This is a genomic window from Paenibacillus mellifer (assembly GCF_023195895.1).
Lineage (GTDB): Bacteria > Bacillota > Bacilli > Paenibacillales > Paenibacillaceae > Fontibacillus > Fontibacillus mellifer.
In genome coordinates this window covers 1-57,671 of record NZ_JALPRK010000006.1, presented here as the reverse complement: position 1 = coordinate 57,671, position 57,671 = coordinate 1, and the positions used below count along the sequence as shown (strand labels likewise).

Below are 57,671 nucleotides of genomic sequence, written 5' to 3'. Positions count from 1 at the left end.
CATACGCCAATACGGCATGATCATCGCCCTGATCTTCATCACGGTACTGTTTCAAATTTTGACTGGCGGCATCTTGCTGAAGCCACTTAATATTACGAATCTGATTTTGCAAAACAGTTACATCTTGGTGTTAGCCATCGGGATGGTGTTGGTCATCATCACAGGACATATCGATTTGTCCGTCGGCTCCATCGCCGCCTTTATCGGGGCCTTGGCTGCCATTATGATGGTAGATCTCCAAATGCCGACGTTCCTAGCAATTATCCTCTCTTTGGTGATAGGGGGATTGATCGGCGCCTGGCAGGGATTTTGGGTTGCTTATGTGAAAATACCGGCCTTTATCGTCACGTTAGCCGGGATGCTGCTGTTCCGGGGCTTGACGATGATCGTGCTTGGCGGTCAGTCGATCGCGCCGTTCCCGAAATCGTTCCAACGCATCAGCTCCGGATTTATCCCCGACTGGTTTGGCGGCGGCAGCCTTCATACTTTGACGGTTCTGCTGGGTTTGGTCCTCTCCCTCCTCTTGATTTGGCAGGAATGGAAGGAGCGCCGGACCCAACTCAAATACCAGTTCGAGGTTGCACCGATTTGGATGTTCGTATCCAAGCTCGTGCTGCTCGTTGCCATCATCAACGTGTTTACCTTGGTACTGGCAACTTATAACGGGCTGCCAAACATCTTAATCATCTTGTTCTTCCTGATTGTCATCTACTCGTTCGTCATGAATCGAATGGTCGCTGGACGCCATATCTACGCGCTGGGAGGCAATGAGAAAGCGGCCAAACTCTCCGGCGTTAAAACCCAAAAGGTGACGTTCTGGGTGTTCGTCAACATGGGCGCCCTGGCCGCGTTGTCCGGCCTGATCTTCGCCGCTCGTCTTAATTCGGCGACACCAAAAGCCGGTACCAACTTCGAGCTCGACGCGATCGCGGCCTGCTTCATTGGCGGGGCCTCCGCCTCCGGCGGGATCGGCACCGTCATCGGCGCCATCATCGGCGGCCTGGTCATGGGCGTCATGAACAACGGCATGTCGCTGATCGGCCTTGGTGTCGATTGGCAGCAAGGGATCAAAGGGCTTGTCCTGCTCCTTGCCGTCGCCTTCGATATCTATAATAAATCGAAGACGAATTAATCCAAGGGCCCTCCGGAAACCGAGGGCCCTTTTTTTGTATACGCGCCTAGGCCGGAGTATAATGGGAGACAGGATTTACACCTATTTTTTCCATAAGCAGGTGATTCTCATGCCCAGTTCCCACCTCACCAAAAGGGCGCTTGCCGCCTCGCTGAAAAGCAAGATGAACCATACCCCTCTCAATAAAATCACCGTTAAGCTTCTCGTGGACGATTGCGGGATAAACCGGCAAACGTTCTATTATCATTTCCAGGACATTTACGAACTCTTGAGTTGGATTTATCAAACCGAAGCGGTGGATGCCATCGCCGGGGAGCACGGCTACCACACCTGGACCAGCGGCTTTCTGAAAATATTCAAATATATCGAAGTGAACCGATTATTTTGTTTGAACACGCTAAATTCCCTGGCGCGCAGCCATCTGGACTCGTACTTGTATACCGTCACAAACCAACTGGTCATGGAGGTTGTTGAAGAAGTGTCCGCGGGAATGCAGGTGGATGAGGCGGATCAACGGTTTCTGGCCAATTTCTATACGTTGGCGTTTGTCGGGCTAATCGTTCGATGGATGCAAGATGGGATGAAGGAACGTCCGGAGAACATCGTCAAAAAGCTTGGCGAATTGGCTGACGGCCATTTCGAGCGAGCGCTGCAGCGATATGAACAGAAAGCCGGCGAGTCCAAAGTTTCGGGCAATCGGAGTTCTTAGTTTTACTCGAAATAGGGCCGATTTCGTCGGAATCCTAGACACTCCCTGAGGAGTGTCTTTTTTTTATACAGCGCCGCACCATTGATGATTTTGTTTCCCTCAAAGAGGGATTACATTGAGATTGTTCCATTCATCACATTCCTTGGAGGCGAAGGTAATGTCAGCAGAACTTAACACGAGACAGGTTTATTTGGTCGGCGGAGGAATCGCTTCGCTGGCGGGAGCCGCTTTCCTGGTGCGAGACTGTGATTTTCCCGGTCAGAATATTCACGTATTGGAGGAAATGAAGGTGCTGGGCGGCAGTAACGATGGCGCCGGGAACGGTGAACAAGGATATGTGATCCGCGGCGGCCGAATGCTGAATGATGAGACCTATGAAAATACATGGGATTTGCTGCGTTCCATTCCTTCACTGGACCACCCTGGTCTTTCGGTGCGGGACGAGATTATCGCTTTTGATACGGCCCATCCGACGCACTCCAACGCACGGTTAGTGAACCGTGAGGGGCAGGTGGAAGACGTTACCTCCATGGGTTTTGATATGGCGGACCGTCTGGCCATGGTCAAGCTGATTATGACCCCCGAGGAGAAAATGGGCAAAGCGCGGATTAACGATTGGTTTGGGCCGCATTTTTTCGAGACGAATTTCTGGTACATGTGGGCGACGACGTTCGCCTTCCAACCCTGGCATAGTGCCGTAGAGTTCAAAAGATACATGCTCCGGTTCATGCATGAGTTCCCGAGGATCCATACCTTGGAAGGAGTCACCCGGACACCGTATAACCAGTACGACTCTATTATTCTGCCGCTGCAAAAATATCTGGAGGAGCACGGCGTGGATTTTTCGCTGAAATGCACGGTCACGGATCTGGATTTCCGTGAAGGTGATGAGATCACCGTTACCCGAATGCACTATCTGAAAGATGGGGAACCGCGAGTCCTGGACTTGGCAAAGGACGATTTGGTGATCGTCACCAACGGTTCAATGACGGAAGGGTATAGCCTGGGCTCCATGACAACAGCGCCAAAGCTAAACGGCAAAGGGAGCTCTTGGCAGTTGTGGGACCGCATAGCCGCAAAAAAACCGGGGCTTGGCCACCCCTCCTCCTTCGACGATCATATCGACGGGTCGAAATGGGAGTCCTTTACGGTCACCTGTCAGGACTCACGGTTTTTTGACCGGATGGAGGCTTTCTCCCGCAACAAGGCCGGTACGGGCGCGCTTGTGACCTTTAAAGATTCAAGCTGGTTGATGTCCATCGTGCTGGCCCATCAGCCGCATTTCCGCAATCAGCCGGAGCGGGTTAAGGTATTCTGGGGATACGGATTATTTCCGGATCGCGTCGGGGATTACGTGCCTAAGAAAATGTCCGAATGCACCGGTGAGGAAATTCTAACCGAACTGCTGCATCATCTCCATTTCGAACAGGACATGGAAGCGATCATTTCTACCGCCAACTGCATTCCATGTATGATGCCGTTCATCACCGCGCAGTTCATGCCTAGAACGATCGACGATCGGCCAAAGGTTATCCCGGACGGTTCAACCAACCTGGCGTTGATCAGTCAATTTTGCGAAATCCCGGACGATGTCGTATTCACCGAAGAGTATTCCGTCCGCGCAGCCCGCATGGCGGTCTATGGGCTGTTAGGGTTGAACAAACCGATCGCACCGATCAATCAATACCAGTACGATGTGCGTACGCTGCTGCAGGGCTTGGTTACTTCCTTCCGGTAAGTCCGGGGCAGAGCGAAACGCAAAGGAAGTCGCCGACACAACCCAATTCCCGATCGAAGAAGTCATCAAAATAATCACTAACAAATTGACCGAAGGATAAAGAAGCCTCATCTACGCGATGGGCTTTTTTCTTCGATAATCCGAGAAAGTGACCTTACTATATTTATTTAACAACCGGTCAAGTACAACCGACTGATGGAGTACCCTTGCATGCCGCAAGCCATATCTCTGCGCTAACCGATTTAATTCCTGTCTTTCCATTTCAATACGGAATCTGATTTTTTCAGAATTGTTCATAGCTATCACCCTAGGAACATATTAGAAGAGGTTGCCAAATATTGCATAATGAAACCTAATGCAAGAAACAAAAAAATTCCAATTTTTGAAATGTTACGGCCTGGAAAGTTACTCACGCTGTCTCTGAATACGCTACAAAATAAAAATAGGGTCAACCCGAAAGGCTGATCCCTACTTTTTTTGAATGGTTCAAAACAAAATATTATATTAACCCCAATAACCATGTGACAATGTTGTAATTAAACCAGTACCACTAGCCCAACCTACCAAACTAACCATTGTCAAAGCCGAAACCGTAAAAAACATTTTCTTTTTCATTTTCCCACACCTTTCTACACAGTTCTTCAAAATTTTTATATTGCTCCTCAGTTACGAACTTGCGATTCAGTTCAAATAAAGTCATGCAATTCACGATCAAAGATTTATTATTCAAAGAAATTGCCATCTTTAAGCTATATAGTAAACTCCTTATACCTTCTTCGTAATTCCTTTTCCTCAGATGATAAATTGCGTAATTCTGAAAAAAAACGGAACAACGGTTCACACTTACTACGGATTCTGGAAACCACTTATCTTTACCAATCGACCTGTATTTTTCAATTTCTTCGGAATATCGATCAAGAATCTCATCAATGTAAAACTCATGCCGATTGGCCGATTCAACTAATGTTATCAATCCTTCCACCAGTTCATCGGGTTCTTCTTCCAAGAATTGAACATACTTAGGAATTTTTGAACGATCCCCCGTTTTAATATCCATGCAAAGATAATTGGCCTGTGCATACATTTTAAATTGTTCTATAACGGCGGTTTGGGTTTCATCATCGGCATCAAACCAACTTAAATCTGCATATTCTGCAATCCATTTCTTTGCTTCCTCAAACATTCCTCTATATTCATAAGAACCAGACTTGAAAAGATAGCCCCTACCATAATAATAAACAAGAGGACGGAGTGGTTTGAAATCACTGTATCTCCATACTTTTCTTTCGTACAACGCTTTTGCTAATGCGCAAAGTTCGTCTGCGTATGCTTCGGCTTCAGACCAGTTAAATTTAAGCGAATAAACTTCGGCTAGCATTAGTATTCCATCAAGCGCATAGACTTCCGGCAAACGATGTCTGTAGGGTAAAAATTGCATTGCAGTTTTAAATCCCTTGTCACTATCCATGCTGTGAATTTTAAACAACCGGTAGTAACTTATTGCCAACCGCTCTGAGTGACTGGATCTCTCGCTTTCGATTACGGCTTCATACAGAATGACGGCGGCTTCCTTCAACCCTTGCTCAAACATTTGTTCCGACGTATCGAAAATTCCCGCAATCTGCTTCAAATCGTCTAGCAATCGGCTTAGGACCTGGTTAATGCAATCATTCCGCTTCAGCTCAGCGCATCTTAGAAGAAACGGCCGCAGCCTTCTCCAATGCGGAGCGGTTGAAGTAAAACATTCATCAGCGTATAAATCGTAGAAGTGTCCCTCAGACAACCCCATTGCCGCTGTGATCCGGTCCAACTGTCCGATCGCAATAGGTCGGTTACCGTTAATAATTCCGCTTAACGTTCCGACGTTAACCCCGGCAGTTTCCGAAAAACGATGTAAGGTTGTCCCTTCGCTCTTGATGTAATCTTCCAGTTCTGCGCGAATCGTGGTTGTGGATATCAAAAAATTATCGCCCCCCAATCCCGCTTCCTTCTACGAGTCGAATGATTCTCGACTAGTAGAGCAACCAAACGACATCCAATGACATCAAGCAACACCATATACTTCTAAAATTCCAATTTATGTTTACATAATAATCCTAAATTTGACAGTCGTCAATAAGAAAAAAGACCGATAAGCAACTATTTTGTCTGCTTATCGGCCTTCTTGTATTTTCTTAGATTTCCAGCTCCGCCGCAGCCGCATTTGCCTCCACCTGCGCCGGATTCTTACAGCCCGGGATAACCGTGCTGACGATCGGGTTCTTCAAGCACCAGGCCAACGCCCACTGGGCCATGTCCACACCCTCCGGCAATTCGTTCCGGCGGATCTCCTCCACTTCCTCGAGCTTGCGCCGGGTATTCTCGGGGTCATGTCTGTGGCGTACGTCGGTTTCGCCGAACACCGCGCCAGGCTTATATTTGCCGCTTAGGTATCCGCTTGCCAACGGTACGCGGGCAAGCACCCCCAGGCCCTGTCGCTCACAGGAAGGGAACACCCGGTTCTCCGGCACACGGTCCAGTCGGTTGTATACCACCTGGATCGCCTCCGAACCCACCTTGGACGAAGCTTCGGTCTGATGAAGGTTATCGTTACTGCCGATTGATGTGCCTAGATGAAGGATTTTCCCCGCTTGCTTCTGCTTATCCAGCAGCGTCCATAGCTCATCATGATCAAACGCCGCATCCGACCCGGAATGAAATTGGTACAAATCAATATAGTCGGTCTTCAGCGCCTTCAGCGAGGCGTCCAGCTGCTGCAGTACCGCCTCGGCCTCAAACCGATCCGTCCGCGTAAACCGTTCATGGAACTGATGGCCGAATTTCGTGGCAACCAGCCAATCCTCCCGATTTCGCCGACTCAGATAATCCCCGATAAACGATTCGGACAAATGATCGCCATAACACTCCGCCGTATCAATCAGGTTGATGCCGAGCTCCCGGCCCCGGTCCAAAATCGCATCGACTTCCGCTTGGGTATAGTTCAAGCCCCACTCCCCGCCGAACTGCCAAGTACCGATGCCGACCACGGAAACGTTCAGGCCGGTTTTACCTAATTTCCGATATTTCATTCTCCGAGCCCTCCTGATGTTATTCTGATTTATTTCAAGTAAAAAACCTCTCGCATCGGCACAATGGGCTGCGGCTCGTTAAAATCAAACGAACCCTCCACCATCCCCGACGTAATCGCGTTCCACCGTTGGCAAACCTCACTATCCGCAATATATTTGAAAGCCGCGTCCGGATCATCGCATTCGAAGCAATAGAAGAACTGGTTCCCCTGCTGAAAAATCGAATAGTTTCGAATGCCCGCTTGGGTATGCTCCGCGAGCACCTCCGGCCAAGGGTTCAAATGCAGGTCAACGTAAGCCTCCAACTGGTCTTCCTTCACGCGCCAGGTCCAGGCGAACTTCCGGCTTGTACTGATTCCCATGAATATCCCTCCCATGATAAATTCATTGACTTTGACACCTTCAGCTCCCCATTCACTTCATAAAGCGTCGGATCAGCTTCAATTTACCGGCGGTATAAGGCGGATAAATGAAGCTCAGGTTAACTCGCGTGGACTTCTTTAGCACGCTTTTTCGGTGGGAGAAGGTCTCGAAGCTATAGCGTCCGTGATACGCCCCCATACCCGATGATCCCACACCCCCAAAGGGCAGATATGGACTAACCAGATGCATGATCGTGTCGTTGATGCACCCGCCGCCAAATGAGACCGACTCCATCACCTTCCGCTCTGTCCTGGAATTGCTCGTAAATAAGTACAACGCCAGCGGCTTGGGCCGCTCGCCGATGTTCCGAAGCGCCGTATCCAGAACCTGATAGTCCAGCACCGGCAAAATCGGCCCAAAGATTTCTTCCTGCATCACCTGGTCTTCCCAGCTTACGTTCTCCATAATCGTCGGCGCCAGGTACAAATCCTCCCGTTCCCCAGTCCCTCCAACCGCTACCTTCGAGGAGTCTACCAATCCCATCAGCCGGTTCCAGTGCCGCTCATTCACGATCCGCCCGTAGTCCGGACTTTGCTGCGGATCTTCCCCGTAGAAGGCTGTGATCTGCGCCTTCATTTTGGCAATCAACTCCGCTTTCACCGACTCGTGCACGAGCACATAGTCCGGAGCCACGCAAGTCTGACCTGTATTCAGAAATTTCCCCCAAACGATCCGCTGAGCAGCTAAATCCAGATCCGCCTCATGGTCGACGATGCAAGGACTCTTCCCGCCAAGCTCCAACACGACTGGCACCAGATGTTCAGCAGCGGCAGCCATCACGATCTTTCCAACCTGAATGCTTCCGGTGAAAAAAATAAAATCGAGCGGGGCATGAATCAGCGCGGAGGTGACCTCCTGCCCACCCTCCATGACCTGGATGTACCCGGGATCAAAATATTCGCCGAGCATCTCGGCGATGACCCCGGAGACATGAGGCGTATACTCCGACGGCTTGACGATCGCGGCATTCCCCGCGGCAATGGCCCCGATCAGAGGGTCGATCACCAGCATAAACGGGTAGTTGAATGGGCCGATGATCAAGGCCGACCCGTAAGGCTCCCGGTAGATGTAACTGCTGGACCCGACATGGGTTAGCGGCGTACGGACCCGCTCTGGTTTAACCCATTGCTTCAGCCGCTTCATCACGTATCCGATACTGTCGTAAGCATAACCAACTTCCGTGCTGTAACCTTCGAGCTCAGGTTTACGTAAATCCTGCTGCAGCGCTTCCAAAATACGCGTTTCGTAACGGGCGATGGCTGCCTTCAATCGCTCCAGTTGGCGCAGCCTGAACTCCACCGGCCGTGTGGCCCCGGACCGGACGAACTGCTGCTGAGCGCGGATGACTTTAACGACCGTTTGCACCGCAGATTGAACCTCGTTTGGAGCCTGGATTGGAGCTTTCGTTTCACTCAAAGCGGATCCCTCTTTTTCTCGAATTCAGCGTCATTTCTGTCTGTTTCTTCTATTGTAACCTGAAATCAGGTCGCGGGCATCTTTCACCCTTAAGCTTCATTTCAGGTTAGGGCCGTATGATGATTTTGCCTCAAAGTAACAGGATCGGAGTGATCACCATTGAACAAAAACAATAAACTCGTCCAGCGTAAATCAAAGAAGACGTTGGTCGTATATATCCTCGTGCCGGTTCTAGGTATCGGCGGCATTCTTTACGGTTTGGCGGACCGTTATTTAATCGAACACGTGGAAGTGGTTGTGGCACGGAACGAAGCCCCTAGCGAAGGCACGGCTGCCCTGCAGACTCAAACGTCGCCGAATGCCGAGTCGGCCGAGACCGGCGCTACCTCCGACGACTGGAACTACGATAGCGATGCGGTTAAGATTCACATCGACCAAATCCAAACGGGGTCCGGCTCGGATCAAATCACTTATTTCGTGGCGGACGTGCAGATAAAGGATTCCACGGCGCTGCAGTCCGCTTTTGCTGAAAACAGCTTTGGCCGCAACATTACGCAAGCCACGTCTGAAATCGCCGAAAGCCATGGCGCGGTATTTGCGGTTAACGGGGATTATTACGGATTTCGCGAGGACGGCGTCATTATCCGCAACGGCACCCTTTACCGCGACGAACCGGCGCGGACGGGACTAGCCTTGTTCCGAGACGGAACGATGGAGGCTTACGACGAGCAAGAGGTTACCGCTGAGTCCCTGCTGGAGCGAGGGGTGACGCAAACGCTGTCGTTCGGGCCGGCACTGATCCAAGGGGGGCAGGTGAACGCGGACCTGAACAACGTTACGATCGACACCAACTTCGGTAATCGTTCGATCCAAGGCGCGAACCCCCGAACCGGCATCGGCCTGGTGGCTCCAAATCATTACGTGTTCGTCGTGGTCGACGGCCGGAAGGAAGGGTACAGCCGGGGGATGACCTTGTCGGAATTTGCGCAGGTATTCGAAGACTTCGGCTGCACCGAAGCGTATAACCTTGACGGAGGCGGCTCGTCGACGATGTATTTTAGGGGGAGGGTCGTCAACAATCCGCAGGGCAAAGAACGCGAACGCGGCGTCAGCGACATTCTGTATGTCCCAGAGGGGAACTGACATGGGAACGATATTGATCCCCGCCTACGAACCCGACGAAAGGCTACTTGAACTCATTCGCCAATTAAAAAAAACTTCCCCGGACCGTCTGGTCATTGTCGATGATGGCAGCGGGGAAGCGTACCGGCCGATTTTCGAAGCAGCGAAGGTTGCCGGCTGCACGGTGCTCCGTCACGAGATCAATCGCGGCAAGGGCTGCGCTTTAAAAACTGGATTCCGCTATTTGCTGGAATCGGGCGAACCCGGCGGCGTAGTCTGCGCGGACAGCGACGGCCAGCATTTGCCCGCCGATATTATGCGGGTAGCTGAAGCCGTACGCGGCCCAGGCCGGCGCATCGTGTTAGGGAGCCGCCGGTTTGCCGGAAAGGTGCCTCTGCGCAGCCGATTTGGGAATACTGTGACCCGGACCGTGTTCTCCTTATCCAGCGGAACCCGAATTTACGACACCCAAACCGGGCTGCGCGGCTTCTCCTCGAACTTGCTGGAATGGTTGTGCGAGGTTCCGGGCGAGCGCTTCGAATACGAGATGAACATGCTTCTGAACTCAGCGAGAGAAGAGATGTCGGTCGAAGAACTATGGATCAACACGGTGTATCTCAATCGGAATCGGTCCTCCCATTTCCGGCCATTCGCCGATTCGTACCGGATATACCTACCGATCTTGCGATTCAGCGGTTCGTCGATCCTCTCCGCCGGATTGGACTTCGCGCTGCTCTTCCTGCTGCAAGGGCTCGGGGCCGGCTTGGTCTTTTCGGTGGCCGGCGCCAGAATCTGCAGCGCCATCGCGAACTACACGATGAACCGGAAGTTCGTTTTTACGCCTCGAGCTGGACTGGGGTTCCGTGCAGGCGGATTAACGAGGGGCATCGATTCGGGAAGAGACGCTGCAAAGGCCTACCGTTCCATGGCCAGGTACTTCTTGCTGGTTCTGCTCGTCATGCTGTTGAACATGGGTTGGATGCATCTGTTTCATGAAACAATCGGCATCCCGCTGTTCGCAGCTAAACTGTTGACGGAAGTGTCGTTGTTTGTCTTCAGCTTTTGGGCGCAGCGAAAATTTGTGTACTAAACTCTATCTGGTGTTATGTTTTCTTACATTAAATGCCCATTAAATAGAGTAAATCCTGAATTTTCGAGTGAAAACTTTGTTTTCGCAATCGTCAAGACGATTTTCAGTTAAATTTATGAACGTTTTTTGTGATTTATATTGACATCTTCTTTTTCCAGCTCATATAATTTAACTACGTTCACAACGTCGTGGCGCATATATTCCGGTTTCGCACAACGCTGTGCCGCCGGTCGGCAAAGGAGCCATTCGAGCAATCGCAAGATTGCGCGGGGCTCCTTTTTGTTTTGTTCACCTCGTTGTAGCATGCCTAAGGAAGCAGAAACATCCCGGTGAAGAGGATGGAACTTGGAGAGGAGATGGAAGGATGGAACGTACCGGATTTTTGAAAAACGGGCATAAACCCTCGCTGCTAAGCGCCTTTCTGTACTTCGATGTTAGCTTTATGATATGGGTCCTGATTGGGCCGCTAGCCGTCATCATGATGCAGGATTACCCGATGAACGCAGCGGAGAAAGCCAACCTTGTCGCCTTGCCGATCCTTGGCGGCTCCGTGCTTCGCCTCGTGCTTGGCGTGTTGGCCGACCGGATCGGTCCCAAGCGAACCGGCCAAATCGGCATGGTCGTCACCATGGTGCCGCTCGTCTGGGGCTGGCAATTCGTCAATTCGCTGGGCGAATTGTACGTGGTGGCGTTGCTTCTGGGCGTTGCCGGCGCTTCCTTCTCTGCGGCCCTGCCTTTGGCTAGCCGCTGGTATCCGCCGCAATACCAAGGTTTGGCGATGGGGATCGCCGGGGCCGGGAATAGCGGCACCGTCTTCTCCACGCTATTCGCCAACCGGATCGCCCAGCATTATGGGGGCTGGGAAGTCGTGTTCGGACTCGCCCTCATTCCGGTCGCGCTGGTCTTCCTCGTCTTTACGCTGCTGGCGAAAGACAGTCCCAACCAGCCGGAGCCCAAAAGACTTCGCGACTACGCCACCGTGCTCCGCCACAGAGATACGTGGCTGTTCTGCCTGTTCTATATGGTGACATTCGGCGGTTTCGTGGGATTGTCGAATTACTTGACGATATTTTTTAATACGGAATATGGACTTAGCGCGGTGCGAGCCGCCGATTTCACGACCTTATGCGTGATCGCCGGCAGCTTCTTCCGCCCTGTGGGCGGTTGGTTGGCCGACAAGGTCGGCGGTGTCCGTATGCTGCTTGCTTTATACGCCGGCGTGGCCCTCATGATGGCATGGGTATCGTCGTTACCGCCGCTATCTCTCGTGACCCTGCTGTTATTCATCGGCATGATGTGTCTGGGTATGGGCAACGGCTCCGTATTTCAACTAGTCCCTCAGCGGTTCCAGCAGGAAATCGGGGTCATCACGGGCATTGTGGGCGCGGCCGGCGGACTCGGCGGTTATTTTCTGCCGAACATTCTTGGGCTCCTAAAGCAGTGGACCGGTTCTTATACGCCAGGGTTCCTCATTCTCAGCTGTATTGCGTTAGCTTGTATTCTCACGGTCTTCCTAATTCACGGCGAGTGGAAAAGAACGTTCCTGAAGCGGAAGGAGGCTGCTTATGACTCTTACTCCTACAGCCGCCCATCCTGACGGACGTATGCGATCTCACTGCCCCTTCTGCAGCATGCAATGCAGTCTTGATCTACACTTCACCCCAGGTTCCACCCCAGGGTATGAAGTTAAGCCCAGTCCAGACTTCCCCGTAGCTACAGGTCGACTATGTCAAAAGGGCTTCCATGCCTTTGATCATACCGTACATCCGGAGCGGGTCATGCAGCCGTTGCGCAGGCGGGCGCAACCGAAACGAGGGAAGGCGGCGGCGGTATCTTCGGCCTCCGAAGGAACCTCGTCAACTTGGTCTCCTGCGGCCTGGCCGGAAACGCTGGACGACATCGCCTCCCGAATTCAGTATCTTCAGGAGCAATATGGCCCGGACAGCGTGGCGGTTTTTGGTGGCGGATCACTGTCGAACGAGGTGTGTTATCTGCTTGGCAAGTTTGCCCGGGTCGCTTTGCGGTCCCGCTACGTCGATTATAACGGACGATACTGCATGTCCTCGGCGGCAGCAGCGCAGCAATTGGCGTTTGGGATCGACCGCGGTCTCCCCTTCCCGCTCGAGGACATTCCCAAAACGGATTATCTCATCCTCGCCGGTACCAATATCGCCGAATGCCAACCGACCTTAATGCCTTACCTGCTCGCTGCAAAAAAACAAGGCGCGGTTATCGTCACCATCGATCCGCGCCGAACGTTAACCTCCAAGATCGCGAACCATCATCTGCCGATCGAACCCGGACAGGATTCGCTGCTGATCGGCGGTTTGCTGCATGTCATTCTGTCAGAACAGTTGTACGATGCCCAATTCGTGGCCGCGCACACGGAAGGGATTGAAGCAGTGCGGGAAGCGGTTCGAGACGACTCGCCGGAGCGGGTCGCCGGGCTAACCGGGATCCCCGAGGAGACGATCCGTCAGGTGGCTCGGGGATTCGCCGGGGCGAAGCGCGGGATCATCCTGACCGCGCGGGGGCTGGAGCAGCAGGTGAACGGCGTGGAGCATACGCTGCAGTACATCAACCTGTGCCTGTTATGCGGGCACATCGGCAAGCCGGGCAGCGGTTACGGCTCCGTCACCGGGCAAGCCAACGGGCAGGGCGGCCGCGAGCATGGGCTCAAGGCCGACCAGTTGCCGGGCTACCGGTCGATCGAGGACCCGGACGCCCGGGCGCATGTCGCCGGCGTCTGGGGGCTTGATCCCCGCGAGCTGCCCGGCAAAGGGGTCTCCGCGTATGAGCTGTTCGAGAAGGTGCTGGACGGCGACATCAAAGCGATGATCGTCCTCGGCTCCAATCCGGTCGTGTCCAGCCCGAACAACGCCCGGGTCGCCGAGGCGCTGGCGAAGCTGGACCTGCTCGTCGTCGTCGACCTGTTCGAGACGGAGACGGCCGCCTACGCGGATTGGCTGCTGCCTGGCACGTCCTTCCTCGAAGTGGAAGGGACGATGACGAACCTCGAGGGCCGGGTGTTCTACCGGCCCCGGGTCTTTGAACCGGCCGGCGCGTCCATGCCGGACGCCTGGCTGCTGTGCGCCCTCGCCGAACGGCTGGGCCGAGGGCGCTATTTCTCTTACTCGTCGATGAGCGAAGTGTTCGACGAGTTATGCCGCGCTTCCGCCGGGGGCAAAGCCGATTACAGCGGCTTCAGCTACTCGCGCCTTCAGGAAGCGCAAGGGCTGTTCTGGCCGTGCCCCGGGCCCGGCCAGGCGCACCCCGGGACGCCGCGCCTGTTCGCGGGCGGCGTCTTCCCTCGTGCGGGCGGCCGGGCCCGCCTGCACGCGATCACGCCGCAGCCGCCGGCGGAGGTGGCAGATACGGATTACCCGTATCTGCTGACGACCGGCCGGCTGGGCGGGCACTACCTGAGCGGCGCCCAGACCCGCCGCACGGACGCCCTGGCGAAGAAGGCGCCGGAGCCGGTGGCGGAGCTCCACCCGGCCCTGGCCGAGCAGCTTCGCCTGCGCGAAGGCGACCGCGTCCGCTTGACCACGCGGCGCGGGTCGCTGGACTTCGCCGCCAAGATGACGGCGGACATTCATCCTCGCACGATATTTGTCCCGTTTCACTGGGGCGGCGACCTGGCGGTCAACCGGCTGACGAACGATGCCCTGCACCCCGTCAGCCGGATGCCCGAATTCAAAGTCTGCGCCGTCCGGGCGGAACGGGCTAGGACCGAGGAGGCCTCCCCCGCTCTCGTCCATACGGCGAAGGCCGATGCCCTCAGCGATTAGTCGTGTTATTTGGCCTTCACTCTTGATCAATGTCCGTTCAAACAGAAAAGACGACCTGGGAAGGTCGTCTTTTCTGATCCCGTTTTATTGTTGTTCTGTAGTGCTAGTTGTTGTTGTGTCTGGAGCAGGGGTTGTTGGGGTCGTTCCATTGTTCGTTGTCGTATCGGTGTTTTCATTATAGATGACAACCGATTGGGAGCTTGGTTCCCATTTCACGATCGCTTCAAAAGCTTCGCTAATGAATCGAACTGGAACAACCGTGCTGCCGTCAATAACGGTGGCCGGTGCGTCCAACGTCTGCTGTTCGCCATTCACGTACGCCGTTTTGCTATTAATGATCAGCTTCAGCGTTACGCCATCCTTCGTCACCGTGATCGACTTGTCCGCCGGGTTATAGGCGACTTCAGCTTGCAGAGCTTCGGAAATGGCCCGGAATGGGACCAGCGTGCTGCCGTCTTGAACGACCGGTGTTATGTCCGTTGTAGGCTGTTCGCCATTGACGAACAATTTAACTCCTTTTTTCCCGAGCTTATCATAGAGTTTGCCAAGCTTCTTGTACGATTCGATGTTCGTGAAGTCCGCCAGCACCGCTTCCTCCTGTAAATAAACCGCATCGGTCACGCTGCCCTCTTGCTCCAACAGGTCCGCAGCCTTGGATAAAGCCGCAGCCTCTTCCTTGATTTGCGTAAGCTCCGCTTTCATCTCATCCGTGAGCTTGGTATCGTATTTCGTCAGGAGCAAATCGGCCAATACCGCACCCGACGGCTTGTCCTTGACGTTTTGGATAGCTTTCAGCAAACCTTTGTAGCCGTTGTGTCCTGGGCCGTACGTATCCGATGTTACCGTTTCTTTTTTAGCCTTGTCTTCTTTGGCGCCTTTAGCTTCTTTTTTCTCCTGAACCTTCCCTTCTGTTACAGCTTTATCCGTTTTTGTCTTGTCCACTTTGCCTTTGTCTGCCTGAGCAGCCTCTTCGGTGTCTACCGTCTTCTTACTGGCGACCTCCACTTTCTTGGCGGCGCCATTACCTCCGTTTGCATGATCCGGTTTGGCCATGGCGGTACCCGCAAGCAGCCCCATGGATACGACGCAAAACAATGCAATAAACCAGCTTTTCTTCATCTGTCCAATTCCTCCCTCAATCGATGTGTTTAGTGATTATTGCGTAAACCTGTCGAATTTTGAGGGGGGCGAGATAAAAAAAGTTGAAATTCGCCGTCCTTATCCTATTTCCCGCCGACCTTCGCCAACTCCGCTTCGATCGCCGCCGCCAATTCCTCGTAAGAGGAGCTCGGCAGCAATTCCCCGTTGACCATGAACTGCGGTGTTCCGTTGACGCCGTAATAGCCGGCGGTTTTGAAATCTTCTTTGACCGGCAGCATGTAAGTATGTTCCTTTAAATCCTTCTCGAACCGATCATAATCGATCCCCTCGAGGTTCTTCTTCACGAAGTTGAGCAAAAAGTCAGGTGTTGCCCAAATTTTCGTCTCCTCGCCTTGGTTCGCGTATAACTTACTCTTGAATTCCCAGAACTTCTCGTTGCTCTGCGCTGCGATCGCTTCGCCTGCGCTCGCAGCCATGATCGAATCCCGGTCAATAAATGCGTAGTTGGTAAAGAACAACTCCATTTTGCCTGTATCGATGTAGTCTTTTTGAAGTTGGGACATGTAAATCTCTTCCCACTTCTTGCAGGCCGGACATTTGAAATCGGCGAATTCGATCACCTTCACCTTAGCGCTTGGATCGCCCAAGTGCGGTTGCTTCTCATACTTTAATCCCTCAGCCGCGTAGTTGCCTTTAATTTCCGTGTAGTTCGGGAGATCCTTCAAACTGGTAGAACCCGAATCTTTCAGAAAAACGATAGCCAAGGTGATGACCAAGGCCCCGATTAAAATCAACGAGATCACAAAAATCAGACCGGATTTCGCGGTCCCCCGGTCCTTTCCTTTTCCAGCCACAGATTTACCTGCATTCCCCTTACCGGCGTTCTTCTTGCCTTGGGTTGTCCGGTTGTACGCCGTCTTGTTGCTTGGAGCTGGTTTCCCATTTCCTCTATGATTATTCCCCTTGTTATGGGCCATTCGCCATCCTACCTCCACATGGATTCTGTTTCGTCCTCATTCTAGCGTATGGCCCCCGGCAAGGGACGTAATTTAGGTCACAGATCAGAATCGATCAAGGGCATCGGCTGGGCAGATTCTATTCCACCCAACTGATCATAACGTCCAAATGCCAGCGATACACGCCGCGAGCCGGAACGATAGCGGCTTCGCCTTGGCGGACGGCATGGGCCAGTTCGTCCATGCGGCCCGTGGCCGGCTCCAGGGCGAGCTGGTAGTTGCCGCCGAACCCGCCGTAGTTGGCCCAGACGGCCAAGTACGGCACCCGGTCCGCAGGGAAGCGGAACATCAGCGCCTCGCCGGTTGCGGGATCGCTGATCCCGGCAAAGCCGGCGCCGAGCCGGCCGGAGAAATAATATTTCTCCGCGAACCGGCCGGCATTCGGCTCCACCGTGCGCAGGTCAACCCGCTCTCCGGCCGCGCCGTGCGCCAGAGGCCAAGGTTGCTTGTCGCCGAACGGCCCCAGCCTTCCCTCCGCGGAATAGGAGACCTCGATCTCCGTTAAATCGGCCGGTACATGGAGCTTCATGCCCTCCCGTGCCTGTAGCAGCGGATGCGCCGCCCATAGGAAGGCGAAGGGGGAGCCCGATAGGTTCGTAACGGCGTATTCGACGCGTAACGTGTCTTCGGCGGGGAAAGTATATGCTTTCTCCAGGATGTACGGAAATTGTACGCCGCCGATACGGCAGGTCAGGGCTGAGTTCGCGGCCTGGTGCTCCCAAGCCCGGGACCAGACCTCTCCGTGATCGGGGATCGATCGGCCTTGCCAAGGCTCCTGCGGGTAAGCGCCGACGTTGATGGCCGGGAACATTTCGTCCCAGCCGCTTTCGTCGCCGGCCGCGAAGGACGTGCCGTAACCTCCGTTCCCCAGCGGTTTATCGCTCCGCCACAGCCATTCGCGCCGGGTCTTGCGATTCTGCAGCGAAACGGCCTTGCCGCCAAGCTCCGGAACCACGGTCACCGCCAGGAGGCCGGTTTCCCCCGTCCAGGCATCCCAAGCTTCCACTTGGGTCTTGCGCCATTGTATCATTCGCATACTCCTCCTCCAACTGGATAGCCGTAAGGCGATACGTTGTTGAATTTTGCCCGCTTGCCGCGGGTTGCCCTCTCTATGCAACGTGATCTAGACCCTCTAACGCTTGTGACCGGCGCTATTTGAGCAAAAAAGGGGGGGCGCTGGATCTAACGCTTACCCGACACCTTATTTGCTCATTTTATAGTAAAAAGGGGGCTCAATCGCCCCCATAAGCACGCTGATCCGCGTTAGAAAATCAAAACCGCCATTTGAAGCCAAATAAGCGTTGTGGCAAGCGTTAGCGCAATCCTACCCTCATGGCTACCCTCATGCCTAACCTCATGCCTTTCTTCGCTATACGCCTGCGTCCGGTTCTTCGATCCATCGGTTCGTCCATTACGGCAGGTGGGTTCCCTCAGCGGCCCGGCCCGGCCCGCCATACCGCCGGCTTACCCGCGGCACATCCGCCGATGGATCATTGCGCCCTGGTGGCTCGGCTCCATAGCCATCACTTCGTCGAACCGCTCGGCGGCCTCCTTCGCCTGGCCAAGGCCCAGCTTGCCAAGCCCCAACATGAAGCGGCAGTGGATTCCGTTGCGTCTGTTCAAGTCGTCTTCGAAGACGAGGAAATCCGGGAGCGACACGGCGAAGTAGTCGAACTCGACCTCATCGAACAGATGTTTCTCGGCATAGTCGACCAGTTTGTTGAACCGGCGTTTCGCTTCTTTCTCCACGCCCAGCTTCCGCCAAGCCAGCCCTTGGTAGAAAATCATCTCCGGCGGCTGATCGTTATAGTACATCGCGCCGGCCGGCTCCTCGAGCCCTTGCGAGGCGGCCTGCCAATATGGCGTCGCCAGTTCAAGCCGGCCTTGCCCTTCATAAGCGCAGCCCAGGTAATACAGGATGTCGTTCTCCTGTGCCCCGGTGAGCTTGCCTTCCCCGAGATTTTCCGGATAGACGAGCGCCCGCTCAAGCAGCTCGATCGCCCGTTCGCCGTTTCCGGCCTCCAGCGCTTGCTTCCCAAGCTCGACGAGGGAAAACCGATATTGCCCGGTCACTTTGCCTTCGCCGCCCTCCCAAGGATGGAATTTCCGGGCTTCCAGCGCCCGCAAGGCTTCTTCGTGGCGGTTCAGCGTATTCTGCAGCGTGACGTATTCCAGATACAAATCGTCTCGCTTGCCCACCAGCGCCAGGTGTCGCTCCAGCGCAGCAAGGCGCTCCGCCGCCGGACGGCCCAGCTTCTTGTAGAGCTGGTCCAATTCATAAAACACGCGGGCGTCGTCTGTGTTCAAGGCGAACGCCGTCTCCAGCGCTTCCCGCGCCGCGTCCGCATCGTCGCGCTTATTGAAATAAGCCAGCGCCAGATTGCGGTGCACGGTCGGGAACCCGGCGTCCGCCTTCCGGGAGGTCTCCCAGTGGGCGATCGCTTCGTCCGGGCGTTTCTTGTCGTACATCCAGTTGCCGAGGTAGTAATGCGCTTTGGCATCGCCCGGGTTTGCCTCGATCGCGCTTTGCAGCACGAGCAGATCCGTCAGGCTGTTCGGGAAGCAGTAATCCGCCGGCGCGGCGGCGCCTGCTTGCCGGTGGCGCGCGGCCAATTCGCCGCGTCCGGCCCGTTCAAGCGCATAGGCCAAGGTGTAATGCAGCATCGGGTAAGCCGGCGTTTCCGCGTCCGGCGCGATCCGCTGCAACACCTGCACGGCCTCGTCGTAAAGGCCGAAGCCGAGGTAATCCGCGGCCAGCTGCAAGGCGTTATGCGCGTCGTCGCGCATCAACCGCCGGAGCTCGGCCAAGGCCGCAGCGCCCGAAGCCGCATCGCCCAAGGCCAGCAGCGCGGCCCAGCGCTCATTCGCGGCGCCGAAGTCGGCCGGGTCGAGCGCCAACGTCTCGTCGGCATAGCCGAGCGCTTCCGCCGGCCGCCCGAGCTTCCGCAGCAGCGCCGCTTTCAGATGCCGCGCCTTATAGTTGCGGCTATTGCGGATCAGCGAGCGGGTAACCAGCTCGAGCGCTTCCGCATAGCTGCCGCGGCCGCAGGCGATCGAAGCCAGCGAGAAGTAGCCGCTGTCCTGCCAGGCGGCGGACCAGACGGATTTGTAGAAGGCAGCGAACGCCTCTTCGTTCCGCCCTTGCAGCTGCAGCGCCAGCCCGAGCTGGTACAGCGCTTCGCTGTCGTAAGGGTTGGGGTTGCGCCAGGTCAGCGACTTCACCGCCGTGCGGAAATGCGCCTCGGCCTCGGCGAACCGGCCCCGGCGTAGCATCAGCGTGCCGTAGGCCACGTTGATGCGGATGTCTCCGGCGTCCCGCTTCAAGCCTTCCAGATAATACGCTTCCGGCTCGAACGTGGCATGACGGTACTGCTCCAGATGAAGGCCGGCCAGATACAGCTGCTCGTTCGTTTTCAGCTCTTGCGGCTGGGGCAGCGGCTTAGCGGCTTCCGGCACCTGCTCGATCGACGGCTTGGCCGGGCGATACGAAATCAGCAGCCGTCCATCGCTGTCGCGCACGGTCACGATCAGGTCATGCGGCTGGTCGCTTTCGTCCAGCGCGACAACCGATTTGTAAGTCGAGGCCGGCGACAGGCGCACCGCATCGGATACGTAGACCCGGCGTGCGCCCTTCAGCTCCACGACCGCCCCTTCATAATCGGAGGTTGCATAAGCCAACACCGTTGCCGTACGCGCCGTCTCGTCGACCTCGAGGTTGACGGCCGCTTCGATCGACGCGTTTTTCACGACGCCGATGTCTTTATACGGCATAAAATACTGCTTAAACGACTTCTCCTCGTAGGGCTGCAGCCAGGTGAAATCCGGCTGATTGTCGGTATACACCCCGGTCATCAGTTCAATGTACGGGCCGTCTTCGTCCGTCAGGTTGCGGTCCCACGCCTGGCCAAATTCGCCGTTCCCCCAAGTCCACTGCTTCTTCCCCGGGGAGATGTGATGATTGGCCACGTGCAGCAGGCCGGCCTGCACGCCGTGGTCGTATCCGCCTACGAAATTGTAGTCGGATTTATAAGCCATATAGGACGTGGGCACCGGGATGTTTTTGTATCGGGAAATATCAACACCCTCCGAATAATCCATCTTGTAATACGTGCCGGTGGCGATCGGAAAACGCGAGACGTCCCGTTTGCCGTGGTCGAACACGGCGGTAACGTCCGGCGGAAACACGGACTGCGTGTGGTCATTGACCGCCACGGCCGGGTTGGCCCACCACAGGAAGGTCTGCGGCTCCGGCGTCCGGTTGTACAGCTGCGCGGAGATTTCCAGATACGCCTTGCCTGGATACAGCGTAAATCCGGCCGTCATTTTCGTACCGTACATGCGGTCGATCTCGCTGACCCAAACGGTGGCGCTGCCGTCCTCCCCTTGCTCCAGCCGGTATTCGACCGGGCCATAAGTGTTCGGCCGGTGATGCTGCGGCCAGTTGAACTCGATGCCTCCGGAAATCCACGGCCCGGCCAGGCCGACCAGCGCCGGTTTGATGACCTGATTATAGTAAACGAAGTCGTAGTTGTTCGTCTTATCGAGCGCGCGGTAGATCCGCCCGCCCAGCTCCGGCATGATTTCGATCCGAACGTACTCATTCTCCAAAATCGCCAGCCGGTAGCTGACCTCCTGCTTCTCGTCGTGAATCTTATCGATCACCGGATGAGGATAGACCCGTCCGGAGCTGCCTTGATACACGCGTTTCTCCAAAAACATCGGGTTCTTGTCAGGCTCCCCAACCCCGTACGTCGGAATGAGCTTATCCTCTTCCCAGACCCTTACCGCGGTCGTTTGGGCGGCGCCTCGATGCCGATCGTTCATATTGAAATCCTCCCCTTCGTTGGTTGTAACGGTTGTAACCCCAATGTACCCCGGACCCGGAGGAATTCCAATTGACGAAATACGGGAGATGATGGACTATATTCTTATGAGGAGGGGGTTCCGTGGATAACCAGATTCGCAAACCTGACGGTTTTGATGCGCAGAAGCTGTTCGTTCAACCGGATTATATGCTGAAAGAACTGAACATCTCCACGCTGACCCGTCCGCTGTTCGTCAGCGATATCGGCTTTTTCCCGCATGCGCGGCACCATTTTCGGGAGCGCCCCGAAGGGGCGGACGCTCATATTTTCATCTATTGCGTGGAGGGCGAGGGATGGGTGGAATGGAGTGAAGAATCGAGCAGCACGGATAGGAGCTATCCGTTGACGGAGCGTCAACTGGCGGTCGTCCCGGCAGGTACGCCGCATCGGTACGGGGCGTCGGCCGACAAGCCCTGGAGCATTTACTGGTTTCATCTTCAGGGCGAGGATACCGCGGAGCTGATCCGCACCTACGGCTTGGATCAGGGTGGCCCCGTCCGGCTGCCGCTCAGCGTGCATGCCCAGCTGCTGGAGCAGTTTGAACAGTGCTACCGCCTGCTCTACGACAAGCACTATTCCCTCCCCGCGCAAATCCATGTTGCCCAGACGATGCGCCACCTGCTCAGCAGCATCGGGCTCAGCGCCGAGCGTTCGGCGCAGGCCCGCAAACGCGAGCGCTATTTCGACGAGGCGGTCCGCTACATGACCGAACGGCTGACGGAGAGCGTCTCGCTCCCCGAACTGGCGAAGCAGGTCGGGGTGTCGAAGCAGCATCTCGTGTACCTGTTCAACCGCGAGGCGGGTCTCCCGCCGATCGAGTATTTTTTGCGGCTGAAAATGCAGCGGGCCGGACAGCTTCTCGACCTCACCGGCTTAAGCGTCAAAGAGATCGCCGGTGCGGTCGGCCTGTCCGACCCGTATTATTTTTCGCGGCTATTCAAGAAAATCATGGGGTACTCCCCGACCGAATATCGCGGCATTCCCAAGGGGTAAACCCCGGACAGCCAGAGCCCCCAAGGCCCGGGCGTTATCCGCCGATGCGCATCAGGACCGCCTCGCGGGCCGCTTTCGTCAAACTGCCGAGCACCAAGTCGTAGGAATGATCGATCATGGCCCGCAAGTCATCCATCGGCAGGCTGCCGTCCGCCGTGACCGTATTCCAATGCTTCTTGTTCAGGTGGTACCCCGGCTTCACGCAGGCGTGCTGTTCCCGGAGATTAGCGGCGATCACGGGATCGCATTTCAAGGAGATGCTCGCCGCCCCATCATCGGACGTGACGGGCAGCAAGGCGAACATTTTCCCCCCGACCTTCATGACCGTCGTTTCCGGGCCAAAAGGATACTCCTGGACGGCCCCTTTTTTGGACAAACAATACGCAACCAGCTTTTGATACACGACCCTTCCCCCTCACTCGCACAGGTTCTGGTGTAACTATATCATGCCGGCCAGGCAAGGAAAAGCATCGTCATGAGTTCGGAAACCCCTTATGCTGCCGAAGAGCTTTCCTTTGGGTTTTACAGATCATGGCAGCTGCGCATCGATCGCCGCGGCCAGCTCCTCATAGGTAGAGCCGCTCAGCAGCTTGCCGTTGACCATGAACTGCGGCGTGCCGTTAACGCCGTAATTGCCGGCGGTCTTGAAATCCTCCTTGACCGGGAGCAGATAGGCATGCTCCGTGAGGTCTTTTTGAAACCGTTCGAAATCGATGCCCTGCATGTTGCCCTTGACGAAATCAAGCAAGAACGCCGGCGTCGCCCAGATTTGCGTTTCGTCGCCTTGGTGCTCGTACAGCTTGCGTTTGAACTCCCAAAACTTCTCGTTCGACTGCGCATAGATCGCTTCGCCCGCCCCGGCGGCCATAATCGAATCCCGGTCGATGAAGGCAAAGTTCATGAAATACAGCTCCGCTTTGCCGGTATCGAGATACTCCCGCTGGAAGCGTTCCATATAGGTCTCCTCCCACTTCTGGCAGGCGGGGCATTTGAAATCGGCGAATTCGATGACTTTGACGGGGGCATCGCGGCGGCCGAGATGCGGCTGCTTCTCGTATTTCAACCCTTCGGCATCGTAATCGCCGCGGATCTCCGTATAATTGGGCAGTCCGTTCAAGCCGGAAGCTGCGGAATCGCCGTTCTTCCACAGCAGGACCGCGGCGGCCAATACGACGATCCCGGCGGCGATAAGAGTAATCACGAATTTGGCCGATCCTGCCTGTGCTTTTCCGGTTGCCTTCTTGCCGGAGGGCCTCTTCGTTTTGCTGTTTTTCTTATTGGGCATGATGGGGATTCGCTCCTTCCCTTGAAGTCGGGTACTCATCTAAATCGACGGACTGGAGGGTCCCCGCCTTCGGATCAATGCGATACGTGGCGATTTCGAAGCCGTTCAGGCGAACCTCCTCACGAAGGCCCAGCGCCGGTATCGCGATCGCCGTGCTTCTCGCTTGGCCCGTGGGCTCGAATAACCGAAGGATATAGCCGTTCCCGTCTTCCGATTGCTTGAAGGCGCTCAACTGGACTGCCTCATCCTCCAGCTCCAGCAGCTTCCCGGACAATTCCCCATCCCCGGACGGAAAAAACGACAACGCGTACGGCCTCTCGTTATGCAGGGCAGCTTCGCGGTCAATGCGCACGGCCCGGTCCCCGGCTTCGCCCGCGTTAAGCCAGAAGGTGAACCGATGCTCCCCTTGGTCGATCCGCGGCGAGAAACGATCCTGGGCCAGGATCGGCCGATCCCCGATCGGATGGGCGCAATAGCCCGGGCTGCGCAACAGCGACAGCCGCAGTTCGCCGTCCAGGTAGTCGCAGCCGTAGGTCCCGTCGTTGATGCAGGTCAACATCCGTCGACCCTCCGGCGTCTCCCCAAGGACAGCCACCCATTTCTGGGCAACGGCCTCTGTGCCGTCCTCCGGCAAGTCGCTGATGCCAAAGGCCGTCTGGCCGCGGAATCGCCCATGACTGCCAAACACGGTTGGCACGGCCAGCTTCAGCATCGTGTCCTTCTCGTTCCAATAAACGCGCAATCCGATTTCGACCTCCGTCCCCCGCTTCGGCAGCTTGTAAGTTTGAACGAGGAAAGAATCCCGGTACCGAAATACCGCCTCGACGACCGTTCGCACCGCGCCATCCTCAATAACGCGAACGGTAGGCAGCGTCGTCCGGGTGCCGGAAAAGGCGCTTCCCTCCGCCGGATCCATCAGCTCGAAGCGACCGGCGATCTCGCGGAACGCATGGGTATCCATGCGCCACGGGTCCTCGTTATCCCTGATGGCGAGCGCCGCGAAAGCCCCCGGCCGAAGCAGCGACTCGCCGCCGTGAATACGGTATTCGTCGATCAGGCCGGAGCGGGGGTTAATCGCGACCTCCAGGTCCTCGCCCCGAAACCGATAGGCCCCGTTCACCTCCGGCAGCACCGGAACCGGCTTGTTGTCCAACATCTCGATCCGGCAGTCGAAACGGTTTATCGACGACGGAGCCAATTCCGCTGCAAACACGACCCGCTTGCGCCAATCGAGGTTCAGATTGCTCTCCTCCTTCTCCGCCTGGCAAGGAGTCGGCACGCCGTCCCGGTAAACGACGGGATTCGAGAACCCCTCCCCCCAGTTCTGGTCCTCCAGCATGAATTCGCATTCGAAGGTCCCCTTGACCGGGAAGGGATGCGGATTATACACCAGCACCGGATACTCACGCGGCCGCGCCTTCGGCTGACCGGCGGACAGGGCGAAGAAGGCCCGCGTTTTCAGGCGGGATACGGTTTCCAGTCCGTGGCTGAGCAAATGCAGCGAGGCTTCCTCGGCCGGCTGGATCGACGTCCCCGGCAAAATATCGTGGAACTGCGCCGTCATCAGATCCCGCAAGGCTGCGCGCAACTCCTCCGCCGGATAGGGGAGGGCGTGCCGTAACGCGGCGGCGGACAGCATTTTTTCCGTCACATACAGCTCGTTCTCAAGCTTCCGGTGACGCTGTTTGACGCGAATCATCGAGGTATAGCAACCGACGAAGCGGGGATTCAGGTCTCCGGCATAGGACGGCAGCACCTTGGCTTGCGGCAGCTCGCGGAAATACGCCTCCGGCGTGGAATGGACCAACTCGAATTCGCCGGGCCGCCGCATCATCTCCCCAATCCGGTCCAGGTCGAGACGGGACGGGCCGCCGCCATGATTGCCGACGCCCCACAGGATCAGACCGATGGGCTCGTCGCCGTGACGGTCCAGCCACTCGCCGATTTTTTCATGAGCCTTCCCCAGCGCCGAGTTATAGCTGCCTTCGATCTTGTGGGCCATCAGCCGGCTGCCGTTATACCCTTCCCAGATAAAATCCCGCGCCGGCAGTGCCGGGAACTCATCCGGACGCATGAAAATGTACGAATCGTAGCCCGCCTGCAGCAAGATTTGGACGAGCCCCCGCGTATGGCCAAACGAATCGAAATTGATCGCGGTCGTTGGCTTCACGCCGAATTTTTCGCGGAAATACTCACGTCCGAGCAGAATCTGCCGCGCGAACGACTCGCCCGACGGCATGTTGCAATCCGGCTGCAGGTACCATCCGCCCATGATGTGCCATTTGCCTTGTTGGACCAACGTTTGAATGCGGGCGAATAACGCCGGTTCGTACTCCTCGATCCATTGGTACAAGATCGCTTCATTATGGTTGAAGATATAGCCTTCATATTCCTCGCAAAAGTCCGCGGCCGCCCGGAACGTGGAAATCGCCGCGGAGGCTCCTTCGTCCCACTCCCATTGCCAAACTGGATCCAGATGCGCATTGCTAAGCAAATGCAGTTTTTTCACGTGTCTCCCCCTTGTCTTGCTTGCCGTGTTGAAGGTGAGCGCCGTCCATGACAGCGCTTTCTAGGCTTGATGTTACCTCGTGCCCGGGGGAGCGTAAAGGTACCTTTGCGCTGCGCGGCGTACATTTCCCCAACTTGGCGGAGTACCGCTTTCTAGGCAGGGTACAGTTCGCGTCAGATGGAAGACATCGGGGTCACATGATCCCCATAAAAAAGGAGCCCTCCCGCAGGATGGCCCCGTATGTGAAATGCTTCAACTTATCGACTGCGCGGCTATTGACGCGCAAGCGCGCCGTCAAACCGATATTCCCCGCCGGTTTCGGCCTCGAAAGCAATCCGGCGGTCGCCAAGGCATAACGTAAACGTCCCGGGCGAATGGGTACGAATCATCGCGGTCGTTAACCGCCCCGCTTCCCAAGCAAGATCAACCTCGGCATTGCCTTTCGCCCTCAGCCCCGTCACCCGGCCCGTTGGCCAGGCCGCGGGAAGCGCCGGCAGCAAGCGGATTTCGCCGCCGGGACGGCTCTGCAGCAGCATTTCTGCGATCACTGCGGTACCGCCGAAGTTGCCGTCGATGACGAAGATGTTCGTCTCCGCGCCGGCGATGCCGGCCTTGGAATAACTGAACAAATTGTCGAAGCACAGCTCCCCGACCAGGTGCGAAATATGCTTCAAGGCGCGGTCTCCATCGCGCAACCGGGCAAAGAACAACCCGAACAGCGCCGCCGTAAACTCGATATCCTCGAGTTCATCCTGCTGCATGCGGTTCTCCAGCGTCACCCGGGCCGCGGCAGCCAGCTCCGGCGTTTCCTCCGGCGTGATCTGATGCGCCGGGTACAACGCGAACAGATGCGACAAATGGCGATGCTCCGGCTGCGCCTCTTCGAAGTCCTCGAGCCATTCCTGCAGTTGGCCTTTTTGGCCGACTTGCAGCGGGGGCAGTATAGAGATGGCAGAGACCAGGCGCTCGCGCAGATCCACATCCCCCTCCAGCAGCTCCGCGGCCTCGAGACAAAACGTAAACAACTCCCGCACGAGCACTTGGTCCAACGTTGGTCCCATGGACAGCTGCCAGTGGCCTTCTTCCGGACGCCCCGGGTAGAAATGGTTCTCCGGGGAATTCGACGGCCCGGTCACGAGCCATCCGTATTTCGGATGCACCGTCATGTAGTCGAGGAAGAACAACGCCGCTTCGCGCAGCACCGGATACGCCTGCTTCTCCAAGAACGCGCGGTCCAGCCCGTACCGGTAATGCTCGATCATTTGCATGGCCAGCCATAACCCGCCGGTGACGTTTAATCCCCACGAGGTGTCCCAACCCGGCTCCGTAAATCCCCATACGTTGGAGAAAACATGCGCCACCCACCCCGGCGAACCATAGGCGTCCCGAGCCGTCTTCCGGCCCGCCCGGGCCAAATCCTCCAGATACCGCATCAAAGGCAGTTGGCTTTCGCCAAGGTGGACCGCCTCCGTCGGATAATAATTCATCTCCGTGTTCACGTCGAGGTGGTAATCGCAGCTCCAGCCCATGCGGCAAGCTTCGCCATCGTTCCAGACGCCTTGCAGATGCAAGGGCAGCGGCGAATCCTCCCGCGAGCCGGCCAAAGTTAAATAGCGGCCGTACTGCAGAAATAAAGCGAACAACTGGGGATCGCTGCCGCCTTCCTTCCGCAGCAGCTGCATCCGTTGGTCCGTAGGCAAATCCGCCGCCCTGGAAAAGCCAAGATCGATGGATACCCGCCGGAACAGCGGCTCGTAGTCGGCCAAATGACTCGCCCGCAGGCGCTCGTAACCCTTGGACAACGCCAGGGCGGTCTGCAGCCGGGCCGCCCGCTCCCACGCGCGCGACTCGCTGCGGTAGTCCGTGGCGACGGCCAGGTAAATGCAGGCTTCGTCCGCCCCGGTGACAACCAGCCGGCCGTTCTGGACGCGGATGCTGCCGCCTCGGGTCTCAAGCTCGATGCGGCCGCGGCACATAACGCCGCAAGTGCCGTCGCTATGCACCGTCTCCGTTGCCCGGCCGCGGAATTCGAGCGCCGCGTCCCCCTCCGCCGATACCGCGAACTCGGGCGTGAGCCCCGCGATGGCGAGCGTAAACGAGACGCCGCCCGCCGCTTCGCTCCCTATCCGCGAGACGAGGACATCGTCGGCATGGGAAGCGAACAGCTCGCGGACCAGGGTCGATCCGGGAGGGCCGGCGGTCGCCGTCAGCAGAGCGGTCGCCAAGTCCAGCTCGCGCCGGAAGGGAGCGAAGGACCCGCCGGACATCCCGGTCCGGCCGGGTTCACCGGACCGGGCCGGGGCGAATCCGCCAGGGCCGCCAGGACCGCCCACATCCGTCTCCTCCCCGCTCCCGGCAAATTCAATCACCACATCGCACATCGCCAGATGGGTGCCAAAGTTCGGCTTGGGCGGTTGCAACGCCTGCTTCGCCAGCCGGTCGCCGCCGGCGTAATCGCCGGCGAACAGCCGCTCGCGGATCGCCGCCAGCGCCGCCTTGCCTCCGGTCGCGGCGGGTACCCCCTCGTCCGCTCGGCCCGACCAATAGGTCGACTCGGTCAGGTTCCAGACCTCGCGGTCCGGCGCGGCCATCACGACGGCGCCGATCCGCCCGTTGCCCACGGGCAGCCCCTGCGGCCACGCCGTGGCCGGCTTGTCATACCAGAGCCTGGTTGAACCGCGCTCCGCTGCGTTTTCCTTCATCCCCTTCACTCCTTCCCGGCCACCGGGTCATCCGGCACCAGCCGATACGTTTCTCCCGATTCCGTCGCAAATCGGGTTTCGCCTTCCGCGGTCCGTTCTGCGGCTACCTTAGCGGCGCCGTGGTAAACGACCAGCGGCGTGTCCCCGCCAAGCCCGTTGCGAACGCGGCAGGCATGCCCCAGCGTCGAGACGATTTCCGCCTCGGCTAATTTGCCGTTCGCCCAGCGCAGGCTCACCTCGAAGCCGCCGCGGGCGCGAAGGCCCCGGACTTCGCCGTCCGGCCAAGCTTCCGGTAAAGCGGGCAGCAGGACCAGCGCAGGGAGATGCGACTGCAGCAGCATCTCGGCGATCCCGGCCGATGCGGCGAAGTTGCCGTCAATCTGGAACGGCGGATGGGCGCCCAGCAGGCTGGCGTATACGCCGCCGTGATTGTAGCGCTCGGTTTCGCCGTCCTTCACTAGCCGCAGCATATTGCCGAGCAGCCGCAACGCCCGGTCTCCGTCGCCGAACCGGCTCCACAAGGCCACCCGCCAGCCCAGGCTCCAGCCGGTGCTTTCATCGCCCCGCCGCTCCAGCACCTGCCGCGCCGCGGCGAACAGTTCCGGCGTTTCCTCCGCCGACAACTGGCGGCCGGGATACACGCCCACCAGATGGGAAGTGTGCCGATGGTGGACGTCTTCGTCCTCGAAATCCCGGCTCCACTCCTGCAGTTGCCCATACTTCCCGACCTGCAGCGGCAGCAGCCGTTCGCGGGCCTGCCGCAACTCCTCGCGAAACGCCTCGTCGATGCCGAGCACGCCCGCCGCTTCGATGCAGTTCGTAAATAGCTCCCAGATCAGCGAGAGGTCCATCGTCGATCCTTCGCTAATCGCCGCCACGCCTTCCGCCGTACGGAATTTATGTTCCGGCGAGGTGGACGGCGAGGTCACGAGACGGCCCGACTCGTCTTCGATCAGCCAGTCGAGGGCAAACAGGGCGGCGTCCTTCAGAATGGGGTATGCAAAATCATGCAAATAGGCGACATCCCCGCCGAACACGTAATGCTCCCACAGATGCTGCGTCAACCAGACGCCGCCCATCGGCCAAAGCGCCCAGGCGGGATCGCCATCCCCGTAATCGCCCACCGGGGCGGTTTGCCCCCAGATGTCCGAATTATGATGGGCAGTCCAGCCGCGGGTGCCGTAGTTGACGGCGGCCGTTTTGGCCCCGTTTTCGGCCAGGTTGCCGATCATCTCCAGGAGCGGCCAGTGGCATTCCGCGAGGTTGCACGCCTCGGCCGGCCAATAGTTCATCTCCGCATTGATATTCAGCGTCCAGTTGCTGCTCCATGGCGGCCGGGTCATCGCGTTCCAGATGCCTTGCAGGTTGGCTGCCTGCGTGCCGGGCCGGGAGCTGGCGATCAGCAAATACCGGCCGTAATGGAACAACAGCTCGACCAGGCCCGGGTCGGAAGCGCCGTATTCCACGATTCGCCGCTCCGTGTCCATCCCATCCGCCGCCGGCGATTCGCCTAGCCGCAAGCTGACGCGGCCAAATAGGGCCCGATAATCCTCGATATGCCGGGCCCGAAGCTCCGAATAGCGGCCGGCCAATGCGCCGGCCAAGTCGGCCTCGGCGCGCGCCGCCGCCACGGCTGCCGGCAAAGGTCCCGGCCGCCCCGCGCCCGGAACCTGATCGAACCGGTCGAAGCTGGTGGCCGCGCTGAAGTACAACACCGCTTCCGTCGCATCCAGCACGCGAATTCCGGTGCCGTCGAGACTGACCCGGCCATCGGTTTCGGCAACCGCCAGCCGGCCTTCGAAAGCCATCGCCGGCGAGATGGCCGGGTCGCCGTACCGGATCGGGCGATCCGCGCTCACGTAGTTCGGCTCCACCCGTTCCGGCGCCGTCCCCCGCATTGCGAATGCGTCGTTTTCCACGACGGCGGTATGGCGGAGCGGGCTATCAAGCCGCGCGTGAAAGGCGAGCGCCCCCGCCCGGCTGCACGTCAGCCGCAAGGCGATCACCCGATCGGGGTGGGATGCGAAGATCTCCCGCGTATAGGTCACTTCCCCGACGGCGTATTCCGTCAGGTGGACGGCGTTCGCCAAGTCCAGCGTGCGCCGGTAGCTCCGGCAAGCCACCCCATGCTCAAACGTCAACTGCAAGTCGCCGAACGGCAAATAGGATTCCGTATAGGGTCCCAGCATTTGACGTCCCAGCCGGTCCGCCTCTTCGTATCGGCCTTCCCGAACGAGCTTCCGCACTTCGGGCAATACCTGCCGGGCGGATGGATTGTTCCAATCGCGCGGATAACCGGACCATAAGGTATCCTCGTTCAGACTGATCGTTTCCCGCTCCACCCCGCCGTAAACCATCGCGCCGAGGCGCCCGTTTCCGACCGGGAGCGCCTCGGTCCAGACCGTAGCCGGCCTGTCGTACTGCAGCTTCGTGTTTTGCTCCATCGTCCCTTCCTCCCCTGCCTGTTCTTATTTCTCGTTCCCCCGCGCTTCATCGCCGCAGAAGACGTTGTCCTCAATCACCGCACCCGGGCAAGCCTCCAGCCGGACGAGTCGCTCCGGGTCGAATCCGCCAGAGGACGCGGACCAAACTTCATTCCCGCGAAACACCAATTCCTTCGTGCTGCGCGCGGATAGCAGCAGGCCTCCTGGCTCCGGCTCGAAGCGATTGTTGACGATCGTTATCCCGCGGTGAACGGTCGTTTCCGGGAGCGCTTCCCGGTTCTCCGGCACGATCGCGATGACCGCTTGGGCATCGTCGCCGCACCCGATAAACCGGTTCCCCCCGATCTCCATGTCCCGGACCGCGCCCGACTCGTACCAGGAATTCGCATCGGCAGCGACCAGAATGGCGCTCATCCGCGTTCGTTCGAACACGTTGCCGCGGATCACGGTCCGCCCGCGTACGGAAGCCAACACCCCGCGTGTCGGAATGCGGGCGAAATGGTTGCCCGTGATTTCCACCTCCGGCGACCAGGTGACGTTCTCCACCACGTCCCGCGGCCCTATGTTCTCCGGCGCCGGGCGCTCCAGCGTAAGCATCAGCTCGCGGGGGCTTAACCGAAGAACCTCGCTTACCAAGCCGGTTCCCTGCGTCGCGAGTGAATCCGCCTCGACGAAGCCGACCTCGTCTCCAGCGCGAAAAGCCGGCAATCCGTAGGTTTGCGGATGCATAAACCGAACGACCACCTGGTTCGGCGCCGGACGGCCGACGATTCGCAGGTAAGTGCCGTGGACGTTGATCGCGTCGTCGTGCGCACCGGCAAACCGGCAATCCCGGATGGCGATCCGTCCCCGGCAACCCGACAGATGGATGAAATCGGCGAAGCCGGCAACCGTCCGGCCGCTGTCGGCGCGCGGCGACAAGTCCAGGCGCTCGAAGACGAGATTTTCGCTGAATTGCCCGACCATCCCGAGCCCATGCATAAAATGCACGCCGCAGCCGGAGAACGTGATGCCCGAGCTTTCGCTTACAAGGACTCCGACCTGATCGCGGATGCCGTCCCGCATCTGTATGATGCGGCCGGGGGCCAGCCCCTCAGGTAAGCCGTCGCCAAAATAAAACCTTAACCGTCCGGAGCCCGCTTCCTCCGTCCGCGTGGCCGCCTGCTCCAGCCAGTTGTCCACCCGCCAAGTCGTATTTTCGGTCGGATCGCAGAGCTGCATCGGCCCGGCTTGAAAGCGCCAGTCCTCGCCGATCCATTCCAGCCGGCCTTCCTTCACTTCATACTTCGAATCCGGATGCACCGCCGCCTCCATCCAGCCCCCCTCTTGCTCGCAACACTCCACCGTCATTTCCGTCACCGTCGGCACGGCGTAATCGAAGCGAAGGTCGAGGATGGCGATGTCTTCGCAGCCGTCGATCAACAGCATCGTCTGCTTGCCGTGAAACAGGAACAGGGCCCCGTTCCCCATGATGGTCAACCGTCGTCTCCCTTTCAGCAGCATACCGATCGTCTTCGTGACGTCGGATTGCTCCTCTTCGCTTGCCGTATTGGTCACATAATAAGGAGCCCGGATGGCCGACTGCGGGTAAAAATGATACCGCCCGAACGGCACATCCAGCACGACCGGGCCCTCCGCCCGCGCGGCCGCCTCCAGTGCCATCCGCAAGGCCGGCTGCGTATCCTCTTGCGTATCCGGCCGGGCCCCGTAATCGCTCAAAGAGATCACGGTTACCGATTTCTCTTCGCCAAAGGAAACTCTATCCCCTTTCCTTTCTTCCTGCTCCCAGCGCATCCGTATCCCCCCTAGTCCTCGTTACTCTCATCTTGTGCCGACTCCCCTTAGGAAGTCAACAGCTTTAAGATCCGCAGTCCCGTACCCTTGCTTCGCTCATCCTTCCGGCCCGTGTTGCGGCCCTTTACCTGAAGTTCCCCGTAATGCTCCAGCGCCGGGAACAGCACCGGCACCGGGCGGTAAGCCCCGATGCACCAGTCGTCGAATGGATTGACCGCCACATAGGGCGCTCCGTTAACCGAATATTCAAGGATCCCGGTGTCGGGACCGCAGAGCAGCAGCATGCCCGCGCCCCGGCCTTCAACCTGAAAGGTCAAGCTGGCGCCCGATGCTTCGGCGAATACATGCTCCGTGGAGTACCGCCAATTCATCAGCGGTTCGTTCGGCCGCAGCTTGCGGATCCGGAAGTGCTCCGAATAGTCGGCGGCTTCATAGATCAGCATGGCGGCATGCTCGTAATTTCCGGCGATCAGGGGCTCGCCGGGCAGCTTGCGGATCTGCCCAGAAGAAACCGACTTCCCGGCAAATAAGGCCGCATCCAGATACTCCCGCAGGAATTGGGCATACCGCGCATGCCCCTCATCGTTTGGGTGATAGCCGTCAGGGGCAAGATCCCCCCACTCCACTCTCCCTTCTTGGATCAACCCATACACGCCGGCGGCAAAATTTATGGAAGGAATGCCGTAATGCTCCGCCACTTCTTCATGAACGGCAATATTAAAGGGCCGCAAGGACGTCAGGTTCTTCTCCGCTCCCGTGTAGATAAAGCAAAGGTCCGTCGCCGGCGACAACCGCCGGCATTGGCGGACAATCCCCTCCATGCCGCGCAGCGACTCCTCCCGGTCTTCGCCGTCGTTGACGCTGAATTCCACAAACAGCAGGTCGACCTGCCCCTCCCGGAGCACATGCTCCCGCAAACGGTGCGCCCCCAGGGTCGAATCGGTGCCTCCCACGCCGGCGTTGATGCAGCGCAGCAGCCGTCCGTCCAGCCGCTTCCGCAAATATTTCTCGGTCAACGCACGCCAACTGGTCTCGTCCGCCGCCGAGGCACCTGCCCCTTCCGTAATGGAGCCTCCCAAAAAAGCGACCGTAACATCCCCGTCCCCGGCCCGCTTGGCGCAGACCCGAGGCAGCCCCATGCGGGGGACGATCCATGCGTGTCCAGGCGTCAATCCCGGCACGCCCGTGTCTGTATCGGGCATCTCCATCCGCTCCTCTCTATCCGTCGATATCCCATGAAAAACGGAACGCCGGCCCGACAGGCCGGCTTCCGTGATCCGCGCCGCCGGCTGCCCGAAGGCGTGGCGGCGCGAAAGTTCTATTATTTCGCCGATTGGTCGTAAGCCTCTTGCAGAATCTCCAGATAGCGGTCCAGCTTAAGATCCTTCAGACCTTGCACGTAAGCGTCCCAATCCTTGTTCAAATCCTTGTTGCCGGTGATGAATTGCAGCTGGCTTTGCTCGATGTAATTTTTCAGGTTCGTTTGCAGCATGCTGGCTTCATCGATTTCGCTCGGATCGATCCAAATTGACCAGATCGGGAAAATCTCCTTCGGTTCATGTCCCTGATACAGCAGCGTGGCGTTGTACAATCTGCGTTCATAACCGTCCGAAGCATAGATGTCTTCGCCCTGAACCCAAGTGTCGCGGTATTCCTTCGGCATGTAAAAATGGCCCATCCCGCTCCAGCCCGCGTTGCGCGGCGCTTCGCCTTCCTTCATCGGAATGGTCTTGACCATCGGCGTTACGCCTTCGCCCAGCGCCTTATCGCCTGGCTCCGGATCGGTCCAGTCGATGCCTTTCATCCCTGTGCCGGCATTGGTTTGCCCTTCCGGCGTGTACAGGTAGTCGATCGCTTTGATCAAGGCGATTTGGACCTCTTCGCTGGCTTTGTTCGTAATGACGAATTTCGCTCCAGAGGTAACGCCCCCGGCATCATGCGTGGTGAACGATACCCCGTTTGGCCCCGCCAAAGGAGCCAGCGGGTTGTAGTGCGCGGAACGGGTATTGCCCGGATCAATGTTCACGAAAATGGCTGGATGCATGCCCGCGCCGGCGCCAAGGATTTCCGCATCCGCGTTTTCGCCGATTTTCTTATAGGCTTCGGCGTTTTGCGTAAAGGCACCCGGGTCGATCAACCCTTCATCATACAACGATTTGATGTAGGCCAAGCCTTCCTTCCATTCCGGCTTGATCGCCGCGGAGACCACCTTGCCGTTTTCCATGTTCAAGTAATTGCGGTCGTCATCATAAACGAAGGCGTTCATCAAATACGGTACGATACGCACGCCGAAATCCTCCGTGGAACCGCTGAGCGGCACTTCGTCGGCCTTGCCGTTGCCGTTCGGATCTTTCGTTTTGAACGCTTGCAGCATCGCCTTGAATTCTTCCGTCGTTTTAGGCTCTTCCAGGTTCAGCTTCTTCAGCCATTCGGTGTTCACCCACATTTTGTTCGGGTAGGAACAGTGGAAGCATTCCGTATAGGCGCCCAACCCGTAGATGTTTCCGTCCGGAGCGGTATACAGCGCTTTCATTTCCGGCGATTCTTCCATCGCTTTTTTGATATTCGGTCCATATTTATCAATCAAATCATTCAGCGGGATCAATACCCCTTGCTGTCCGTATTTGAGCACGTCGGCTTGGGAGAACTCGTCGATGTAAGCCGTCAGCAAGTAGGCTTCCGGATAGTCGCCGCTCGCCAGCGAGATTTGGCGTTTCTCTTTCGCGCCGTCGGACGGGTTGATCTGCCAATTAAACTTGATGTTGAACTTCTCTTCCAAAAACTTCGTAAACTTGTTGTTCGGAATGTCGATCCCCGACTCCTGAACGGCGAAGACGCTGACTTCCACCGGCTTCGACGCTTCGGCGCCGCCGGACGAACCGTTGCCTGGGGCATTGTTCGAGCTCTCTGTATTTTTGCCCGAACAGCCGCTGATCACCAGCGTAATCGCCAGAACCAGCATGAACATGCTTAACAGGGTTTTTTTCAAATTTGATCGCTCCCTTTTTGATAGTGTCAATCGCTTCCTTTTCGCAACTCTCCTGGTGCCAATCGAGAGCATCACCTCCTTCTATAATGAAGTCAGAAACCTATAGGCGCAACCGCCATTTCCGGACCTTGCGGCCGATCAGCCTTTCACGGAACCGACCAGCATGCCCTGGACAAAATAGCGCTGCACGAACGGATAAATGATCAGCACCGGCAGCGTGGCGACCACAATCAGCGAGTATTTCAGCAGCTCGGCAAGCTGCTGCTTCTCGACGATGGCCATCGCATCCATGTTGCTGCCGCTGTTGTTCTGGATAATGATGCTTCGCAGGATGAGCTGCAGCGGGAACAGGTCTGCAGATTTCAAGTAAATCAACGCATCGAAATAGGCGTTCCACTGCCCGACCGCATACATCAGCACGAGAACGGCAATGATCGGTTTGGACAACGGCAGCACAACGCTCCAGATGAACCGCAGATCGCTGCAGCCGTCGATTTCGCTGGCCTCCAGCAGCTCCTCGGGAATCGAGGAGTGGAAAAACGAACGGGCGATGATGACCTGCCAAACCCAAATCGCATTCGGGATCAAGAGCGCCCAGCGCGTATCGATCAGATCCAGCCCTTTCACGACCATATAGGTCGGAATGAGCCCCCCGCTGAAGATCATCGTGAACGTGATGACCATCATCAGCGCGTTCCGTCCGAAGAACGCCCGGCGTGACAGCGGATAAGCGATCATAATGGTCAGCGTGACGCTGATCAGGGTCCCGGCCGTCGTATAAAAGATCGAGTTCAGGTAGCCGGTCATCACCTCGCCTCTGCGGAACAGCTCTTCAAAGCCTTTAAAGGACAACTCCACCGGCCATAACCAGACCCGGCCCGAAGTGACGGCCGCCGGACTGCTGATGGAGCTGCTGACGATATAGATTAACGGATAAAGCACGACGATGACGAGCAGGGTCAGGATGACGTAGATGACGCCGATAAAGATCCGGTCTCCCGCCGATTCTTTGATTCTTTTCTTGGGAATTGCTGTAGCTGCCATATCCTAACTCCTTTCCTACCAGATGCTGTTTTTCGTAAGCCGTTTGGCTAAACCGTTGACGGTCAGCAGCAAAACGAGATTGATGACGGAATTAAACAAACCGACGGCGGTCGCGAAGCTGTAGTTGGCGTTCAGCAAGCCGATCCGGTAAACGTAGGTCGCGATGATTTCGGAATTGACCAGGTTCAGCGGGTTTTGCAGCAGATACACCTTCTCAAAGCCCAGCGCCATGACGTTGCCGACGTTCAGGATCAAGATGATCACGATGGTCGGCACGATCCCGGGCAAGTCGACGTGGCGGATTTTCTGGAACCGCGAGGCCCCGTCCACCTTGGCCGCTTCATACAAGGTCGGGTCGACTCCCGCCAAAGCCGCCAGATAGATCACGGCATTATAACCCGCGGTTTGCCAAATGTCCGACCAGACGTAAATCGAACGGAACATGCCCGGTTCGCCCAGGAAGTTGACCGACTCCAGCCCGAAGTAATTGAGCGCGATATTGGCAAAGCCGAGCCGAGGCGCCAGAAACAGCATGATAATCGACACCATGACGACGGTCGAAATGAAATACGGCGCAAAGGAAACCAGCTGCACGAACTTCTTGAAGCGGCCGCCGCGAATTTCGTTGATCATCAGCGCCAGAAGAATCGGAATCGGGAATCCGGCCAGGATCAGGTAACCGCTGAGGATGACCGTGTTCTTCACCAACGTCCAGAACTGCGGGTTCTCGAAGAACAGTTGGAAATGCTTGAACCCCACCCATGGACTTCCCCAGATCCCCTTGATGACGTTGTAATCCTTGAACGCCAGCACCGCATTCAGCATCGGGTAATATTTGAAGACGAGAAAGAACAGGAGCGGAGGAATCACCAGCAAATGCAGCTGCCAGTGCTTCTTGATGTTTCGGCGCGCAACCCGCCAGTAACTGACCTTTCGTTTGGCGTCCGGCACGTAATCCGGCTTGAAAGCAAGTTGTTTTTCCAGAATAATTCCCCCTAAAAGTTTTGTAAGTGCCACCCCCTAAAGACAGCTTCAAACAAAACTTGCTTCGGAAGCATAGGCTTAGCAGATGGCCTGCGGTGTTATGGTAGCGTTTTCTTCTCGAGTCGATCATAGGGCATGTTTGGCGGCGTTGAACAGGTACACTTCCGTCTTTTGGCGTACAGATCTCCCGTTTTTCGGGGGTCATCCTTCAGGCCGGGAGCCATTATTCCGTAAAAGAAAACAGCGGCCGCGCCTACCTGGATCGGAAGGTTCGGCCGCTGCAATGGCGGATGCGATATCGACTCGTTTAAGTGAATGAAAGACAGGTCAATCCTGGCACGATTGCCGGTAAGCGCTCGGCGAAATCCCCGTTAACCGCTTGAACGCCCGACGGAACGAATGCGAGCTGTTGTAACCGACCCGGGCGGCAATTTCGTCGACGGTATAGCTGCTCTCCTTGAGCAGCACAGCGGCCTGATCCATCCGCACTTTGATCAGGTGGTCGGAATAGTTGACCCCGGTGACCTCCTTGAACAGCTGGGAAATGTATTTCTCCGGGCGTTCCACATGTTCCGCGACCCGGTATAACGTCAGGTCGGGATCGGCGTAGGCTTCGGCCGTATACTGATAAATCTGCTTGATCAGTTGGGCGTGCGAATCCTTCTTCTTGTTGGCGATAAAGCTGCACAATTCTTGAATGATCGCGTGGATATCCTGTTGGATCGTTTCGAGCGGCCCGGAAAATCCAATGTCGATGATTCGCTTCTTGACGCTCTCGAACAGCGGGGATTCCAGGAAGATTTTCTGGTCCAGCAGCTTGAGGAACGTGCCCTTCATTTCCCCGACCAGCTGGTGTTTCATCTCGACCGACAACTCGCGTTGTTCCAGATTTTGCGCGATGATCGAATCGATGATCTTCCGTGCCTCCTCCAGCTCCCCGGCACGGATCGTGCTGATCAGGCGATGCTCGGTATCGAGCGGATAATAATACGTCGTATTTTCGATTTGCGTATCATGGCTCCACAGGATGCCTTTTTTGTTCAAATAAACCGCATACTCCAGCGCCTGCTTCGCTTGGTCGAAGGATTGGCCCACCTCCGTGACGCTGGTAAACGGTTCGCCGAAGCCGGCTTGCATCGAGATTTTGTATTCGGCGAACATATGCTGGGCGAGCGTCTCCATCAGTTCCGAAATCCGCTCTTCCTCCGCCGGACCCGGGAGCCGGTCGGCCTCGGAGAAGAACAGCAGGACGATTTTGTCCGATCCCGAATCGGTCATCGGCACCGGGCCTGCCAGCTCTGTGACGGCTTGCTTCATGAGCAGTCTTGCGGCGTTCAGCTCGTTCAGTACCTCCACGGTATCCATACCGGCATAACCGTTGATTTGCAGAAGCCCCACGTAACCCTCGCCTTGCCGCAGCGAGATGTCGGCTTGGGCTGCCGCCGAGGCAATCTCGTCCCGCGTTTCGAACTCGCCGGCAATCAGCCGCCTCAGAAAGGCGTCGCGCACCAACGGAAGCTGGCGGTGGAGCTCCGACTCCAACAGTTTGTTTTTCGTGATCATGCCGGCGATATTCCCGCTCAGGAAGTCGAACTCGTTGCGCCCCGTATCTTCGTCCTTGCCGAACTGCTCCTTCATCACGCCGATCAATCGGTTGATCGGGAGACTGTTCCGGTAGGCCAGGAACAAGCCGACCAACACTCCGATCAACATGGCGCCGCCGGTAATCATCCACGAAGCCTGCTTGATCCGGTTTGGCTTCTCCATCAGCGTGCTCCGGGGAATGCCGGCTTGGTAGACCCAGCCGTTCTTCTCCGAGCGGGTGGTAATCACGAGATCGCTGCCATAGAATTGGCTCGTCTTATTCTCGTCAAACCCGGGATCGGCGTGGAGCTTGGCGATATCCGGCACCGCTTCGCCCTGGAGGAAGATCGTGTTGCCTTCCGCGTCGTAGATGTGAACCCAGCCGCCGCTTTGTTCCGTTAAGCCGGACAACAGCCCCGCAATCGTCTTCTGGTCGATCAGGACGACGACGATCGCCGGGGACGTATCGTTAAAGCTGTCCAGAGGCAGCGATTGCATGTACGTAATGACCGAAGTCTTCACGTCCCGCTCGCTGAACGGGGTCAGCGGCTTGATTTCGCTGCGGTGGGTTTTGCCCAGCACCTGCTGCTCCCACTCCTCCAATGTCAGGTTGTCGTAATGGAAATATTCGTAATAGTGCTCCGGCCGGAAAGAGGATCCGGAGGTCACGATCAAATTATAATTAGCCAGGTAAATATAATAATTCCGCAAAAAATCGTTCGTTTGCCCAAACGTCAGCACGTTGCGCATCGCCTTCCAGATGCCGTACACGTCCCTTTCGGTGCCGCGGTCGTTCATCAGGGCGTTAATCTCCTGGCTGATCGCCAGCTGCCGGGTCATGCCCTCCACTTCCGCCATCCGGTGCTCGAGCAGCTCCTGGCTTTTCTCCAGCTGGATGACGCTGTTCTCGATCGAGATCGACTCCGTGACGGAGATGGACGTCCGGTAGGAGATGTACCCGCCGATGCAGGGGATGAGCAAGATGGCGACGTAAGAAATCAGAAAGTTGCGGAAAACCCGGGAATGCCGAAGCATGGGATGACCCCCCATCTTTATTGGTAGCGCTATCATTTCAGGCCGAGCCGCCCGCCTTTTCGGTTTCATCATTATATCTAGTTCCGTTTTATTCTGTCTAGCGGCATCAAGCGCCCCATCAGTAAAAGCATATCGAGGTTTGCTCCGCTTGGATAGGTACTCCTGGGTAGCGGAGCGTACATTTTTCCCGGCTTGTCCCCGAAAAAACCACACAACGGCGCGGGTTTGCGGAAACGTTAGGCAAGCGGAAGAACTGTTCAGAGGGACAAGTGCCGATGTTGAGAGAACGGCGTACAAGCGTGCGGTGAGCATAGCGGTAAAAAATGGCTTTATTTCTCCTCGTAAGACCGGTTCCACAAAAATAAGGCCCCAAAAGGGCCTTATTTACAGGAAACCTGGGCAAAACAAGCTAAAATGGGGCTCCCGCGAATCGATAGCGGAAAAAAGTTTCCTTATTATTTCGAAAACGGCCCTCCCAGTTGAAATAAGGCCCTAAAATACCGCTATCGTAAGAAAGAACCGCAAGGCCTTCCGAACACCGGGACTGGGACGACGGATGCCTGTGCGATGGTGCCGCATCAAGACACCGGTGCTTGCAGCGACGGTGCCCATCGGCACGCCGGATGCCTGCCGCAACGGCGCCGGACTGCGGCGCCAGATCCCTACGGTAACGGCACCACCCTATCCCGCCTCCCGCGGTACCTACAGCGGCATCGCCTTCCCGTCGATGCCGATCATGACCGCGCCGGTATCCGCCTCCAGCTTGCCCTCGGCCAAGTCGAGGATCGACCGCGCGGAATCCAGCGGGTCGCCCGGCGCCTGATTGCCGCCCATCGGGGTGCGCATCCAGCCCGGATGCATAGCGTACACCCCGAACCCTTGCGGCATCAACTCCTTGCGCAGTTGGGCGGTGAAATAGTTGAGCGCTGCCTTGGACAACGCATACGGGTAATCGCCACCGTAAGCGCCGGCCAAACAGCCCGCTTCCGAAGACACGTTCAAGATCAGCGGCCGGTTACCGGCCTTCAGCAGCGGCAGGAAATGTTTCACCATTTTCATGGGGCCGTACAGATTGGTGCGAAAGGTGTTCTCCACGGCGGCGAACTCCAATCGCTCGATCGGCTGCTCCCGTGCCAGCAATATGCCCGCATTGTTGATCAGCGCGTCAACGGCGCCCCATCTCGCAGCCATTGCTTCCTTCGCTTTGGCGACCGAATCCTCTTCATCCACATCAAGCTCCAGCAGTGTCAGCTTCCCCGGCGCTCCCTCCTGGAGTTCTTCCAATGCTTCCACGTTCGTCTCCAGCGAGCGAATGCTCGCGGCTACCTCATGGCCGCGCCGCAGCGCTTCCCCAACGATCTCCCGACCCAGTCCTTTTCCCGCTCCCGTTACGATCAGTCTCATCATCCAACCTTGCCTCCTTGGATTGATATGAATCCGTTTACATTTCTCGAACCAGCGACGTCTACTTGTCGTTCTCCAGCAGCTCGATCCACAGCTTCAGGTCACGCGTGGCGTCCATATAGGCGTAACGCCCGCCGGTGTATTCCCCTTTTTGCGCTAGCGGCATGCCTCTTCCTTCGAGCAGCTGGATCTTCTCCTTCATCCCGTCGATCACAAAGGCGATATGGTGCATGCCTTCCCCTTTCTCCTCCAGGAAGTCCCGCCAAGTGCTTGGATGCTCATCCGGTTCAATGAGTTCCAACTGCAGCTGGCCGCAATCAAAAAACGCCAATTTGGCGCGAGCCGGGGACGGCGCTCCCCGATATTCCGTCTTCGCCACCTCTACCGCGTCTGTCCAAAACCAAGCCGGCTTTTCCACGCCCAGGAAATCCGCGTAGGCTTGCGAGACGGCTTCGATATCCCGGACGACGATCCCGATTTGCGTAATCACTTTGGTGCCCAAAGGTTGTTTGTCCATGTGTGATCGCTCCTCTTTTCTTCATAAATGTCGTTGGATGAGGCCATGGCCCTATGCATCCCCATCTTAGCATATTCGAGTGTATTCCGGTACAAGCCGATCGTGTCAAAACGGGTACAAGAACCTACCGCACAAATGCCCATATCCGCGAATATAATGCAGCAAGAACAAAGGAGGAATGGATTCGAATGCCCAATATGTATACGCCTTATGGCGGCGTGCCAAGCCAAGTTAGCCCCATGAGCCAGGAGCCGATGGGGTACGATCACAAGAAACAGATGATGGAAATGTGTAAAAAGTACCACCACCATCTGATGCAAATGGAAGGGACCGACGGCAAGATGTATGAAGGCATCATCGACGGAATGGATGACGACCACGTCTACTTGCTCATTCCGGTCGGGGACATGGAAGAAAGGGGATTGGGTTTCCCCTATGGCGGTTACCCCTATGGCGGGGGCTTTGGTTATGGCTACGGTTATCCGCGCCGCTTCCGCCGCTTCATCCGCCGGCCCTACCCGTTTTTCTTCTTTAGAAGATTTTTCTTTCCGTTTTTCTTCTAAAACGCATGCAAAAGGCCTCCCGTTATTGGCGGGAGGCCTTGTTTTGCCGTCTTTGGCCGGACTTCGACCGGGAGGCGGCATTGTCCTTTCTCTGGCCTAACGACTTGGCCCGGATCCAGGTGATCGGCGATAACAACAGCGCCATAACGGCGATAAAGGCGAGGAACTCCCAGGGATAACGGGTCATGGCCTCATATCCCCAAGGCCACAAGATGGCGGCTTGCACTTAAGCGTACCTCCTTTTCGCGAGAAGCCTCCGGACCAACGAAACGAGAAACAACAGAACCGGAAGGACGATAAATAAGGGGAGCCAGATGAAATTTGGCAGCGTTTTGAAGGCCACGGTCGTATGCTCAGGCATATTTTTCGCCATCGTCATGCCGACGAAAAACGTGACCGCCGCAAAGAGAACCATCAGCCATTTCGGATTGCGAATTCGGATCAATTGCTTGACCGCAATGACCGACATGTACATATGCAACGATATTTTGAAAAAGGTCGAAAGAAACAGGTAAATCACGAACATGACGTCCAGATTCTCAATGAATTCCGCCAGACTTACCTGCTTCAGCGTTTGGATTAATGGAAAATACTCCCTGACAAATATTTTCTCACCCAACACAATGATCGCCAGCACATCGAATAACGTAATCACGATACCGGCATTCAGTGTAGCCGCCAGATTAATCCCCATCAACCTTTTCGGCGAAGCCAGCAAGGTCCAAATCATGGCGAGCTCGATCGATTCTCCGAAGCTTTGCGTGATGCCGAGCGGCCACACCGCCTTCCATACCCTCCCCCAGCCCTCTCCCAAGACCGGCTGCAAGTAAGAAAAATGGTGCATTCCCGAGCTTAACAGGAGGAGGATCTCGATTGAAAAAAGTGCCGCCAGCACGGGGAAAATCATCCCTCCCAAGCGGCAAATCACCTCGATCCCGCTGAACAAGAAATAAAGGATCAGAAGCAGGAAGCTGCCGACGAGGATCCAGGCCGGTGTTCCGGGGAGAATGGTCGAAGGCAGCAGGAACTTCAAGTCCGCCACTCCGCGCCCCGCATCATAGATCCACACCAACGGATAAAGCCATGCCAGGGGAGTGCCGAGCCACCGGCCGAATTCGCAAGTAAACCATTCAACCAGGGTTTGTCCCGGGTGCATTTTCTGCAATAGCGTATACATCCCAATGAGCACCGATCCCAGGCCGGAGCTGAGCAAAGCGGCGATCCAGGCATCCCGGCCCGCGCTCGCTCCAAAGGCGAAGATTAGAGTCGTCCCCAATTGGAACATGGACGTAATCGCAAACAATTGGTAAGCAGAAATCTTCACCATCGGCCCTTTCCTTTCAGCGTATCCTTATTTGACTCCGTCCCTGTAAGTCTTGTTGCTTAAGCCGGTTCCTTCAACTTTAACCTTTGCAGTGACTTGCACCGGTAGGTATGGAAACCTGTCGTCCCATTGTTTCTTCAATTCATGATTCCATACCTTCGGATACTTCCGATAGAAGGCATCGCCAAACCCAAATATGTCGGCCCGCAACTCCTTTTGCACCTTGTCCAGCACCTCGCCGATGCGGTTCAAGGCATCGGTCTCCATCATCTTCTCCACCTTCTCGACCGTTTGCGGATCGCTTAAATCCAGTCGGCTGCTATTCTCGAAAATTTCCACATGCGATTCGATCCGTAGCCTAAGGGACGGTTCATCCCCGCCTATGTTCGGAATCATCTTGGTGTTGCACACATTCAACTGGGCGCTGATTTTGCCGCCCCCTTCGGTTTCGGGGATCGCAATCGTGATGACACCGCCCGATTTGACCTCGTTTTTGATCCAAAGCAATCCTCGTGTTTCTTCATCATCCAGCCAGCCCACCAACTTATCTTCCTTAAAAACCGCCGTGCCGAGCATGGCGATGGTCGTCTTCTCGTCAGGCAGTTTGAGGTTCTGCCCGGTTTCCTCGCTGTTCCCTCGCGCATCTCCGGAGATGATTTCCACCTGTCCCGCCGCAGGTTCTATCCCATCGTCCATCAACGCATTCATAAAGTCCTTGGCGTGAACCGCAAGCACAGACCCGTTGGTCAATTCCTCCCGAAACTGGTGGCCGGCCAAGCTTTCGATCTTGGGCTTGTACGACAAAACATCCGCCGCTCTCCCTTTCGTCACGAGGATGTAGCTTGCAAGCTGCGGCTGCCGATATCGTTCGAAAAAGTCCATTACGGGCAAAATTCCGCTTTGCGCCATCTCTTCTCCGAAGACGATGATCCGATTATGGGTGAAATAAATTTCCCGGGGGATTTTCTGCTGAATTTTCCGGTAAGCTTCCATGATGGTTACCCCCGTCTCGGACATCGTTCTAGCCGCATCGGAAACCAGCTTGGTGTTGGTGCCTCCGCCTGATATGGCCGGTCCCAGCAGACGGGAAATCGGCACTTGCAAACTTACGATATACTGGTCTTTCTGTTTATCGATGCCTACCGCGGTCACTACCACGATATCGTTAATCTCGTTTCGGCTCCAGCATCCCGACAGGAGAAGGGAAGCCGCGCAACTGGCCAGAAATACGCGCAACCATCTAGGGAAACCGCCCATCGAATCATCTCCGTTTATCGCTATTTCTCATTCTCGTGAGGTTTCGTTTCGCGGTTTCCGGCGGACGAGTCTTCATGGAAGACCACGGGGCCCGCACCAGCGTATCTTTCAAAGCGCTGAGATGAACCGGCGCGACTGGAGCCATGAAGGGGACGCCGAAAGAACGAAGCCGCGCCAGATGAATTAATATCGCCAGAAGCCCCAGCAAGATACCGTATAAACCCAGCGTCGAAGCCAGGAACATCAAGGGAAACCGCAACAGCCGGATCGAGATCGCTTGATTATAGGAGGGAAGCACGAACGAGGAAATCCCGGTAAAAGATACGATGATCACGAGCGGCGCACCGACGATGCCCGCTTGAACGGCGGCTTGCCCGATAACCAGGGCGCCAACGATGCTGACGGCCTGTCCGACGGTTTTGGGCAGCCGTACCCCGGCTTCCCTTAAGCCTTCAAAGGTGACCTCCATCAGCAAAGCTTCGACCACTGCGGGAAACGGAACAGTATCCCGCGCAGACGCAATGCTAAGAAACAGGCTTAGCGGAATCATTTCTTGATGGAAGGTCGTTAACGCAATATAAATCGAAGGCAAGGTCAAAGCGCAAAACGCCAAAAAGTACCTCAGCCAGCGAAGACACGTGGAAAAGAGATATCTCTGGTAATAGTCTTCTGTGGCTTGCAGAAATCCGAGAAAAGTCATCGGCATCACAAGGGCAAACGGCGTGTTGTTGATGAGAAGGGCTGCTTTCCCTTCCAGGAGGCAAGCTGCTACCCGATCCGGACGCTCCGTATTTAAGATCTGCGGAAATATGGAACGATGATTGTCCTCGATCAGCTCCTCGATATATCCGCTTTCGAGGATGCCGTCGATGTCGATACGTTTTAACCGGCTCCGAATTTCCTCGATGACGGCCGGATCGGCAATTCCGTCCAAATAGGCTAGGATGACTTGGGTTCTCGACAATCTGCCGATCTTCATCGATTCCATCTTCAGTTGCGACGTTTGCAATCGTTTGCGAATTAGCACCGTATTCGTGGTCAGCGATTCAGTGAAACCGTCCCGCGCGCCGCGAATGACGGCCTCCGTAGCGGGCTCCTCCACCGAACGCTTATCCCACTGCACCGCACTAATGGAGAGGGCCTGCTTCATTCCATCTACCAAAAGCACGGTGCTTCCCGATAAAATATCGTCGACCAATTCGTAAACCTGCTGAGGGGTCGTGATCTGGCCTACGGATAGAACCCGATTCTTTAAGAACGCCGCCAGTTCTTCCGGCGGGCTATCCGGTTGCCCCGAAGACATTTCGATTAACGGCTTGACGACATGGGCGTTAATCAAGTCCTGATTGGTGAGTCCATTCACAAACACGAGGACCCCATGCAAGCGAGCCCCGATCTCCAGGTAGCGGAATTGGATGTCCGCGGACCGATCCAAGATGCCTTTCAAGGTTCGGATATCCTGTTGCAGGGATCCGGTTAGCGCCTCATTCTCGATTGGGATAGTTCCGGACATCGCGATTCCTCTCCTCAAGTGCAGTTTGGTCGGCTTTATCCTGCCACAAAATGGGGATGGATATGCTCTCCCCTCCGTTTTGACCCTAGCGGTACACGGTGTTTCCGATCCGGGCATACACGCCCCTCAGACTGCGGATATGCTCGTAATTGGGATAAATGATCGTATCAAGCAGATAGGCCGATTTCCGGCTGCCGGGTTTTCTTCGCCGATTCAGCGCCTCGATGATTCCGGAAGAAGAACGAATCCCGATGCCATGGCCATAGAAACGGTCCTCCCCCAGCATAATCACGTTCTCGCCTTGCCATTCCGGGGTTTCGGGATGATGGTCCGGATTCTTGAAGTAGAGGATATCTCCGGGATACGAACCCAGCCGCAGGCTGCCTTGACGAAAACCCAGATCGCTGTCATACTGCCAATCGTACAGAAGCAGATTGGTGAAATACGTATTAAACGCCCGGCTGCCGATTTGATCCAGCACGGCTTTATACATCACGATCATCATCGCCATCGAGCATTCGAAGCCGTAAAGCGGACCGTTCCGGTAGATGTCCAGGATGGCGTCCGCCGGCGCAGCTCCGGCTCTCAGCCGGAACCCTCCTTCCTCCGTGCGGTTCCAGTACATCTCATTGCATCGGAATTTGCGGTAGACGGCAAACTGGGCACCGCTCTCATTGAGCGCCAGGGCCGAATCCACGATCGAGTTCCGCAGACTCAGTTCAAACAGCAATTCATCTAAAGAACCGTACCGATAGGGCACCGGGCTTCTTTCTTGAGCCTGCACGATTTCCCGTTGAAGCGCAGGCAGCATGATTTGGGATAATTGCCTTTTATCTTTTGGCGGCAGAAGGATCAAACCTGTTCCCCTCCTTGTCAATATTCGGGTGAATCTAGGTTAGTGTACGTGAGGATGCCCGGTTTGGTGCCCGCCCGTATCGAATCTGCCTTTTCCAGCAATGCTAGACGAAGTGCGTTATAGCCTGACACGGCCACTTAGATCCCATATTCAAGGGGGTGACGCGAACGATGAACAACCGTCAGAAAGACATTTTACATATGCTGCTTACCGAAACCCGGCCTCACTTGGTGATCCGGGATATCGCCCTGCACTTCGACTGCTCGGAGAAAACCATACGCAACGATTTGGATGAAATCGACCGGTATTTGACCCAGGTGTCGAACGCCCGGCTGGTCCGCAAGCCCGGATTCGGGGTCACGCTGGACATTGCCGCGTCGGACAAGGCCGAAGTCGCCGCGCAACTGCTCCGGTCCGTCAAGAATAAAGAACAGGAGACCGAGGAGGAACGGCTCATCGCCGTTGCATATCAACTGCTGATGGAGACGAAGCCGGTAACGATCCAAGAGCTGGCCGACAAGCACTATACCAGTAAAACCGTCATCAAAAAAGATTTGGACACCTTGCGGGAATGGCTCGACAAACGCGACCTGACCGTCGTTTCCAAGCAAAAAGTCGGTGTCCTCATCGAGGGGAAAGAGCGGGACAGGCGGGCAGCGTTGTCCAAGCTGTCCCAACTCACCGGCGAAGCAGGCCAGGCATTCATCAAGGATCGGTTTGCCGCCCATGAGCTCGATATCGTTACCCGGGAGCTCAAGCAGCTTGAACTTGATGCACAGCTTGCTTTTACGGATGAAGCGTTCGACAACCTTCTGATCCATACGCTCCTGATGATTCGGCGGACGAAGCTGAAGCAGCCGATCACCTTCTCCGAGCAGGAGAAAACCTTTGTCCGCAAGAAACAGGAGTTCCGCTGGACCGGAGCCTTCATCCGTAAACTGGAGCGCCTGTTTGCGGTACACTTTCCGGAGGACGAGGCCGCTTATCTGACCGCCCATATTCTGGGTGGGAAAATCCGCTCCCAGGCGAGGATCGAAACGGCGGAACCCGGGGCAAAACCGCACGCGGCGGAAACGGCCGAAGCCCGGGGTTTGGCAGAGACGCTCGTTCGGAAGATGTCGGCCTTGACCTGGGTGGATTTTGGCAAAGACGAGGTTTTGATGGAAGGGCTGCGCATTCATTTATATTCCACCTTGAATCGGTTAAGCTATGGACTCACGGTATCTAACCCGATGCTGCAGGATATCAAGAAAATGTACCCGTACATGTTCGATATGGTGATTTATGCGACAAGGGAGTTAAGCGCAGGGTATCCCTTCGCCATCCCCGAGGAGGAAGCGGCATATTTGACGCTGCATTTTCAGGCCGCGATGGAGCGGCTTAGCCAACCGGCCGAGGATCGGAAGCGAATTGTGACGGTTTGCCATATGGGGGTAGGCATGTCGCAGATTTTGCGCACCAAGCTGGAGCGGAAATTCCCTGAGCTGGATGTCTTGGATTCCGTTCGAAAAGCCGACCTCCCGGGGTATTTGGCGCACCATTCGGTTGACTTTATCATATCAACGATTCCGCTAGAGCAGGTGAACCCCCCTTCCATCACGGTGTCCCCGCTGCTGGAGGCCGGCGAAATGCAGAAGATCGCCGACTTCATCGGCAAGCTGGATCAAGAGTCCGGTCATGCCGAACACGCCGGTTCGATTCTAGGCTTGTACGCCCAGCCCTCGCTCGTCTTCCCGCGCCTTTCCATCGGCCATCGCTTCGAGCTGATCGAGCTGCTGGCGAACCAATTAGCGGATCAGGGGTTCGTCGAGCGGGATTACGCGCATCAGGCTTTGCTGCGGGAACGGCTCTCGTCCACGACCATCGGCGGCGGTATCGCGATCCCCCATGGCGATCCGAAGCTGATTCGGACATCACGGATTGCCGTCGCCACCCTGCAAGAGCCGCTGGAATGGCAGGAAGAGAAGGTGTCCCTTGTGTTTATGTTAGCGCTTGTCCCGCAGGAGCAAGAAATGATGAAAAAACTGTTCCAGCGCCTGTCTCTGCTAAGCGAACAGCCTTCGACGGTCGAGCGGTTAGTACGGGCGAAAACTCCCGAGGAACTCCTCGGCAGCTTATAGTGCATGTTTTTCAAACACCTCTTACAGGGATATAATCCGGTTTTTCCGGAACTTGCGGTAATATAAAGTTCTTTTCCTCCGTTCTTTATACGATAAGATGGGTGATGTAAACGATTACGATCTTAGATTACGGGAGGAAACATCCATGAAATTATTGGCGATTACCTCATGTCCCAACGGGATTGCCCATACGTACATGGCGGCGGAAAACCTGCAAAAAGCCGCCGACAAGCTAGGCATAGACATGAAGGTCGAGACACAGGGCTCGATCGGGGTGGAAAACCAGTTTACCGATGAAGATATCCGCCAAGCGGACGGCATTATCATTGCCGCCGATAAATCAGTGGACAAAAGCCGGTTCGTCGGCAAGAAATTGATTGCCGTCGGCGTACAGGAAGGCATTCGTAATCCCGAAGCACTGATTAAACGGATGATTCGCGGAGAAGCGCCGGTATTCCAAGGACAAGGCGGCGGTGAAGGCACGCCGGCCAAGCAGACCGGCGCCAAGCAACAAAATGCTTTTTATCGCCACCTGATGAGCGGCGTCTCGTATATGATTCCGTTTATCGTCGTTGGCGGTCTCCTGATCGCCATCGCTCTCTCGATCGGCGGCGTACCGACACCGGGCGGCCTGCAAATTCCCGAAGACTCGTTCTGGAAAACGATCGAGAAGCTTGGGGCCGCATCCTTTACGTTTATGGTACCGGTGTTAGCCGGGTTCATCGCGTTCAGTATCGCCGACCGGCCGGGTCTGGCTCCCGGGATCATCGGCGGTTATATCGCCGCCAATGGCAGCTTCTACGGCAGTGAAGCCGGCGCCGGGTTCATCGGCGGGATTATTGCCGGCTTCCTGGCCGGTTACGTCGCGCTGTGGATCAAGAAGTGGAAGGTTCCGAAGGCGATCAATCCGATCATGCCGATCATCATCATCCCGGTCCTATCTTCGTTAATTGTCGGTTTGGCCTTCATTTATTTGCTCGGCGGCCCGATCGCTCAAGTGTTCGAATCGCTGACGAGCTGGCTTGCCAGCATGCAAGGAGCCAGCTCGATTCTGCTGGCATTGATTCTGGGCGCCATGATCTCCTTCGACATGGGCGGTCCGGTCAACAAGGTGGCGTTCATGTTCGGCTCCGCGATGATCGCGGAAGGCAACTATCAAATCATGGGTCCGATCGCCGTGGCGATCTGTATTCCGCCGATCGGGCTGGGTCTGGCAACATTCTTATTCAAACGCAAGTTCCATGATGCAGAACGGGAATCGGGCAAAGCCGCCTTCACCATGGGCTTGTTCGGGATTACCGAGGGCGCGATTCCATTCGCTTCGCAAGACCCGCTGCGCGTGATTCCGAGCATCATGGTCGGCTCAATGGCCGGTTCCGTGATCGCCATGCTGGGCGGCGTCGGCGACCGTGTCGCTCATGGCGGTCCCATCGTTGCCGTGCTTGGCGCCGTTGACAATATCCTCATGTTCTTCGTGGCCGTCATCGTTGGCTCCATTGTTACCGCCTTGATGATCAAACTGCTGAAGAAAGACCAGGCCGAACCTCAGCTCGCTGGGGCAAGCGCTGCGGAGGAGGCGGCTCCGGCCGTAGAAGCGCCGCGTTCAAGCTCCGACCGCCCGGTGAGCACGCCGGCTGCCGAAGCTCAACGTCCGGTTAGCAAACTGACCGATATCATCAGTCTGGATCTGATCGAACCTTCCCTTTCCGCCTCGACGCGGGACGGAATCATCGACGAAATGATCGATAAACTGAACGCCGAAGGCGTGCTGACCTCCACGGCCGAGTTCAAGCAGGCGATTCTGAAGCGCGAACAGGAAAGCTCTACCGGCATCGGCATGAACGTCGCCGTGCCGCATGGCAAATCGGCGGCCGTGCTGAAGCCCCGGGTCGTATTCGGAATGAAGCCGGAAGGCGTTGATTGGAGTAGCGCGGACGGTTCGCCCGCGAAGCTGATCTTCATGATCGCCGTCCCCGCCGAGAATAAAGGCAACGAGCATTTGAAGATCCTGCAAATGCTGTCCCGCAAGCTGATGGATGACGGATTCCGCGAGCAATTGCTGCAGGTGAATTCCAAACAGGAAGCCTACCAAATGCTAGATCAAATCCATTAAAACAAAGACAAGGTCCCCCGAGCCGTCGTGACGGCTTCGGGGGACCTTGCTGCATCGAGGGGGAAACCCCTTAATGGATTTTAAATTTGCTGATCAGTTCCAACAGATCCTCGGACATCTTCGCCAGCGCCACGGCGGAGCTGGTCATCTCCTCCATCGTGGCAAGCTGTTCTTGCGCCGAAGCCGATACGCCGTGAGTGCCTTCCGCGGTTCGATTCGTGATCTCAGCAATTGAACCAAAGGTATCGACAAGCGCATTCGTTTCGGAGGACATCCCTTGAGAGGCTTCCGTCACCTCTTGAATTTCCGCCGTCACTCCGCGAATGGCGGTTTCGATCGCGTCGAAGGCTTCTCCTGCAGCCTTCACCGAGTGAATACCCGATAAAACCGCCTGTTCGCCAAGTTCCACCTTTTTCACGCTCTGCAAGGTTTCCTGGCGAATCGTCTGGATCACCCCGGCAATTTGCCGGCCTGACACCGCGGTCTGCTCTGCAAGCTTCTTCACTTCTAAGGCAACCACCGCAAAGCCCTTGCCCGCTTCGCCGGCTCTAGCCGCCTCAATGGAAGCATTCAAGGAAAGCAAGTTCGTCTGGTTCGCGATCTCTGTAATAAAGCTGATGATCGACCCGATTTCATTGGACAGGGCCCCCAAAGTTTGCACGGAATCTGCCACTTGGTTGACGTGCTCTTGAATGGAGGACATTTGATTCATGGCGATTTTGACCGCGTCGTTTCCTTCCATAACGACCCGGGAGGCATGAAGGGCCGAACCGGTAACGTTCCTGGCGCTTTCTGCAATTTGCACCGCCTCGCTGTCCATTCGTTGAACCATGTCCACGCTGCCGGCGATTCGGTTTACCTGAATCTCGCTGCCTTGCGCCAATTCTTCCGTAATGGAAGCAATATGATTCGTGGCCTGACTCGTCTGTTCTGCACCGGCCGTCAATTGCTCGGAAGATGCAGCCACCTGCTCGGCATGGAACCCGATCTCCTCGATCAGTTTCCTCAGGTTGCTATGCATGATCTTGAAAGCCTCGGCCAAGGCACCTAACTCGTCCTTCTGTTTCAACTGCAAATCAATGTCCGTCAAATCGCCGGCAGCGATTTGCGCCGCTGCCGCCTTCAATTGGATGATCGGTTTGGAAATATTGGAGCTAATGAAGTAAGCCGCCGCTCCGCTAAGAACTAGCGCCAAGACCGCGATGATGCTCATCGACGTTTGCGCCGAGGCGACGTCCTTCTTCGCGTTGACCGTCTCCGCATCCGCTAAGGCTTGCTCCGTATCCACCAGCCGCTCTGCCACTTCCACGAACTTATCAAGCACCTCGCCTTGATCCGTCGCCGTTGCCACCAAGGTTTTCTCGTCGCCTTTAATTCTGGCATCAATCATTTTGTCCGAAATACTGAGGAACTGCTCCTGCAGCAAATCCAAGCCGTATAGTACCTGACGCTTGTCCCGATCAGCGATCAGCGCAAGCAGCTCGTCATGCAGTTTCATGAATTCGGACTGCAGATGGTTGAACTTGTCCAGCTCTTTCTGGTCTCCTGTAATCATAAAATCAGACACGCTGGCATGCTCTGCTTCAATCAAGATGTTCAGTTGCTTGATCAAACCAATGGATTGAATCTGGTGCTCTAGCAACTTGGAGTAAGTCCGATTCACCGCCGTCAGATTGGCAAGCCCAATCATGCCCAGGATCAGCAGCATCGCCAATACGACGCCAAATCCGGTGTACAGCTTTTTTCGGATGCTGTTCAATTTGAATCGCTTCATTTCCCGGTGCCCCCCTGACCCAAAGTATTGTCCGCGTCCTGCCTGAACTTACTTGCGGCTTGTTCTGGAGTCAAGCTGCCTGCAATCAGGTTATTGATCGTCAACTGCAGCATGTTATTGACGACCCCGGATTTGCTTGGAGCGGGCGGATCAATGGGCGTCGAGTGTTCCGACACGTAGTCCATATACGTATATTGTTCTTTTGCTTGAGCATCAGCCTTATCTTGAAGACGGGCCGAAATGGATGCCGGAAGCGGAACTCCGCGTTCCCCGAGAAGGATGTCATTCGCCTCGGTGCTGTTCAGGAAGTAATCGAGGAACTTCACGGCCTCTTCCCGATGCTTCGAATAGGAGGATACCGTCAAAAACTGCGACGGCTTAATGAAATTCCCTTCTTGTCCGCCGGGTACAGAGGGCAGGTTAATCATCTTGATCGTTCGCCCGGCGAGTTTTCCCAAATTGACAATCTGGTTGCTGGGCATCGGGAAAAAGGCTGTGTCCCCGGACGCCAGCCGGTTCGTATCTCCTATGGTCGCTTGCGCGATGTCGACTTTCGGATTCAGCAGCCCCTCCTCGATCCACGTTTGGATCAGCCGTAAGTATTCGACCATATTCGCATCCGTGAAGCCTAGGGCCGTCCCCTCCGAATTATACAGTGACTCCCCTTTGGATCTTAACCAATAGGAGAAATCAAACATATTATCAAGCGGATAGAAGCCTTCCTTGTTGACCTTTTCTTTAAACTGCTTCAGGACGTTGTAGAATTCGTCTACCGTATACTCCTCCGGCAGCGGAGTGATGCCGTAATCCTCGAACATAGCCGGGTCATATGCCATGGATAAGGCATTAATCCCGAGCGGGATCGCGTACTGCTGGCCCTCCGATTGACCTGGCGGCAAATATGCGGGAGGGATGTCGGACAAGTTCAAGAGACCTGATTCCACGTAAGGCGTTAGCGGTTCTACCAGATCCCGGTTAATGTAGTTGAACACGAAGCTGTAATCCATCTGGATCAAATCCGGCTCCGCTTGGTCCGCCGTTTCCATCGCCAAATAGCGTGCCAGTGTCGGATTGTCCGGATAATCCTCCGTTTCAATCGTTACGTTCGGATGCTTCTGCTCATAAAGGTCAATCACCTTTAAGGTCATATCCTTGCGTACCGGACCGCCCCACCAAATAAACTTTAAGGTGATCCGATCCCCTTGTGCATTGGCCCCGGAGCCATCCTTCCGATCGCCGCCCCCGCACCCGGCCAGTCCAACCAGAATGGCACAAGCCAAGAGCAAGCTTGTCAATCGTTTAACATTCCTTTTCAACTGTTACCCAACCTCCTGATGATAACTCTAAGATGCAAATCTATAATATTTATCGGCCCGAACATAAGACTCAATTAGACAAAAATCGTCAAAATGTGACATAAATCCTACATATCAAAAAACCACTCCCTAAAGTGGGAGCGGTTCGAGATTCAATCACGAATTACACCTGTTGGATTTGAATCAGGTTTGTCGTTCCTGCTTGACCCAGCGGCAATCCGGCCGAGAAAACCACGGTATCGCCTTCCTTGACGTAACCGGATCGGCGGGCGCTGTCGATCGCCGATGCCAGCATTTCGTCCGTCGTCGTAACCGGGCCGCCCAAATAAGGGAATACCCCGGACAACAGGATTAACTTGGTCAACACATGCGGGTGATGGGCGATCGCCAGAATCGGCGCTTTCGGCCGATATTTCGAGACCATTCTGGCCGTAAACCCGCTCTCCGTTGACGTGATGATCACTTTGGCGTTTAGCTCCAGGGAAGCGCTGACCGCTCCTTGGCTGATCACCTCCGTGATATTGGTGCCATGGAGCATTCTTCTCCGGTGGAATGCCTCTCCGTAATCGATCATGGATTCGGCTTTGCGCGCGACGGCGGCCATGGTCCGCACGGCCTCGACCGGATATTTCCCGGCCGCCGATTCTCCGGACAACATCACGACATCCGCCCCTTGCATCACGGCGTTATACACGTCGCTAACCTCGGCCCGCGTCGGACGCGGATTGACCTGCATCGACTCCAGCATATGCGTGGCAACGATAACCGGTTTGCCGGCCAGGTTGCACTTGTCGATCATTTCCTTCTGAAGCATCGGCACTTCCTCAACCGGAATTTCCACCCCCAGATCGCCGCGCGCGACCATGATGCCGTCCGAGGCTTCGATGATATCCTCCAGATCGTCCACGCCTTCTTCGTTTTCGATCTTGGAGATGATCTGGACATGCCCTCCGTTGTTCTCCTGCAAGATTCGCCGAACCTCACGGATATCGTCGCCTTTGCGGACAAACGATACGGCGATCATCTCCACCCCGTTCTCCAGGCCGAAATGGAGATGCCGGATATCGCGCTCGGTCACGCCAGGCAGCGTCGTATGGATTCCGGGCAAATTGACGCCTTTGTTCGGCTTCAGCTTCCCGCCGTTGACGATGCGGCAGCGAACTTCGGCACCCTCGGCTGACATTACGCGCAGCTCAATCAATCCATCGTCGATCAGGATCCGGTCATTCGCCTTCACCACCTGGGGCATTTCGGGATAGTTGACAGAGATCTTTGCGGCGTCCCCGGCTAGCGGCTCCGTCGTAAGGACAATCTCCTCCCCGGCAATCAGTTCGCAGGAAGCTTCCCGCAATTTGCCGATTCGTACCTCCGGCCCTTTGATGTCCATCATGATGGGCACAAAGGTATGCAGTTCTTGCGCGGCTTGCCGCACCCGCTGAATGCGGGCTACATGCTCCTCGAGCTCGCCATGGGCCATATTCAGCCGGCCGACCGTCATCCCGGCTTGAATCATTTCCTTCAGTACGGAAACCGAATCGCAGGCCGGGCCTAACGTACAGATGATTTTTGTCCGAAGCACCTTGGTACCTCCCTTAGTCTTGTTTAGGTTAGTATGCGTCAAGTTGCCAAAAAAACCAGTTCATATTTTTTATATTCCTACACTGGAATATTGCTGATTCAATAAGGTATACTTTAAGCAAGGAAGTGAGAACGATGAACACCGCAACTTTGAGCGCCCTTGCCGAGCCCCATCGCCTGGAGATGGTCGAATTGCTGCGATACGGCCCCCTGACCGTGGGCGAAATCGCGGACCGTCTCCAAGTCCGGCAGCCGCAGGTATCGAAGCATCTGAAGGTGTTGAACGAAGCCCGCATCGTCGAGGTTCAACCCGTCGCGAATCGCCGGATTTACCGGCTTCGGCCGGAGCCCCTGCAGGAGCTGGACGAGTGGATCGCTTCGTTCCGCAGCTTGTGGGAAGCCCGCTTCGACCGGCTTGACGAATACTTGCAGGAATTGCAAAACCCGGATAAGCCCCCTCGGGGCGACAAGAAAAAAACACCGTAAGAAACGACAGAAGCCG

The 57,671-nt window shown here is 56.4% G+C and carries 42 protein-coding genes (1 of these 42 running past the window's edge); 12 read left to right on the top strand and 30 right to left on the bottom strand.

Annotated elements, in window-relative coordinates:
- From mmsB to M0651_RS08715, 3 genes are all read left to right on the top strand, one after another.
- A protein-coding gene (mmsB, locus tag M0651_RS08725; RefSeq protein ID WP_248551457.1) for a multiple monosaccharide ABC transporter permease crosses the window boundary here: on the top strand, positions 1-1,132 show its 3' portion. 32 nt of this gene lie to the left of the window's left edge; the window shows 1,132 of its 1,164 coding nt (coding positions 33-1,164); the start codon falls outside the window, past its left edge; its stop codon occupies positions 1,130-1,132.
- A gap of 109 nt (positions 1,133-1,241) precedes the next feature.
- The gene (locus M0651_RS08720; RefSeq protein ID WP_248551456.1) at positions 1,242-1,841 is read left to right on the top strand and encodes a TetR-like C-terminal domain-containing protein; all 600 of its coding nucleotides are present in this window, start codon (positions 1,242-1,244) and stop codon (positions 1,839-1,841) included.
- A 157-nt stretch (positions 1,842-1,998) separates the two neighbouring features.
- Complete coding sequence (locus tag M0651_RS08715; protein ID WP_248551455.1) at positions 1,999-3,579, top strand: oleate hydratase; 1,581 nt, start codon at positions 1,999-2,001, stop codon at positions 3,577-3,579.
- A gap of 111 nt (positions 3,580-3,690) precedes the next feature.
- On the opposite strand, the gene M0651_RS08710 is transcribed toward M0651_RS08715, so the two are convergent.
- From M0651_RS08710 to M0651_RS08690, 5 genes are all read right to left on the bottom strand, one after another.
- Positions 3,691-3,840: an aspartyl-phosphate phosphatase Spo0E family protein gene (locus M0651_RS08710; protein WP_248551598.1), complete on the bottom strand. Its 150-nt coding sequence runs from the start codon at positions 3,838-3,840 to the stop codon at positions 3,691-3,693.
- Between the two features lie 307 nt (positions 3,841-4,147).
- Complete coding sequence (locus M0651_RS08705) at positions 4,148-5,557, bottom strand: helix-turn-helix domain-containing protein (protein WP_248551454.1); 1,410 nt, start codon at positions 5,555-5,557, stop codon at positions 4,148-4,150.
- 196 nt (positions 5,558-5,753) lie between these two features.
- A complete protein-coding gene (locus M0651_RS08700; protein ID WP_248551453.1) occupies positions 5,754-6,647 on the bottom strand; it encodes an aldo/keto reductase in 894 nt (297 codons plus the stop codon).
- 29 nt (positions 6,648-6,676) lie between these two features.
- Positions 6,677-7,009 (bottom strand): L-rhamnose mutarotase, encoded by a 333-nt coding sequence (locus M0651_RS08695; RefSeq protein WP_248551452.1) that lies wholly within the window; start codon positions 7,007-7,009, stop codon positions 6,677-6,679.
- A 52-nt stretch (positions 7,010-7,061) separates the two neighbouring features.
- Complete coding sequence (locus M0651_RS08690; protein WP_248551451.1) at positions 7,062-8,486, bottom strand: aldehyde dehydrogenase; 1,425 nt, start codon at positions 8,484-8,486, stop codon at positions 7,062-7,064.
- A gap of 159 nt (positions 8,487-8,645) precedes the next feature.
- On the opposite strand from M0651_RS08690, the gene M0651_RS08685 reads away from it, so the two are divergent.
- The 4 genes from M0651_RS08685 (at position 8,646) to M0651_RS08670 (ending at position 14,489) form a co-directional block, all read left to right on the top strand.
- Positions 8,646-9,629 (top strand): phosphodiester glycosidase family protein, encoded by a 984-nt coding sequence (locus tag M0651_RS08685; protein ID WP_248551450.1) that lies wholly within the window; start codon positions 8,646-8,648, stop codon positions 9,627-9,629.
- 1 nt (position 9,630) lies between these two features.
- Positions 9,631-10,698 carry a bifunctional glycosyltransferase family 2/GtrA family protein gene (locus tag M0651_RS08680; protein WP_248551449.1) on the top strand — a complete coding sequence of 356 codons (1,068 nt, stop codon included), beginning with the start codon at positions 9,631-9,633 and terminating at the stop codon, positions 10,696-10,698.
- Positions 10,699-11,062: 364 nt separating this feature from the next.
- Positions 11,063-12,295, top strand: a complete 1,233-nt coding sequence (locus M0651_RS08675) for a nitrate/nitrite transporter (protein ID WP_248551448.1) — start codon at positions 11,063-11,065, stop codon at positions 12,293-12,295.
- On the top strand, positions 12,264-14,489 hold the full coding sequence (locus M0651_RS08670) for a molybdopterin oxidoreductase family protein (protein ID WP_308195481.1): 2,226 nt from the start codon (positions 12,264-12,266) through the stop codon (positions 14,487-14,489). Before M0651_RS08675 ends, M0651_RS08670 begins: the two co-directional genes overlap by 32 nt.
- An 84-nt stretch (positions 14,490-14,573) precedes the next feature.
- Here M0651_RS08670 and M0651_RS08665 read toward each other — a convergent pair whose 3' ends face one another.
- From M0651_RS08665 to M0651_RS08650, 4 genes are all read right to left on the bottom strand, one after another.
- Positions 14,574-15,608, bottom strand: coding sequence for a copper amine oxidase N-terminal domain-containing protein (locus M0651_RS08665; protein WP_248551447.1), 1,035 nt, complete (start codon positions 15,606-15,608; stop codon positions 14,574-14,576).
- A 104-nt stretch (positions 15,609-15,712) separates the two neighbouring features.
- Positions 15,713-16,567: a DsbA family protein gene (locus M0651_RS08660; RefSeq protein ID WP_248551446.1), complete on the bottom strand. Its 855-nt coding sequence runs from the start codon at positions 16,565-16,567 to the stop codon at positions 15,713-15,715.
- A 118-nt stretch (positions 16,568-16,685) separates the two neighbouring features.
- Positions 16,686-17,636 (bottom strand): aldose epimerase family protein, encoded by a 951-nt coding sequence (locus M0651_RS08655; RefSeq protein ID WP_248551445.1) that lies wholly within the window; start codon positions 17,634-17,636, stop codon positions 16,686-16,688.
- A 434-nt stretch (positions 17,637-18,070) separates the two neighbouring features.
- Entirely contained in the window at positions 18,071-21,430 is a 3,360-nt protein-coding gene (locus tag M0651_RS08650; protein WP_248551444.1) for a tetratricopeptide repeat protein, read from the bottom strand.
- A gap of 122 nt (positions 21,431-21,552) precedes the next feature.
- On the opposite strand from M0651_RS08650, the gene M0651_RS08645 reads away from it, so the two are divergent.
- Positions 21,553-22,464, top strand: coding sequence for a helix-turn-helix domain-containing protein (locus tag M0651_RS08645; protein ID WP_248551443.1), 912 nt, complete (start codon positions 21,553-21,555; stop codon positions 22,462-22,464).
- Positions 22,465-22,498: 34 nt separating this feature from the next.
- Here M0651_RS08645 and M0651_RS08640 read toward each other — a convergent pair whose 3' ends face one another.
- The 13 genes from M0651_RS08640 to M0651_RS08580 form a co-directional block, all read right to left on the bottom strand.
- Positions 22,499-22,867: an MmcQ/YjbR family DNA-binding protein gene (locus M0651_RS08640; protein WP_248551442.1), complete on the bottom strand. Its 369-nt coding sequence runs from the start codon at positions 22,865-22,867 to the stop codon at positions 22,499-22,501.
- 126 nt (positions 22,868-22,993) lie between these two features.
- Entirely contained in the window at positions 22,994-23,749 is a 756-nt protein-coding gene (locus tag M0651_RS08635) for a DsbA family protein (RefSeq protein WP_248551441.1), read from the bottom strand.
- Complete coding sequence (locus M0651_RS08630) at positions 23,739-26,258, bottom strand: glycoside hydrolase family 38 N-terminal domain-containing protein (protein WP_248551440.1); 2,520 nt, start codon at positions 26,256-26,258, stop codon at positions 23,739-23,741. The genes M0651_RS08635 and M0651_RS08630 overlap by 11 nt, the downstream gene beginning before the upstream one ends.
- Positions 26,259-26,530: 272 nt before the next feature.
- Positions 26,531-28,960, bottom strand: coding sequence for a glycoside hydrolase family 95 protein (locus tag M0651_RS08625; RefSeq protein WP_248551439.1), 2,430 nt, complete (start codon positions 28,958-28,960; stop codon positions 26,531-26,533).
- Between the two features lie 5 nt (positions 28,961-28,965).
- Positions 28,966-31,404 carry a glycoside hydrolase family 95 protein gene (locus M0651_RS08620; RefSeq protein ID WP_248551438.1) on the bottom strand — a complete coding sequence of 813 codons (2,439 nt, stop codon included), beginning with the start codon at positions 31,402-31,404 and terminating at the stop codon, positions 28,966-28,968.
- A gap of 24 nt (positions 31,405-31,428) precedes the next feature.
- Complete coding sequence (locus M0651_RS08615; RefSeq protein ID WP_248551437.1) at positions 31,429-33,198, bottom strand: right-handed parallel beta-helix repeat-containing protein; 1,770 nt, start codon at positions 33,196-33,198, stop codon at positions 31,429-31,431.
- 47 nt (positions 33,199-33,245) lie between these two features.
- Positions 33,246-34,400 (bottom strand): SGNH/GDSL hydrolase family protein, encoded by a 1,155-nt coding sequence (locus M0651_RS08610; RefSeq protein WP_248551436.1) that lies wholly within the window; start codon positions 34,398-34,400, stop codon positions 33,246-33,248.
- Between the two features lie 119 nt (positions 34,401-34,519).
- Positions 34,520-36,187 (bottom strand): extracellular solute-binding protein, encoded by a 1,668-nt coding sequence (locus tag M0651_RS08605; RefSeq protein ID WP_248551435.1) that lies wholly within the window; start codon positions 36,185-36,187, stop codon positions 34,520-34,522.
- Between the two features lie 138 nt (positions 36,188-36,325).
- Positions 36,326-37,231, bottom strand: coding sequence for a carbohydrate ABC transporter permease (locus M0651_RS08600; protein ID WP_240267964.1), 906 nt, complete (start codon positions 37,229-37,231; stop codon positions 36,326-36,328).
- A gap of 15 nt (positions 37,232-37,246) precedes the next feature.
- Positions 37,247-38,101 (bottom strand): ABC transporter permease, encoded by an 855-nt coding sequence (locus M0651_RS08595; protein WP_372490920.1) that lies wholly within the window; start codon positions 38,099-38,101, stop codon positions 37,247-37,249.
- Between the two features lie 441 nt (positions 38,102-38,542).
- Positions 38,543-40,834, bottom strand: coding sequence for a helix-turn-helix domain-containing protein (locus M0651_RS08590; protein WP_248551434.1), 2,292 nt, complete (start codon positions 40,832-40,834; stop codon positions 38,543-38,545).
- Positions 40,835-41,536: 702 nt separating this feature from the next.
- A complete protein-coding gene (locus M0651_RS08585) occupies positions 41,537-42,241 on the bottom strand; it encodes an SDR family NAD(P)-dependent oxidoreductase (protein WP_248551433.1) in 705 nt (234 codons plus the stop codon).
- A gap of 58 nt (positions 42,242-42,299) precedes the next feature.
- On the bottom strand, positions 42,300-42,755 hold the full coding sequence (locus M0651_RS08580; protein WP_248551432.1) for a VOC family protein: 456 nt from the start codon (positions 42,753-42,755) through the stop codon (positions 42,300-42,302).
- Positions 42,756-42,943: 188 nt separating this feature from the next.
- Between M0651_RS08580 and M0651_RS08575 the strand changes: the two genes are divergently transcribed.
- Positions 42,944-43,318: a hypothetical protein gene (locus tag M0651_RS08575; protein ID WP_248551431.1), complete on the top strand. Its 375-nt coding sequence runs from the start codon at positions 42,944-42,946 to the stop codon at positions 43,316-43,318.
- A 22-nt stretch (positions 43,319-43,340) separates the two neighbouring features.
- Here M0651_RS08575 and M0651_RS08570 read toward each other — a convergent pair whose 3' ends face one another.
- From M0651_RS08570 to tgl, 5 genes are all read right to left on the bottom strand, one after another.
- Entirely contained in the window at positions 43,341-43,544 is a 204-nt protein-coding gene (locus M0651_RS08570; protein ID WP_248551430.1) for a hypothetical protein, read from the bottom strand.
- Entirely contained in the window at positions 43,545-44,645 is a 1,101-nt protein-coding gene (locus M0651_RS08565) for a GerAB/ArcD/ProY family transporter (protein WP_248551429.1), read from the bottom strand.
- Positions 44,646-44,669: 24 nt separating this feature from the next.
- Positions 44,670-45,899: a Ger(x)C family spore germination protein gene (locus M0651_RS08560; RefSeq protein ID WP_248551428.1), complete on the bottom strand. Its 1,230-nt coding sequence runs from the start codon at positions 45,897-45,899 to the stop codon at positions 44,670-44,672.
- Positions 45,900-45,903: 4 nt separating this feature from the next.
- On the bottom strand, positions 45,904-47,412 hold the full coding sequence (locus M0651_RS08555; protein ID WP_248551427.1) for a spore germination protein: 1,509 nt from the start codon (positions 47,410-47,412) through the stop codon (positions 45,904-45,906).
- A gap of 85 nt (positions 47,413-47,497) precedes the next feature.
- Positions 47,498-48,268: a spore coat transglutaminase TGL gene (gene tgl / locus M0651_RS08550; RefSeq protein ID WP_248551426.1), complete on the bottom strand. Its 771-nt coding sequence runs from the start codon at positions 48,266-48,268 to the stop codon at positions 47,498-47,500.
- A gap of 170 nt (positions 48,269-48,438) precedes the next feature.
- Between tgl and M0651_RS08545 the strand changes: the two genes are divergently transcribed.
- Complete coding sequence (locus M0651_RS08545) at positions 48,439-50,388, top strand: BglG family transcription antiterminator (RefSeq protein WP_248551425.1); 1,950 nt, start codon at positions 48,439-48,441, stop codon at positions 50,386-50,388.
- Positions 50,389-50,533: 145 nt separating this feature from the next.
- Positions 50,534-52,501 (top strand): PTS fructose transporter subunit IIABC, encoded by a 1,968-nt coding sequence (locus M0651_RS08540; protein ID WP_248551424.1) that lies wholly within the window; start codon positions 50,534-50,536, stop codon positions 52,499-52,501.
- A gap of 70 nt (positions 52,502-52,571) precedes the next feature.
- Here the strand turns inward: M0651_RS08540 and M0651_RS08535 are convergent, their stop codons facing one another.
- The 3 genes from M0651_RS08535 to pyk all read right to left on the bottom strand — a co-directional run bounded on the left by M0651_RS08535 (position 52,572) and on the right by pyk (position 57,170).
- Positions 52,572-54,275: a methyl-accepting chemotaxis protein gene (locus M0651_RS08535; protein ID WP_248551423.1), complete on the bottom strand. Its 1,704-nt coding sequence runs from the start codon at positions 54,273-54,275 to the stop codon at positions 52,572-52,574.
- Entirely contained in the window at positions 54,272-55,591 is a 1,320-nt protein-coding gene (locus M0651_RS08530) for an ABC transporter substrate-binding protein (protein ID WP_248551422.1), read from the bottom strand. Before M0651_RS08530 ends, M0651_RS08535 begins: the two co-directional genes overlap by 4 nt.
- A gap of 163 nt (positions 55,592-55,754) precedes the next feature.
- Entirely contained in the window at positions 55,755-57,170 is a 1,416-nt protein-coding gene (gene pyk, locus M0651_RS08525) for a pyruvate kinase (protein WP_248551421.1), read from the bottom strand.
- A 134-nt stretch (positions 57,171-57,304) separates the two neighbouring features.
- On the opposite strand from pyk, the gene M0651_RS08520 reads away from it, so the two are divergent.
- A complete protein-coding gene (locus M0651_RS08520; RefSeq protein WP_248551420.1) occupies positions 57,305-57,655 on the top strand; it encodes an ArsR/SmtB family transcription factor in 351 nt (116 codons plus the stop codon).
- Positions 57,656-57,671: the final 16 nt, after the last annotated feature.

Coding starts and splice junctions, on each gene's coding strand:
- M0651_RS08710 (WP_248551598.1), bottom strand. CDS start 3,840: ATGGAAAGACAGGAATTAAATCGGTTAGCGCAGAGATATGGCTTGCGG.
- M0651_RS08590 (WP_248551434.1), bottom strand. CDS start 40,834: ATGCTTCGGCATTCCCGGGTTTTCCGCAACTTTCTGATTTCTTACGTC.
- M0651_RS08560 (WP_248551428.1), bottom strand. CDS start 45,899: ATGGGCGGTTTCCCTAGATGGTTGCGCGTATTTCTGGCCAGTTGCGCG.
- M0651_RS08610 (WP_248551436.1), bottom strand. CDS start 34,400: ATGCCCGATACAGACACGGGCGTGCCGGGATTGACGCCTGGACACGCA.
- M0651_RS08580 (WP_248551432.1), bottom strand. CDS start 42,755: ATGGACAAACAACCTTTGGGCACCAAAGTGATTACGCAAATCGGGATC.
- M0651_RS08520 (WP_248551420.1), top strand. CDS start 57,305: ATGAACACCGCAACTTTGAGCGCCCTTGCCGAGCCCCATCGCCTGGAG.
- M0651_RS08655 (WP_248551445.1), bottom strand. CDS start 17,636: ATGATACAATGGCGCAAGACCCAAGTGGAAGCTTGGGATGCCTGGACG.
- M0651_RS08665 (WP_248551447.1), bottom strand. CDS start 15,608: ATGAAGAAAAGCTGGTTTATTGCATTGTTTTGCGTCGTATCCATGGGG.
- M0651_RS08635 (WP_248551441.1), bottom strand. CDS start 23,749: ATGCCCAATAAGAAAAACAGCAAAACGAAGAGGCCCTCCGGCAAGAAG.
- M0651_RS08575 (WP_248551431.1), top strand. CDS start 42,944: ATGCCCAATATGTATACGCCTTATGGCGGCGTGCCAAGCCAAGTTAGC.
- M0651_RS08565 (WP_248551429.1), bottom strand. CDS start 44,645: ATGGTGAAGATTTCTGCTTACCAATTGTTTGCGATTACGTCCATGTTC.
- M0651_RS08540 (WP_248551424.1), top strand. CDS start 50,534: ATGAAATTATTGGCGATTACCTCATGTCCCAACGGGATTGCCCATACG.
- M0651_RS08660 (WP_248551446.1), bottom strand. CDS start 16,567: ATGGCCCATAACAAGGGGAATAATCATAGAGGAAATGGGAAACCAGCT.
- M0651_RS08715 (WP_248551455.1), top strand. CDS start 1,999: ATGTCAGCAGAACTTAACACGAGACAGGTTTATTTGGTCGGCGGAGGA.
- M0651_RS08625 (WP_248551439.1), bottom strand. CDS start 28,960: ATGAAGGAAAACGCAGCGGAGCGCGGTTCAACCAGGCTCTGGTATGAC.
- M0651_RS08615 (WP_248551437.1), bottom strand. CDS start 33,198: ATGCGCTGGGAGCAGGAAGAAAGGAAAGGGGATAGAGTTTCCTTTGGC.
- M0651_RS08695 (WP_248551452.1), bottom strand. CDS start 7,009: ATGGGAATCAGTACAAGCCGGAAGTTCGCCTGGACCTGGCGCGTGAAG.
- M0651_RS08720 (WP_248551456.1), top strand. CDS start 1,242: ATGCCCAGTTCCCACCTCACCAAAAGGGCGCTTGCCGCCTCGCTGAAA.
- M0651_RS08700 (WP_248551453.1), bottom strand. CDS start 6,647: ATGAAATATCGGAAATTAGGTAAAACCGGCCTGAACGTTTCCGTGGTC.
- M0651_RS08585 (WP_248551433.1), bottom strand. CDS start 42,241: ATGATGAGACTGATCGTAACGGGAGCGGGAAAAGGACTGGGTCGGGAG.
- M0651_RS08680 (WP_248551449.1), top strand. CDS start 9,631: ATGGGAACGATATTGATCCCCGCCTACGAACCCGACGAAAGGCTACTT.
- M0651_RS08650 (WP_248551444.1), bottom strand. CDS start 21,430: ATGAACGATCGGCATCGAGGCGCCGCCCAAACGACCGCGGTAAGGGTC.
- M0651_RS08535 (WP_248551423.1), bottom strand. CDS start 54,275: ATGAAGCGATTCAAATTGAACAGCATCCGAAAAAAGCTGTACACCGGA.
- M0651_RS08600 (WP_240267964.1), bottom strand. CDS start 37,231: ATGGCAGCTACAGCAATTCCCAAGAAAAGAATCAAAGAATCGGCGGGA.
- M0651_RS08545 (WP_248551425.1), top strand. CDS start 48,439: ATGAACAACCGTCAGAAAGACATTTTACATATGCTGCTTACCGAAACC.
- M0651_RS08555 (WP_248551427.1), bottom strand. CDS start 47,412: ATGTCCGGAACTATCCCAATCGAGAATGAGGCGCTAACCGGATCCCTG.
- M0651_RS08620 (WP_248551438.1), bottom strand. CDS start 31,404: ATGGAGCAAAACACGAAGCTGCAGTACGACAGGCCGGCTACGGTCTGG.
- M0651_RS08670 (WP_308195481.1), top strand. CDS start 12,264: ATGACTCTTACTCCTACAGCCGCCCATCCTGACGGACGTATGCGATCT.
- M0651_RS08675 (WP_248551448.1), top strand. CDS start 11,063: ATGGAACGTACCGGATTTTTGAAAAACGGGCATAAACCCTCGCTGCTA.